Source organism: Croceivirga sp. ABH4_376, assembly GCF_056160685.1.
In genome coordinates this window covers 518,098-575,252 of the sequence record NZ_JBSWXQ010000002.1, presented here as the reverse complement: position 1 = coordinate 575,252, position 57,155 = coordinate 518,098, and the positions used below count along the sequence as shown (strand labels likewise).

The window sequence follows — 57,155 nt, the reverse complement described above, 5'->3', positions numbered from 1 at the left end:
CATGGCAACTTATATTTGCATTTTAAACACAACTTATGGCCCAAAAACCAAGCATACCTAAAGGAACTCGCGATTTTTCTCCAGTAGAAGTTGCTAAACGTAACCACATTATCAAAACCATAAAAAAGCATTTTGAAACCTTTGGGTTTATGCCTATTGAAACGCCAAGTTTTGAGAATTCGGATACCCTTTTGGGCAAGTATGGAGAAGAGGGTGACCGTCTTATTTTTAAGATTCTAAATTCGGGCGACTTTATTTCTAAAGTAGATGATGTAACGTACAGCTCTAAAAATAGCAGTACCATAGCACCTAAAATTACGGAGAAAGCCCTACGGTACGACCTTACGGTACCTTTTGCGCGGTATGTGGTAATGCACCAGAACGAGATAGATTTTCCGTTTAAACGTTACCAAGTACAGCCTGTTTGGCGTGCAGATAGACCGCAAAAAGGGCGTTTTAGGGAGTTTTACCAGTGCGATGCTGATGTGGTGGGTGCCAACAGCCTGTTGCAAGAGGTGGAGTTTGTACAGTTGTACGATGCTGTTTTTACAGATTTAGGGCTTACGGGTACCACCATTAAACTAAACAATAGAAAAGTGTTGTCTGGTATAGCAGAAGTTATTGGTGCGCAACACCTATTGGTAGATTTTACCGTGGCCTTAGATAAGTTAGATAAGATTGGAGAAGAAAAAGTAAAAGAAGAAATGTTGGCCAAAGGCATTTCAGCAGCTGCTATTGCCAAGGCGCAACCGCTTTTTAATATGCAGGGTTCTGTTGCCGAGCAATTAGACCAACTAAAAGATTTGTTGGTTACTTCTGAAGTGGGTATGAAGGGTATAGCAGAGCTAGATGAAATTCTAGAAACCGTAACGGAGTTAGGCTTAAAGTCTGCTAAGCTAGAACTAGATGTTACTTTGGCGCGTGGATTAAACTATTATACAGGAGCAATTTTTGAAGTTGCCGCTCCAGAGGGCGTAAAAATGGGTTCTATAGGTGGCGGTGGCCGCTATGATGATCTTACCGGTATTTTTGGACTTAAAGATGTGAGTGGTGTAGGTATTTCTTTTGGTTTAGACCGAATTTATCTAGTGTTAGAAGAGCTGGATTTGTTTCCAAAAGCTATGGAGCAGTCTTTAGATGTGCTATGTCTAAATTTTGGGCAAAAAGAAGGTCGTGCCGCGTTACGTCTGGTTACGGCATTACGTGGTCATGGTTTGCGTGCAGATTTGTATCCGTCTGCAACCAAAATGCAAAAGCAATTTAAATACGCGGATAAGCGCAATGTACCGTATGTTATTCTTTTGGGTGAAAGTGAAATTGCCCAAGGAGAATTTACCGTAAAAGACATGGCAAAAGGTGAGCAAACCAATTATAGCCTTACCGATTTGGAAGCTTTTGTTGCCAAAGCGAAGCAGCAGTAATTTGTTGTCAGGTCGAGCGCAGTCGAGACCTCTTGGCAAGTACAAAGTGCCGTCTGTATCGTCATGCTGAACTTGTTTCAGCATCTCACCCTTGAGTTAAAGGTTAGTAGTTAAAAGTTAAAAGGGAAAAGCACTGATTATTAAGTGCTAAGTATTAAGTGTCGTCTGTATCGTCATGCTGAACTTGTTTTAGCATCTTGTTTCTAAGAATTGATGGTGTCATTTCGATAGGAAAAGCGAAGCTTTGACTGAGAAATCTTTTATTTAAGTATGAAGTACAAAGATTAGCCGTTATTGTACTCCACCTTATAATCTTTTGTTTTAAGAATTGTCAGGTCGAGCGCAGTCGAGACCTTTTGACAAGTAGTAAGTACAGAGTACTATCAAATAGCTACTCTATGTCATTTCGATAGGAATATCATGGCTCTGACTGAGAAGTCTTTTTCTTTTGTCTTGATACAAAATGAAACAAAAAATCAAGTCTGTATGAGGTACTTGCAACGCAACACTCGCTCTCAAGGCTGCATGCTCTTTTTCGAACAAGTTCGAAACGCACTTTCGCTATTTCGCTCATTAGTACTGCATACCGACGGTTTTGGCTACCCGAAATATTCATTTTTTAATGCATTTATGTATGACTGAGAAATCTATTTAAAAAACAAATACAGGTGCTTCCTTTAGTAAGGGGAGCTGTCCGCAGGACTGAGGGGTCTGTTTTGAAGTTAGAAGTTAATAGTACTAAGTATTAACTACTGTCTGTTGTTCACTACATTGGTAAAATCTTTTTTTACTTTGTTGCTATCCACGAAAAATGATTAACGAATAACAATCAACGAACAACGAACAACGAACAACGAACAACGAACAACGAAAAACGAACAACTACCGTTTAAGTCGAGCCTGTATTTCCTTGCAAATTAGTTTATAATAATCTGTCCCGTGCGGCACGTAGGCATTGGTTTTTGCCAGTCCCCACGTTTCTTCTGCAAACTGTAGGAACGGTTTTAGTTGTAACGCTTCAACCTCAGATTCTTGTTTGCTTAATTGTGATAAAGGCACGGTAAGTTCACACAAATACACCTGGTGAAATTCGTTATCCTGTATTCCATTAGGGTGGGTATGCATCGCTTTAACAACTGCAACTTTCTCTAACTTTTCGGGCGTAATCCTTAATCCAATTTCTTCAAATACTTCTCGCGTAGCGGCAACCTCATAGGCTTCGCCTGCTGCAATATGCCCTGCAACGGAAACATCCCAAAGTAGGGGGTGGGTCGCCTTATTTTTACCACGCTGTTGTAGTAAAACTTCACCTCTTTTGGTATAAAACCATACATGCACCGTAGGATGAAAAAGTCCCCGTTTATGTGCTTGGGACTTAAGCAAAACGGTTCCCGTTGGGGAACCGTCTTCATGCAATATATCTATCAATTCGTCCATAAAAGACTATTCAAAATAGCTAAAGGTTTCCCCGTCTTTAATGTTCAGTAGGGTTTCGTAAATTAATTTAATTACATTTTCTACATCGTCTCTATGTACCATTTCTACCGTAGTGTGCATGTAGCGTAACGGTAAAGAAATTAGTGCAGATGCAACACCACCATTGCTATAGGCAAAGGCATCAGTATCTGTTCCAGTGTATCTAGAAGATGCCTGTCTTTGGAAGGGGATGTTCTTTTCTTCTGCAGTATCTAAAATTAAATCGCGCAATTTTTGTTGTACAGCAGGCGCATAAGAAACAACAGGGCCTTTACCAATATGGGTTTCGCCTTGGGTTTTCTTGTCAATCATTGGGGTAGTGGTATCATGGGTTACATCTGTAACTATAGCCACATTAGGTTTAATACGTTGGGTAATCATTTCTGCACCACGCAAGCCAATCTCTTCTTGCACGGAATTGGTAATGTACAATCCAAAAGGTAGTTTTTTACCATTTTCGTGTAACAAACGTGCTACCTCTGCAATCATAAATCCGCCTGCACGGTTATCAATAGCCCTACACACAAATTTATCGTTGTTCAATACTTGAAATTCGTCTGGGTAGGTAATTACGCAACCCACGTGTACGCCCATTTTTTCTACCTCTTCCTTGTCTTTTGCACCTATATCAATAAAAATGTTATCAATCTTTGGAGCCTCTTCTTTCTCATTTTTACGGGTATGGATGGCCGGCCAGCCAAAAACGCCTTTTACAATTCCATTTTTGGTATGGATGTTTACCCATTTAGACGGTGCAATTTGGTGGTCACTACCGCCATTTCTTATCACATAGATAAGCCCATTATCCGTAATGTAATTTACGTACCAAGATATTTCATCAGAATGGCCCTCTATCACTACTTTATATTTGGCCTCTGGATTAATAACCGCAACAGCAGTACCGTAGGTATCCGTTATAAACTCATCTACGTACGGTTTTAGGTAATCCATCCATATTTTTTGCCCTTCCCACTCGTAACCGGTAGGGGAAGCATTGTTCAAATATTTCTCAAAAAATGCTAACGACTTTTCGGTAAGTATGCTTTTCTCTGCCATAGTTTTATATTTCATTGCAAACTTAGCAATTTAAAGAGGATTTAATAATATGAGCTGTTTCTAATCGTTACCTTTGGTAAGGTTTTTGTTCTAAAAGTTAGCATGAAAAAGATAGTTACAATTTTGGCACTGTTTTATGCGGTTGTAGTGATTGGGCAGCAGAAAGAAATGGATTCTACGGCCTATTTGGTACGTATGGAAGGCGATACTACTTGGACCCAAACCATTGCCTTGGACGATGTGTATATTTTTGGAAAGCTTTCTTTTAAAGATAAAAAGGAACGGTTACGTTATTATATACTTAGACGAAAAACGTTGAAAGTATACCCGTATGCAAAAATGGCTGCAGAACGTTTGGTAGAGCTTAACGATAGTCTTACAAAAATTGACAAAAAACGCCATCAGAAAAAGTATACACGTAAAGTGCAGAAGTATATTGAAGGCGAGTTTTCTGATGAACTTAAAAAGCTTACCCGTACAGAAGGTCAGATTTTAATAAAGTTAATTCATAGACAAACCGGAACAACTGCTTTTGACTTGGTAAAAGAGCTGCGTAATGGTTGGCGTGCCTTTTGGTACAATACTACGGCAAGCGCTTTTAAAATAAGTCTAAAAGAAGAGTTTAAACCACAGAGTGTGCACGAAGATTACTTAATAGAAGACATCTTACAACGTGCTTTTGCTGCCAACCAATTAAAACGGCAAAAATCGGTTTTGGATTATGACTATGCGGAGCTGAGCAACAAATGGAAAACAGCTAAAACGGAATCTGCAAGCAATTAAGATTTGGTCTTTTTACCAAAAACGGCGTCCATAACCAGTTGCACAGACCTAAACCCCATGTAAATGGCGGCTATGGCCAAAACAATTCCTATAATAAGTACAGGGTAATACAATACGTTTTCTGTGTTTTTAAAAGCCTGATAAAGGACAAAAGGAGCTAAAAACATCAAAAAAACCGTTTTTAAAAAAGATTTAATGCCTTTAACCAACAAGTCCTTATCCGTTTTTCTCATAACGCAAAGATAGTTAAGCCCAAGTTAGAATTTAAAATTATAGGTAACGGACGGGATTAGACCAAATATTGCGGTTCTAGTTGCTTCGTTTCTACCGTTATCTTCATTTCTACTAAAGTTGATAGAGGCCGCATTACGTCTGTTGTAAACGTTATAGATGCTAAACACCCATTCGCCCTGCAGTTTTCTATTTTTATTTTTTCTAGGCGTTAAAGTGGCCGATAGGTCTAAGCGATGATAAGCCGGTAATCGGGTTTTGTTTCTTTCGCCGTAAATAGGTACAACCAAGCCTTGCTGTTGAAATTGCCCTACGGGATAGTTGGTAGGTTGCCCAGTTTGGAAGATAAAATTGGAGCCAAAAGACCATTTATCGTTCAGTTCGTAATTGGCGTTTATAGATAAGTCGTGGGTTTTATCATACGCACTGGCATACCAATTTCCATTATTGATTCCGGTTTCTATTGGCGTTCTGCCAGGAGTACGTTGTTCTGAACGTGATAGGGTATAGGACAACCAACCGGTTAGGTCACCTTCATTTTTTCTAAAAAGGAATTCTAACCCGTAAGCTCTTGCTTGCCCGTTTAAGATTACTTGTTCTATGGCATTATTGGCTATTAAATCCGCTCCATCTATATAGTCTATTCGGTTTTGGATGTCTTTATAAAAGCCTTCTACTTCTAAAGTATAATCGCCTCCGTTTATCGTTTTAAAATAGCCTAGGGCATATTGGTCTAACAATTGCGGTTGTACAAAAGGTCCGCTTGGGGTCCAAACATCTAAAGGAGTAGGGGAGCTGGTATTGGATAATAAATGTAGGTATTGGGCTAATCTGGTATAACTTGTTTTTATACTTGAATTATCGTTTAGGGTATAGGCAATTGCAAGCCTTGGTTCTAAATTGGTGAACTTTGCCAAACTACCTCCTTTACCGGGCCTAAGTGTATCTAATGGGGTTGCTTCTTTATAAACTTGTTGGCGTTCGTCAAAAACTACTGCTTGGTTGTTTTGGTAGGTAAAAAATTTGTCTTGTCCCAACCGATTAAAATGACTAACCCGCAACCCGTAATTTACCGATAGTTTATTGGATATTTCATGTTCTACATCTATATAAGCAGCCGCCTCGTTTGCATATTTTTTGGTAAGCTGGTCTTCAATTATGCCCGAGTTAGACCGGTTGGGTGTTATTTCACCAGGATTAAAAACGTAGTAAATATTATTTAAGCCATAATTAATTTGAAGCTTGTTGTTTAAGTAGTGTTTTAAATCGTACTTCACATTAAAATTCTGAATGCCAGAATCCCATTCAAAGCCTACAAAATCAAGCTCCAAGCCGTAATAATAATCCGAATAAATAAGCGATAGATTGGAAAAAAGCCTATCATTAAACAAATGGTTCCAACGTAAATTACCAACCGCATTTCCATAAACGTTTACAAAACTCTCGTTTAGGCTAAATAAATCACGACCAAAATAACCGGATAAATACAAACTGTTGTTCTCATTTATTCTGTGATTAATTTTGGTGTTTACATCATAGAAATAGGCTTTACTATCAATATCAAACAGCGGTAAAAACAAATGGGCGTAAGAAGACCTGCCTCCAATTAAAAAAGCGGTACGGTCTTTTTGAATAGGCCCTTCTATTAACAAACGGCTGGCCACGGCACCTACACCACCATTTACTTTAAATTCTTTGCTATTGCCTTCTTTCTGGTAGATATCCAAAACGGAGGAAACACGACCACCGTACCTAGCTGGGATACCGCCTTTATACAATTTTAAATCTTTTATGGCGTCCGGATTAAATACAGAGAAAAAACCAAACAGGTGGGAAGAATTAAAAACAGTAGCTTCGTCTAGCAAAATAAGGTTTTGGTCTACGGCACCACCTCTTACGTTGAATCCAGAAGAACCCTCGCCGGCATTGGTAACCCCAGGTAAGAGCACTAAAGATTTAATCACATCTGCCTCTCCTAAAACAACGGGTACTTTTTTAATGGTAGCCGCAGAAAGGCTATTTACGCTCATTTGCGGTTTGCGTACATCTAACCGTTCTACATCTTCAGAAACCACAACTTCTGCCAATTGTTCTGCCTCTTCGGTTAATGCAAAATCCATTTTGGTGTTTTGTTCTAAGTTTACGGTTACGTATTCCTCCTTAAAACCCATGTAGGAAACTACTATTTGGTAACTGCCTTGTGGTAATGTTAAAGAATAAAACCCATATTCATTGGTTACGGTACCGGTGCTAAGGCTGGTTACCGCAACGGTAACACCAATTAACGTCTCGTTACTACTTGCTTCTTTAACTACACCGCTCAGCGTATATTTTTCTTGGGCAAAACCAGTATTTGAATAGAAGAGAAATACAAATAGCAACAGTAATTGTGCGTATCTAAAGCGATTGGGGAGGGAATGTTTTTGCATTATTCTATACGGATTAAGGCAATATCGGTTTCGCTTAGGGCAAAATAACCTAGGGCGTAGTTTTCTGGATTGGTGGTGTTATAGAGGTTGCCTCTAACATTTGCCGGGGCTACACCAAAACCACCGCCGCCACCATTTTCGCCAGATTGGGTTAAAATTTGCTCGGTGTAGGCAGCAAAATCTTTATCAATACCCAATAGGGTAATGGTTAACAAATCTCCGGGCTCTACCTCCTCATAATAATACGAAAAGGTTAGGCCGTTATCGGTATAATATTCATCGTCTGAAACCAAAAAATTATTAAATCCAAAGGCAAAAAGGTAGTAGTTGCGTTCTCCAACAACATCCTTGAATGAAATAATAACTTCCGTTTCTTCTTCTTCGTCTAATAGAAAACCATCGCCTTGGGTTACACTTTCTATGGTACCGCTACGCATAAGCTGGGTTGTGGCCGTGTACGTTTCGTTATTATAAGTTACAATTAGGGAATAGGCTCTGTTGAACTCCAAATCAGGGATGCCATCACGGAATATTCCGGGCTCGTTTTCCTGTAGGGGATAGGTTTCTCCTGTGGTTTCGTCCCGTAATAGAACGGTTGCATTTTCCGCAGCGGGTACTTCTTGGTCAAAAAATGGAGCAGTTAAAGTAAGTTTAACCTCACCAACGGTAACAGGCTCACCATTATTAAAGTTATAACCTATTATGGCATCTACCACCAATCTAGGTTCTGTTGTTTCTAAATCTACATCTATGGGGTCTTCGCAGGCAATAAAAAGCCCCCCCAAGATTAAAATTCTAGCAATTTTTTTAACTAACATGGGTAACTAATAGATTCCAAAAGTAGGTAATGGAACCCATAGTTACCCATGCTTAACTTTTTTTTAAAGGTTTTGTCCTTATGCTATTTTAGCTAGAATGGCATTAAAGGTTGTAGAAGGTCTCATTGCCTTAGAAGCCAATTCGGAATCTGGAAGATAATATCCACCAATTTCTACCGCTTGCCCTTGTGCGTCTATTAATTCTTGTGCAATAACCGCTTCTTTTTCTGTCATTTCCTGGGCTATTGGTCCAAAGGTTGCTTTTAAGGCATTGTCTTTGTCTTGCGCTGCCAATTCTTGTGCCCAATACAGTGCCAAATAAAAATGACTACCTCTAGTATCCCTTTCATTTACTTTTCTCGAAGGCGATTTGTCGTTTAACAAGAAACGTTCTGTAGCCTTGTCCAAAGTTTCTGCTAAAACTAATGCGGTTGAATTATTATTCTTTTCGCCATAATGCTCTAAAGAAACACCTAACGCTAGAAATTCACCAAGGGAATCCCAACGTAAATGCCCTTCTTCTACAAATTGTTCCACGTGTTTAGGGGCAGAACCACCGGCACCGGTTTCAAATAAGCCACCACCATTCATTAACGGTACAATGGAAAGCATTTTTGCGCTAGTACCTACCTCTAATATTGGAAATAAATCTGTAAGATAATCTCTTAAAACGTTACCAGAAACAGAGATGGTATCTTTACCTTCTTTCATTCTTTTTAAGGTAAATTCCGTTGCTTTAAGTGGAGAAAGTATATGTATCTCTAGGCCTTCCGTATTGTGTGCTTTAAGATATTCGTTTACTTTTTTAATTAATTCTGCGTCGTGTGCTCTATCTTCATCTAGCCAGAAAACAGCAGGCCATCCTGTTGCTTTGGCCCTTGAGATTGCTAACTTTACCCAGTCTTTAATAGGCTCATCTTTTACTTGACACATTCTCCAGATATCCCCGGCTTCTACTTCATGTTGCATTAAAACAGCACCCGTAGCTTCGTCTATAACTTTAACAGTGCCCGCTTGGTCTAACTCAAAGGTTTTGTCGTGAGAACCATATTCTTCCGCTTTTTGGGCCATAAGACCTACATTGGGAACAGTTCCCATGGTTGTTGGGTCAAAAGCACCATTTTCTTTACAGAAATCTATTGTTGCTTGGTAGATTGCGGCGTAGCTACTATCTGGGATTATGGCTTTGGTGTCTTGTAGAATACCATCCTTGTCCCACATTTTTCCAGAATTACGGATCATAGCGGGCATAGATGCATCTATGATAATATCACTAGGAACATGTAGATTGGTAATACCTTTATCTGAATTTACCATTGCCAAATCTGGCCCGTTAGCTATAGTATTGGCAATAGCTTCCTCAATTTCATTTCTTTTACTTTCTGATACATTATCCAGTTTATCAAAAAGACTTTCCAAACCATCATTTGGAGATATGCCAGCTTCTTTTAACTCTGCCTCATAAGTATTAAATACGTCTCCGAAATAAGCTTTTACAGCGTGACCAAAAATAATTGGGTCACTCACTTTCATCATGGTAGCTTTTAAGTGTAAGGAAAGTAAAAGTCCTTTTTCCTTTGCTTCTGCCACCTCTTTTTGTAAAAATGCGGTTAGAGCCGCTTTGCTCATCACCGTGGCATCAATAATTTCTTTATCCAACAAAGACAAACCTTCTTTTAAGATAGTAGTGCCGTTATTGTTTTCTAAAACAATTTTAACGGCCTTTGCCTGGTCTAGAGTCAAGGATTTTTCATTGGACCTAAAATCACCTGAGGTCATGGTAGCCACATGGGTTTGGGAATCTTTGCTCCATGCACCCATTTTATGCGGATTATTCTTAGCATAATTTTTCACGGCTTTTGGAGCTCTACGGTCAGAGTTACCCTCACGTAATACGGGATTTACCGCACTACCTTTAATTTTGTCATACTTGGCCTTAATTTCTTTTTCTTCTTGGTTCTTAGGCTCAGAAGGGTAATTGGGAAGGTTGTATCCTTTTTCTTGTAATTCTTCTATGGCCTCTGTAAGCTGCGGTATAGAGGCACTAATATTTGGCAATTTAATAATGTTGGCCTCTGGGGTTTTAGCAATTGCACCAAGGCTGGCAAGATCATCTGAGATTTGTTGATCCTCCTTTAGGTATTCTGGGAATGTGGCTATAATTCTACCAGCTAAAGAAATGTCTTTGGTTTCGATATCTATAGCAGCGGTTTTGGTAAAGGCTTGTACTATTGGAAGAAAAGATTGCGTAGCAAGCGCTGGGGCTTCGTCTGTTTTAGTGTAGAGTATTTTTGCCATTTAAAAAGTTTTGTTTTTAAGCGTGGCAAATATACAATTTTAACGGTGTCTAAATTATGCTAGAATACTAATTTGGAATACAAAAAGGGCATTAAATGTTAAAAGCCATGTTAATACAACAGCATTAACATGGCTTTTTTAGTAATTCTAGTAATCTCTTCTAGAATTCTAATCTTTGCCTTAGCATAAGTGCATAGGCAAGTTGACGTTTAGATTATTAAAAATTGCTTTTAATAATTTTTCGGTTGTTGCATTTTCCAACTTTGTCAAAACAAGTTTTACCCAACTGTTCGCACACAAAGTAAATATTGTGATACATACTTTTTTGGAAGGTGGCCAAAAGCCAGGCATCCGCATAGGAAATACATCAATTTAATAAAGAACGTCTGCTTTTTAAATTGTAAGGTTATACCCTTTCAACACAACTAATTTACTTAAAAATCTAAAACGGCCTAATTTTTTAACATATTAATAATGAACAGTTTATAAACTATAGTTATTCACAATTGTTCATAAAAAAAGCACCCATGATGGGTGCTTTTTGCATATGGTTTAGACTTGACTTAAGAACGAATTTCTTTAAGTCTTGCTTTCTTACCTCTAAGTTGTCTAAAGTAGAAGATTCTAGCTCTACGTACTTTACCTCTTTTGTTAACTTCAATTTTTTGTAAAGCAGGCATATTGATTGGAAAGATACGCTCAACACCTACAGTACCACTCATTTTACGAATGGTGAAAGTTTCGGTTGCACCACTACCTCTTCTTTGGATAACTACCCCTCTAAAGAACTGGGTTCTGGTTTTTTCACCTTCCTTAATTTCATAATATACAGTGATGGTGTCACCTGCAGAAAATTTAGGAAATTCTTTTTTTGCTACGAATTCGTCTTCTACAAACTTAATTAAAGATTCCATTTTAATCTTTTTAATTGATTTAATAAGAACAACTTACACGATTATCGTCAGAGGTTGTAATTATGCGAGTGCAAAATTAGTTTTAATTTTTTATTGGACAAGCGTTTCTCTTGATTTTTTATTGGTTTTTGGCTTTAGGAAGCCTCACAACAAATAATATAAGACCTACTGCCAACAAAAGGCTTGGGAATACCGCCAATAAATTAAAAATCATTTGTGCGGAAACAAGAGATTCTACAGATTTTTTAGCATAAATAAGGGGCACAAAAATACGACCCGTAAATACAAACAATTCTAAAAGGGCGCCAATTAGTATTAGGTAGCTAGGTGCTCCTTTTCTTTTGTAAACCAATAAAACACCAAAAATCACGAATAGAATACTTACTATTAAGCCTAAAATACCGGTTAGAATTGAGAATATACTGAGGTGTTCCATCTGTACTTATTTGTCTAATAAATCTGGTCTACGCTCTCTGGTTCTTTTTAAAGCCTGTTCTTCCCGCCATTTTTCTATTTTTGGAAAGTTGCCCGTAGTCAAAATTTCAGGTACCTTATGTCCGTTATAGTCAGCTGGTCTAGTGTACACTGGCGGAGCAAGGAGGTTATCTTGAAACGTATCTGTAAGTGCGGAGGTTTCATCATTAAGTACGCCGGGTAGCAATCTTATAATTGCATCGGAAACAACGGCTGCGGCCAACTCTCCTCCAGACAATACATAATCTCCTATGGATATTTCTTTGGTAATAAATAAGTCTCTAACTCTTTGGTCTACACCTTTATAATGCCCGCATAGGATAATAATATTACCTTTTAAAGATAGTTCATTGGCAATACGCTGGTTAAATGTCTCGCCATCAGGTGTCATATAAATTACCTCATCATACTGGCGTTCTGCTTTTAAACCATTAATGCATTTTTCTATAGGTTCTATCATTAGAACCATACCGGCCCCACCACCAAATTGGTAATCATCTACTTGCTTGTATTTGTTACTGGTGTAGTCTCTAAGTTGATGCAGGTGTACCTCTACTAAGCCTTTGTCTATGGCGCGTTTTAGAATTGAGGCCTCAAAAGGACTTTGCAACAATTCTGGTAAAACCGTGATGATATCTATACGCACCTATATTTGTTTAAATTCGGTTTACTATTACTTACGATTCTTGTTGATTTCGTCTTGTAATTTCCTACTTATTTTTTGCTCTCTTTCCAAAGCTCTTCTTCTGTGCTGCTCATATTCCGTTTCCAGTTCTGCCAAAGCATCTTTTGCCTGTACGGTTAAAGCATTACTATTTTTAAATTTATAGATGAAAAATGCAAGAAAGATAACCAAGGCAAAAATGATAGACCAAACAATTAGTTTGTAGGTGCCTTTAGGCATTAAAGCGCCTAAAAATTGAATGCTATCTTTTTCTTCTGTAATGTTTTCTAGATTGCTACTAGTTTCGCCTAATCTTGAATTTAAACTGTTTATTTCAGTTTCATTTTTTTCTATGGTAGCTCTTAAACCGGTAATTGTGCTATTAGCGGTTTTAATAGAATCTAACACATTACTTTGTAGTGCTTCCAATTCCAATACCCGAACAACTTCATACCGCTTACCTTGAGCCCTATAATTTCCAGATTTTCTAATAAGTGTTTCAAATTGGCCTTTAATGGAATTGTCTTCTACCGCATTCTCCTCAGTGTTTTCCTGTGCATATCCAAAAGATAAGGATAAAGCTAATGTAAATAGGATAATAGAGAGGTTTTTCATAGTGTTTCGCTTTAGTGTTCTTATAGATTTTAATGGGGACTGGCGAAATTAAGCCAATAAAACCAATCCCCAAAAAAACTTTTAATAATAGGTGTATCGTCTTACCTTGGCAACGTATTTTGCCAAACGGATAACCTGATGACTATACCCGTATTCATTGTCATACCAGATATATAAGATAATGTTCTTTCCGCTATCATCTACTATGGTAGCTTTACTATCATAGATAGATGGGGCAGAGGTACCCACAATGTCAGAGGATACCAACTCATTACTTAATGAGTATTTAATTTGCTCCACTAAATCGCCTTCTAACGCATATTTCTTTAATATGGTATTTACGGCTTCTTTAGTGGTCTGGTTTTTTACTTCAAGATTTAAAATAGCCAAAGAGCCGTTAGGCACGGGTACTCTTATAGCATTAGAAGTTAGTTTGCCTTCTAAATTGGGCAAGGCTTTTGAAACCGCTTTGCCAGCTCCTGTTTCTGTAATAACCATGTTAAGTGCGGCAGCTCTACCTCTTCTGTATTTACTATGCATGTTATCTACCAAATTCTGGTCGTTGGTATAGGCATGAATAGTTTCTAAATGTCCGTTTTCTATCTCTAAAGAATCATCTATGACTTTTAAAATAGGACTTATTGCATTGGTAGTACAAGAGGCAGCTGAAAATATAGTTTCTTTATCTGGATTATGGTCTAGGTGGTTTACCCCATGTACAATATTAGGTATTTCTTTACCAGGTGCGGTAAGCAAAACTTTTGAGCATCCTTTAGATTTTAGATGTCTGCTTAGTTCTTTACGGTCTCTGAATGCTCCCGTATTGTCTATTACCAAGGCATCTTTAATGCCATATTCCGTGTAGTTTATATCTTCTGGCTTATTAGCAGCGATAAAGAAAATAGTTGTGCCATTTACCACTAGGGCTTTCTGGTCCATATCAATAGAGACTGTGCCACTAAATTCACCATGAACAGAATCCGTTCTTAAAAGCGCCGCTCTTTTCTCTAAAACTTCTTGTGAAATGGCTCCACGTGTTACTATAGCCCTAAGCCTAAGTTGATTGCCTTTTCCGGTTTTTGCCATTAATTCCCTAGCTAACAACCTTCCTATTCTACCAAAACCATAAAGCACAACATCTTTTGGTTTAATGGCTTTTGTTTCATGGGCATCATTTAGTTTATCTAAAACAAATGCTTTTACATTTAAATGCTCACTTATTTGAGAATGATATTCATAGGTAAGTTTGCCAATGTCTATTTTGGCCGGTGGTAAGGGTATGTCATTAATTGCTCTTAGCAGTTCTACGGAGTCAAAAATAGATATGGGTTTTTGAACAAATTCCCCCGCATATTCATGCAAGTTAATAATATCACTTACATTACGGTCTATCACTTGATTTTTGAATAGTACAATTTCAATAGATTTATCGTACCATAAATCACTTATAAGTTTAATGAATTCCGTTGTGGCCTTTCTTCTATCGGCCTGAAAAGCAAGTTCCTTTTCGTAGGATTTAATGTTGCTCATAACAGCTTAGATTGTCAGTTTAATTTTCGGCAAAAGTAGTATTTCAAACGTTTTCGTAAAAATATATTGACAATAAAAAAAGCACCTCTATGAGGTGCTTTAATTGTATTATTTTTTTGAGGGTTTATTGAAAAATCAATCGTTCTCTTTCACCATTTTCTCCCAATAAAGTAATACTGGTTCTCCCGTAACGAGTTATTTTTTGGAATAGCTCTTTTGCATCTTCCACATCGCGTATCTCATCATCATCAATTAGAATCATAACCTTATCTTCTAATTCATAACCTCTATAACGTTCTGGAACGTTGGTAATCTTAACACCTTTCTTGGTTTTGTATTTTTTCTGGTCTTCCTTAGAAAGATTTTTTACTTGTAGCCCCATAACCGGTAGTATCTCGGTTTGTCTTTTCTTGAGTTCAACCTCAAAGGTCTTGGTTTCACCACCACGGTCTACCAACACCTCAACCACATCGCCCGGTCTTTTAGAAGATAGATAACCAGTTAATTCTGAGAATTTACTCACCTTAATATTCCCTACTTGTTTTATGATATCGCCTTCTTTAAGACCAGCCTCTTCGGCTCCAGATTCATCTTCTACACCGGCAACGTAAACACCATTAACCTGGTCAATATTCATTTCTTTAGCTTGTGGGCTATCTAAACTTAATGCAGATATTCCTAAAATTCCTTTTTGCACCTTACCAAACTCTAGTAAGTCATCTACCACTTTTTTAGCAATATTGCTAGGAACCGCAAAAGAATACCCTACGTAGGATCCGGTTTGTGATGTAATAGCTGTATTAATACCAATTAAATCGCCATTTGTATTTACCAATGCACCACCAGAATTACCGGGATTAACGGCTGCATCTGTTTGTATAAAAGATTGGTTTCTATTGGTACTTATTGACCTAGCTTTTGCACTAACAATACCTGCGGTTACCGTAGAGGTAAGGTTAAATGGATTACCTACCGCTAAAACCCATTCTCCAATTTTGGCATTGTCAGAATCGCCAAACGCTAAATAGGGTAGGGGATTCTCTACTTCAATTTTTAAAAGTGCAATATCAGAACTTGGGTCCGTTCCTACTATTTCCGCTTCGTAGCTTTTGTTGTTGTTCAAGGTTATTTCTAATGAATTTGCTTTATCTATAACATGGTTGTTTGTTACAATGTAGCCATCAGGAGAAATAATTACCCCAGAACCGGTACCAATCTGTGGGGTTTGGCTGCCTTTAAAGCCATAAAAAAACTCTGCAAGGGGATTAGCCGGGCTTACCGTCATGTTTTTAACGTGTACTACCGCGTTAATGGTTTTTTCTGCCGCAACTGTAAAGTCAACCTCATTAATACCGGCGCCTTTAGCGGAAGCGGGCATGCTGGTAGTTAAAAATGGAGTGGCCTCATTCTGAGCCACAAACGTAAATTGTTCTTTTTCAAAAAACAATTTATAGGCGCCTAGTGTGACACCACCGGCCAATAAGGCCGCTAAAAATAATTGTGCTGTTCTTCTCATATCTAAATAACTCTTTTTAAAACATTAAGCGTTTTAAAAGTAGCCATAAATCGTGCCAATTTTAACAAATTAACGGCTTTTTAACTGCTAAACATTCCTTAAAGATTGTAGTATATTTGCGGCATGAAGATAGGACTCACACTAGAATTTTATAAATATCAAGGTACTGGAAACGACTTTGTGATGGTAGATAATCGCAAAGATACTTTTCCTAAAGACAATACAGATTTGGTAAAATTTTTATGTGATAGACGATTTGGTATTGGAGCGGACGGATTGATACTTTTAGAAAATGACAACTTGTCAGATTTTAAAATGGTTTACTACAATTCTGATGGAAATACCAGTACAATGTGTGGCAACGGCGGAAGATGCTTGGTTGCTTTTGCTAGGGATTTAAAACTGATTGCGGATAAAACAACCTTTAATGCAATTGATGGGTTGCACCATGCATCCATTAATGGGGATGTGGTTGCCTTACAAATGATTGATGTTGATGAGATTCAACAGAAAGAGAAATACAATTTTTTAAATACAGGTTCGCCACACCATGTTCAAATAGTTGCTGATGTTGCTAATCTAGATGTTAAAAAAGAAGGGGCTAAACTAAGATATGGTCTGTATGGCGAAACCGGTAGTAATATTAATTTTGTAACACCTTTAGAAGACAATACTTTTGAGGTTAGAACTTACGAGCGTGGAGTAGAAGATGAAACTTTATCTTGCGGTACCGGTGTAACTGCAGTTGCTTTAGCTATGCATAAACTTAGAAAGACTAGCTCCAACACGGTAAAAATAAAAGCTAGAGGAGGCGATTTAAGTATTTCTTTTGCGCATAATGAAAGTGGTTATAAGGAGGTGTTCTTAAAAGGACCTGCACAAAAAGTATTTAAAGGGGAAATTGCATGCTAAATCTGGCAGGGGAACAGGTGTTTTTAAGGGCGTTAGAATCTTCTGATATTGATTTTTTATATCAAGTAGAAAACGATATGGCAATTTGGGAGTTAAGCGGAACCCTAGCTCCTTATTCCAAAGAATTGTTGCGACAATACATTGAAAATGCCCATTTAGATGTTTATGAGGCCAAACAGTTAAGGTTGTGTATCTGTGAAAATGGTACAGGTAACGCACTAGGTTTTGTAGACTTGTTTGATTTTGAGCCTAGCCATAAAAGGGTTGGTGTTGGAATTATAATTTACAATAAACATTTTCAAAATAAGGGAATTGGTAGTGAAGCCTTAAGTTTGATTGAGGATTATTGCTTTCAAATCTTAGATTTACATCAGATTTATGCCAACGTTTTAGAGGAAAATCAAAAGAGTAATCATGTATTTACAAAGTTGGGCTACCAAAAAGTAGGTGTTAAAAAAGACTGGATACGCTTTAATAAAGAATTTAAGAACGAAATATTATATCAAAAAATAAGACCTTGAAAAATCTTAAGAAAGTTATTTTAGCTGCCGCCCTTTTGGGTTTGGTTGTTGTTGCCATCTTTGCTTATTCCATTTATACAGCAATATTTACCCCAAATACAGCCTTTGAGAACAAAGAGGCATTTGTTTTTATGCCAAGTAATGCTACCACCCAAGATGTAACCGAAAGGTTAGCACCTTTGTTGGAAGATCTGGATGCGTTCTTGTCCGTTGCAAATAGAAAAGGTTACCTAGCTAATATTAAGGGGGGAAGGTATAGAATTACCAAGGGTATGAATAATAATGAAATTGTAAACACCCTTAGAAGCCAAAACCTACCTGTAAAAGTTACGTTTAACAATCAGGAGAGTATAGGAACATTGGCTGGTAGAATTGCAGCACAAATAGAGCCAGATAGTTTAACGTTAGCAACTGTTTTAAGCGATTCAGCTTTTCTCAAAGAGCATGGCTTTGATACTCATAATGAGCTCTCTTTATACCTGCCAAACACCTATGAATTTTTTTGGAATACTACCGCTGAAGGTGTAAGGGAACGCATGTTAAAGGAATACAGGGCTTTTTGGACCAATGAAAGAAGCGCAAAAGCAAAACAACAAGGATTAACACCAAACCAAGCAATTGCTTTGGCGGCAATTGTGCAAAAAGAGACTGTTAAGGTAGATGAAAGACCTAGAGTAGCTGGGGTATATTTAAACAGATTAAAAAAGGGAATGCTATTACAAGCAGATCCTACTGTGATTTACGCCATAAAACGGGAAACAGGTAATTATGATACCATCATTAAACGTGTTTTGTATAGAGATTTGGAAATGGATTCGCCCTACAATACCTACAAATATGCCGGTTTACCCCCGGGGCCTATTACTATGCCAGATATCTCTTCCATAGAAGCTGTTTTAAATCCAGAAGAGCATCAATATTTGTATTTTGTGGCAGATGTTACTAACTTTGGGTATCACAAATTTGCAAAGACATTGGCGCAGCACAATCAAAATAAAGTGCAGTACGTGCAATGGTTGAACCAACAACGGATTAGTAGATAATATCCTCCTAATGCTCTCCGTTTAACGCTTTTTAATACCTATTTATCAAAAAGTTAGGATATTTTTTAACATTTAACGCAAGATCCCCCGTATATTTGCCGGCCAATTAGGATTTTATACAATCCTTAAAAAAGAACGCTTATGAAAAGATGGATCGGATTTTTAGGTCATCTTGCCATAATTACAATTTTGACAAGTTTTGCTACCTATAGGGTAAAAAACACAAAGGTAAATGTGCCGGATTTATTAAAGGTTCATAATCAAGGGTTGTTGTTTGATTTTCCAGAGGAACAAACCCGTATTTCATTAGAAAACGAGAAAACCTTAAACGTTTTTCTGGGTAAAAGCTATCAAGGGTTTAAAGATGCTCTTGCCTTTAAAGAGTCTCAAGGAGATTATGCTAGTGTTAACACTTTAGGCTATTTAGGAAAATATCAATTTGGTAGATCAACCTTACGTTTAATGGGGGTAAAAGACGGTAATGCGTTTTTAAACGACCCAGCATTACAAGAAAAGGTTTTTAATCTAAACGTGGCCAGAAATAAATGGATACTGCGCAGGGATATTAAAAGATTTGTTGGCAAACGTATTAATGGAATCACTATAACGGAGTCAGGAATAGTTGCAGCTGCCCATTTAGCAGGTGCCGGTAACGTAAAAAAATATTTACGGTCTTACGGGCAAGCGGATTTTTCAGATGCCTATGGTAGTACAGTGGCCTATTACATGAAAAAATTTGCTGGCTTTGATGTATCTGTTATAAAAGCAAAGCAAAAACCTAGAATTTAAACGCTTTTTATTTAGCGTGTATAATAAAGACCGCTGGTCTTTTTTGAAGGTCCCACGTGGTCTTTTTCCATTCTGTTACCGTTTTTGTTTTTATTACCTCGGTATCCAAGGTTATATCTACGGCAACACACAGTTCTGTGCTGGGATGCAAGCGTTTTAGGAATTCTTCAAACAACTTTTCGTTCCTATAAGGCGTCTCAATAAAAGCTTGGGATTGTTGTGACTCTCTTGACAGACGCTCAAACCTCTTTATTGCTTTGGTCCGTTCCGTACTATCTATGGGTAGGTACCCATTGAAAGCAAAGCTTTGGCCGTTCATACCGCTAGCCATCATTGCCAATAATATAGAAGAAGGCCCAACAAGGGGTACTACCCTAATATCTTTTTCATGTGCTAACTTAACTATATCTGCTCCGGGGTCGGCTATTCCCGGGCACCCTGCTTCTGATAATAAACCAACTGAAATACCATCTAGACATGGCTTTAGAAAGTTGGGTAGCTCGGATGGGTCTGTGTATTTATTTAAAATATCAAAATGTAGACTGGGTTGTGATTTGCCAGGACTTATTCTTTTGATAAAACGTCTTGCCGTTTTTTCGTTCTCGGCAATGTAGAAGTCTATATTTTCAATAGTCTGTTTAATGGAAATGGGTAAAACCTCCAGTGGAGCGGTATCTCCCAGCATGGTAGGAATAAGAAATAATTGGCCCTTGGGGGATTGGGTTGTTTCCATTTTAAATTAGATTAACTAAGTTCTTGGGCAATTATATCACAAGCTTTATTGATTAATTGATAAACTTGTTCAAAGCCATCTTCTCCACCATAATAAGGGTCTGGAACTTCGTTTGTTTTACCATCAATTTCACTAAGCAACAACTTTACTTTTTCTTTATCTTCTATGGATGTTGCAAGGCTAAGGACATTTGCATAATTGCTTTTATCCATAACGTAGATACGATCAAAATCTTTAAAATCTTCCGTTTGGAATTTTCGACATTGTTGTTTTGAAATATCTAAGCCATGTGTTCTTGCTACCGCCACTGAGCGTGGGTCTGGAGCATTACCAATATGATACCCAGCCGTTCCTGCGGAATCTACAAGTACATTTTCCGTATTCACTTTGTTTTGCAGTATCCCCTCAGCTAAAGGAGAACGGCATATATTACCTAGACACACCATTAATATTTTGGTCATTGCCTAATTGGTTTTAGGTAAATTTTTTAGTAAGGTCGTCTATGTATTTTTTAAACTGCTTATCGGTTTCTGCCAAATTATCTACAGTTTTGCACGCGTGTAATACCGTTGCATGGTCTCTTTTGCCAATTTGGGAACCTATACTTGCCAAAGACGCTTTTGTAAATTTCTTTGCAAAAAACATAGCCAATTGTCTAGCTTGTACAATGTGCCTTTTTCTAGTTTTGGATTGTAAAGTGGCTACATCCATTTCAAAATAATCTGAAACTACTTTTTGAATGTAATCTATAGAAACTTCTCTTTTAGTGTTCTTAACAAACTTTTCTACAACTTGCTGTGCCAAGTCTAAAGTTACTTCTCTTTTATTAAAAGAAGATTGGGCAATTAGAGAAATAATGGCGCCTTCTAACTCACGTATATTGGTCTTGATGTTTTTGGCCACATGATCTATAATTTCATCTGGCATTTCTACACCATCCCTATATAATTTGTTTTTTAAGATAGAGACACGTGTTTCGTAATCTGGACTTTGCAATTCTGCAGAAAGCCCCCATTTAAATCTAGAAAGCAAACGTTGCTCTATATCTTGCATGTCTACAGGTGCCTTATCCGAAGTTAGGATTACCTGCTTGCCATTTTGATGTAAATGGTTGAATATATGAAAGAATACATCTTGTGTTCCAGATTTTCCACTTAGGAATTGAACATCATCTATGATTAAAACATCTATTAATTGATAAAAATGTATAAAATCATTTCTGGTATTCTTTTTAACGGATTCTATATACTGCTGGGTAAATTTTTCTGCGGAGATATAAAGAACTGTTTTTTCTGGATATTTGTCTTTAATTTCTACCCCAATGGCATGCGCCAAGTGGGTCTTACCCAAACCAACACCACCAAAAATCATTAGTGGATTAAAAGATGTACCTCCTGGTTTATTGGCAACCGCCATACCGGCCGATCTTGCCAAGCGGTTAGAGTCACCTTCTAAGAAGTTGTCAAAATTGTAATTTGGGTTAAGTTGCGATTCAATTTTAATGTTCCTAATACCCGGGATAACAAACGGATTTTTTAGCTCTGGATTTTTAGACGTAATAGGTACATCTAATTCTTGTGGAGCCATTGCAGAGCGGTTAGAGCTAGGAATCTTTTCTGTAAAAGATTCATTATTGCCATATTTGTTTTCCATCTTAATGATGTAGACTAATTTGGCGTTAGCACCCAACTCTTTTCTTAAAGCAACTTTTAACAACTTTACATAGTGTTCTTCTAGCCACTCATAGAAAAATTTACTCGGTACTTGTATGCTCAAAGCATTGTCTGCAAGTCTTACCGGTTTAATGGGAAGGAACCACGTTTTGAATGCCTGCGGTTGGATATTATCCTCGATAAATGCCAAACAATTGTTCCAAATGGAAGATGCAGTATTACTCATTCTTAGTGTGTCCTTTGTATTTTGGTTAGTGTAATGTTTTATAAACTAAAACTGAAATCGGGGGCGTGTCCCTGTTAATTTGAACAGGGGCAAATATGTGAACAAAAAAGCTAAAAAAAAAACCAAACTCTTATTGAAATAATGATTTTTTTTTTGCATGTTTTCATCAAATCAGCATAGCCTTTAAATATACCAAAAAATAGATAGTGAAATGAAATTTAACACATATTCTTTTAGAGTTAGATATGGGGAAACAGACCAAATGGGTGTGGTTTATCACGGTAACTATGCCGCCTACTTAGAAGTGGGGAGAGTAGAGTGGCTAAGGGATTTAGGGATTTCTTACAAGCAAATGGAGGAAAATGGGGTAATGTTGCCAGTAATTGACTTACAACTTAGGTATAAGAAATCTGCTAAGTATGACGACCTCATCACAATAAAAACAATGTTGAAAAAAAAGCCGGGAGTACGAATAGAATTTGATTACGAAATTTACAACGAGAAAAATGAACTTTTAGTCGAAGCTTCTACAACCTTGGTTTTTATGGATATGGAAAAAATGAGACCTATTAAATGTCCAAATTACATTTTAGAAAAATTAGCAATCGGGGATTAATACTTCTATTCCTTTAAGGGGAGTGAATTTTTTTGAAACGTGTGCCAATTCACTTTTTTTAATAGCTAACGTTATCGTGCAATTAATTTCCATTAGCTGTTTAACTATTTCTAATTGGTGTTTTTTGATTAAACGCATTACCACGTTCATTTTATCATAATCAAAATTTAAAATTAAAGGAGCAGTGAGTATTTTGGTGGTAACCTTTGCTTCTTCTAAAGTTAATTTGGCACATTCTTTATAGGTAGATATTAAACCACCAACACCCAATTTTGTACCACCAAAAATACGTACAACTGCCACTAAAACATTGGTAATATCAAACGCTTGTATTTGCCCATAAATGGGCATGCCGGCAGAATTATTTGGTTCGCCATCATCATTGGCACGGTAACTAATACTTTCCACTCCCAATTGCCATGCATAGCAAACGTGGTTGGCGGTTGGGTATTCTTTTTTGAGAAGTTCAATAATGGGTTTTACTTCTTCTTCATTAGCTATTGGATAGGCGTATCCTATAAATTTACTTTTTTTCTCCTTTAGTAAAATAGCTTCTACAGGGGCTAAAATGGTTCTATAGGTATCCTTATAATCTGTCATTAAAACAAAGCTACCAAAAGAATACTAATTACTGCCAATCCTATGCCTAACCAGTTTTTTGGTTGTAGTTTTTCTTTGAACAATATAATACCTATGAAAGTAGTAAACATTACTATTGCCACATTGTTAATGGTAAATATGGAGGCACTGTTAAATTGAGGGTTGTTTAGTGCCTGCAATAGAAAGTAAATGGAGAAATAATTGGGAATACCCAAACAAATACCCCCTATTAAGTTCTTCAAATTTCGTTTTAAGGGTGTTTTTTTACTGTTAATCAATAAAAATAAAACACCGGCAATACCTGCTGCACCAAAAACTGTTGCGGAAAAAATAGGATACATACTTTCATCTAGAAACTCATCTTGAATGTACTTTATAGTGGTATCTATAACTCCAGATCCAACAAAAACCAAAAAGGGTAGTAAAAGCGTTTTTGGTGCTATAACAAGGCCTTTCTTTTTGATGGATGCAAAATAAACCGCAGCTAAGGCCAATACAATACCCAAGCCTTGCCAAATAGAGAGTGATTCTTTATAAACCAATAAGGCAAATACCACAGGTATGGCCAATGACATTTTGGTAGCTACAGAAGTTACGGCAACCCCGTTTAATTGAGAAGATTTGGCCATAATGTTAAAGATGGTTATAAACAATATGCCAAGGGCGAAGGTGCCATAGAACCATCCAGACCCAACAAGCTCACTTACATTTAGTTTACCCTCATAGAAGAGAATACCACAGATACAGGCAACAAAGTAATTTACCACAATAGCATAGAGCGATTGAATTTTGTAAGTGCCAAACAATTTAAAAATGACAAAAATGAGACTAGAGCATAAAACACTCAGCGCAAGATTTAGCATTACAAGTAATTTTTAAGGTCTATAATGTCTTCCTGGCCAACATGCAAATTCCAGGTTTTTATTCCAAACTTTTTGGCCGCGTCCGTATTTTCCTTTGTGTCGTCTATAAAAAAGGTTTCTTCTGCTTTCAGATTGTTTTCTTCTAATACTTGTTCAAAGATAGGAGCATCTGGTTTACGCTTACCCATTTCATAAGAAAGGTAAAAAACTTCAAAACATTCTTTAAATACTCTATAAGAACTACCCATTTGCTTTTTAACCTGTTCAATATGCAATTCATTGGTATTGCTTAAAAGAAATAACCTGTACTGGTCTTGTTGCTTTAATTCTTTGAGAAATTTTAAACGGTATTTCGGAAAATCTTTAAGAATAGCGTTCCATGCTTCTATAAGATTAGCGGCTGTTGCATTAGGAAAAATGGTTTGGATTTGTCTTAAAAAAGCTTTTGTACTAATGGTTCCTTTTTCATATTCCTTAAAAATCTGGTCTAAAGCCGGGGTAATTTGTTTAAAACCAAATTTAGCCATGGCTTTTGGAGTTGCCATTTTATCTAGGTTGATAAATATATCTCCAAAATCGAAGATGATATTTTTAATCATTGGTAAGTATATTTAGTGTGTCAGATTCAATTTTTTGAGAAAAACCTAGTCTTCCGGTAATTTTAGGGGCAGTTACACCCTTTTTAAAGGTAGTTTCTCCTGTAAAAATTCTTGCTTCATCCCATAGACCACTCAAGATGAACGCATTAATTGTTTTGGCGCCACCTTCTACAATAATACTATTGATATTGTTTTTGTACAAAGTGGTTAAAATGCTCTGCGCCAAGTCTTTTTGAAAATCAATTTTTTCATAATGTAAATGCTCCATAGCGCTAGATTCGGTTTTACTTGTCAATACAATTACTTTTGCGTTCGCATTAAAAACAGCAAGCGTTTTGGGCAGACTTAAATCTTTATCTAAAATTACTCTAATAGGATTTTTACCTTTCCAATCCCTAACTGTTAAAGAGGGGTTGTCTGCAAGTACGGTGTTGGCGCCAACAAGAATAGCTTGTTCTTCGCTACGCCATTTATGCACTAATTGTCTAGAGTAGGTATTGGTAATCCAGTAAGGCTCAGGATTCGTATTTCGTAGCTGGTCTGGAGGGGCTATAAAGCCATCTATTGTTTCTGCCCATTTTAAAATTACATACGGGCGTTTTTTTTCAATAAAAGTTAGAAAGCGTTTATGATGCGCGGCACATTCTTCCACCAAAACATTGCTAATTACATTTACCCCGGCATCTTTAAGTTTTTGTATGCCTTTGCCTGCAACTTTTTCGTTTGGATCTGTAATACCTATTACCACATTGGGTATTCCACTTTTAATTATTAAATCTGCACACGGAGGTGTTTTTCCGTAGTGTGAGCAGGGTTCTAGGGTAACATATAAAGTAGCTTTGGTCAAAAGTTCTTTTTGCTTTACACTATTTATGGCATTCACTTCGGCATGTGGACCCCCAAACGGGCTTGTGTAACCTTCGCCAATTATTTTATCGGCACAAACTATTACAGACCCTACCATGGGGTTAGGCGCAGTGGTTCCCAATCCAATTTTACCTAGTTCTATACAGCGAAACAAGTATTTTTCGTCTATATTCATGGCTTAAAAGTAGTATTTAATTTCATAGAAATGAATTCGCCAATTATTCGGAAAATACAAGCTAAAGACAACGAGCAAGTTGAGCGTGTAATAAGAAAGGTATTAATTGATCTTGGAGTGCCAAAAGTGGGTACGGCTTATGAGGATGAGGCCTTAAAAGATATGTATGCAGCGTATGCAGCAGAACGTAGCGACTATTTTGTAGTAGCGGCCAATGGAAAGGTGATTGGATGTGCGGGCATAGCTCCTTTAGACAATTATAAGGGCAACGTATGCGAGCTGCAAAAAATGTATTTTTTAGAAGAAGCAAGGGGTTTAGGTTTAGGTGCAAAAATGATTGCGGCATGTATAGCGCAAGCTAAAGAATATGGTTTTGAGGCTATGTATTTGGAAACCATGCCATATATGAAAGCAGCTCAAAAATTATACAAAAAAAACGGGTTTGAATATATTGATGCTCCAATGGGGTGTACAGGCCATTCTGCTTGTCCGGTATATATGTTGAGAAAATTATAGCATGCAACTTTCAGAAATTAAAAACCTATATCATCAAGAATTAGGTGAGCTTTATCCAAAAGAAGAAATTGATAGTTTTTTTTATCGGTTAATTGGGCATTACTTAAATCTGCAAAAATTTACCTTGGTTATGCAACCAAATTATGTGGTAAGTAAAGCAGAAGAAGCTCCATTGTTTGCGGCATTACAACGTTTAAAGGAAGAAGAGCCGGTACAACATATAACAGGAGCGGCTTATTTTAGGGATTTGGAGTTAAAAATCACCAAAGATACGCTTATTCCAAGGCCAGAAACGGAAGAATTGGTTTCTTGGATTATAGCGGATTCTGATGTGGCCCAACCACAGCGTATATTGGATATTGGTACGGGCAGTGGATGCATTGCCATTTCATTGGCCCAAGAGTTGCCAAATGCCAAGGTAACCGCAGTTGATATAAGCAAAGAAGCTTTGTTCATTGCCAAAGAGAATGCCATTAACTATAAAGTAGACGTCACCTTTAAACAGTTTGATGTTTTATCTGGCAACTTTACCAATGAACTACAAGGTCCGTGGGACGTAATAGTGTCTAACCCACCATATGTAAGAGAACTGGAAAAGAAAGAAATCCAAAAAAATGTAAAAGAATATGAGCCGGCTACGGCACTTTTTGTTTCAGACAATGACCCGCTTATATTTTACAGGGAAATAGCTCTCAAGGCAAAAACTTATTTAAAACCTAAGGGAAGACTCTATTTTGAGATTAACCAATACCTAGCAGAGGAAACTAAAGCCTTGGTGGCTGCAAACTCTTTTGAACAGGTAGAATTAAAACGAGATATTTTCGGTAATTTCCGAATGTTAAAAGGTATAAAAGCATAAAAACATTTTGTAGCCCATATGAGTATACAGCAAGAGATTGAAGCACTAAGGGAAGAATTAAGGTTGCATAATTACAACTATTATGTATTGGATAGCCCCACCATATCTGATTATGATTTTGATATGAAGTTAAAAACGCTTCAAGACTTAGAAAATAAGTATCCAGAGTTCTATGATGCCACATCGCCTACGTTACGCGTTGGCGGTAGCATTACAAAGAATTTTAATACTGTGGAGCATCAATACCGTATGTATTCTTTAGATAATTCATATTCCAAAGAAGATTTAGAGGATTGGGAAAAAAGAGTATTACGCATTCTGGGCGATGAAAAAGTAGCGTTTACCTGTGAGCTTAAATATGATGGGGCAAGTATAAACCTAACCTATGAGGAAGGTAGATTAGTTAGGGCGGTTACCCGTGGAGATGGCGTACAAGGAGATGATGTTACAACTAACATAAAAACCATTAAATCCGTACCGTTGCAATTAAAGGGTGATTATCCGGCAAAATTTGATATTCGAGGGGAAATTGTGTTGCCGTTAGACGGGTTTGCCAAAATGAACCAAGAGCGTTTGGAAAATGGAGAAGAACCGTATATGAACCCAAGAAATACAGCCTCTGGCAGTTTGAAACTGCAAGATAGTAGCCTGGTTGCTAAAAGACCATTGGAGTGTTTGTTGTATAGTATTGTTGGGCCAGATTTAAACTTTGACAGCCAATTTAAAATGTTGGAGAAAGCAAGGGAATGGGGGTTTAAGGTGCCAGATGTGGCACAGTTGTGTAAGAGCACAGAAGAGGTTATGTCTTTTGTGAATTATTGGGATGTACACCGTCATGATTTACCTTATGAGACTGATGGGGTTGTGGTTAAAATTAATAGTCTTAGACAGCAAGAAGAGTTAGGGTATACAGCTAAGGCTCCTAGATGGGCAATGGCTTATAAATTTAAGGCAGAGCAGGCGGCTACCACGCTCAAAAAAATTAGTTATCAAGTTGGGCGTACGGGAGCTATAACACCAGTTGCCAACCTAGAGCCCGTTTTGTTGGCAGGTACAACGGTAAAGCGTGCCTCATTGCACAATGCCGACCAAATTGCAAAGTTGGATATTAGGGAAGGAGATACTGTTTTTGTAGAAAAGGGAGGTGAAATTATTCCTAAAATTACAGCAGTAGATTTTACCAAAAGAAATTTGGATTCAGAACCAACCAAATACCTTCAACAATGTCCTGAATGTGGAACGGACTTAATTAGAAAAGAAGGAGAAGCACAACATTTTTGTCCTAACTACATGGGGTGTCCACCGCAAATTACTGGTAGAATACAGCATTTTATTTCTAGAAAAGCTATGGATATAGAAGGTTTGGGTGGCGAAACCGTAGAACTACTTTTTAAAGAAGGGTTAATACAAAACTATGCGGACTTATATACCCTAACCATAGCGCAATTATTGCCGTTGGAAAGAATGGCAGAAAAATCTGCGGAAAATTTGGTTAAAGGGGTAGCGGCTTCTAAAGAAATTCCGTTTGAACGTGTGTTATTTGCTTTGGGTATTAGATATGTTGGGGAAACGGTAGCAAAAAAATTGGCAAAGGCCTACAAAAATATAGATGCGTTAATGCAAGCTTCTTTTGATAACCTGATTGCCATAGACGAAATTGGAGAACGTATTGCGGAAAGTGTTATTGGTTTCTTTTCAGATGCGGATAATAGGCATTTGGTAAACAGGTTAAAAGAATATGGTTTACAGTTTAGTCTTTCTCAAGAACAATTAGAAAACCAGTCCGATGCTTTAAGTGGGAAGACTTTTGTAGTATCTGGTGTTTTTGAAACCATTGGAAGAAACGAATTAAAAAAGTTAATAGAAGATAACGGTGGTAAAGTATCTTCTTCTATATCTTCTAAAACTAGTTATTTGGTTGCTGGCGATAAAATGGGCCCAAGTAAACGAACTAAAGCAGAAGGATTAGGAATACCTATAATTACAGAACAAGATTTTTTAAGTATGCTCTAATTTATGGAACAGCTTTTTGACCCAGAAGCCTATAGGTGGGTAAGAAATATAATGATTGGTTTCGCCATTTTTTATTTGGTTTTTGAAATTGCCTTAAATCTTAATGAGTTGGAAGATGATACATCCAACATCCTTCTATTTGAGGCGTCCAGAAATCAGTTCTTTTTCATTCCTTTTGTTTTGGGTGCCATATTGGGGCATTTGTTTATAGGCACAACAGATAAACGGTTTTATATAGGAGATGGGTGGCCCGTATATCTATTGTTTGGAATGGCTGCCGTATCTGTGCTAATAGGTTATAAAATACCTTTTAAGAAACCTTTGTGGTTTATGAGTTTACTTCTAGTTTTAGGGGTGGCTTACGGTCATTTTCTTTGGTCTTTAAATTTTGATTGATGGGGTTAAGAAGTTACTTGTTAAAACATCTAAAAACATTGAATACCATACGTTTGGTGCTTGCTGTTTTACTTGGCGCCATGGTAGTGATAGATATAATTTTAGTGATTTTAGGAGATGAATACCCTACCTTTAGTGAAGTGGTAGAACATAACCGCAGTGAACTAATATGGCTAAATTTTCTACTCTCAGGTCTAATCGCCAAAATTTTTTTTAACAGAAAGGTTACAACTAAAAAGAAAGAAATATCTGGTTTTTTTGGATTCTTGGCCATTATAATCCTTCTTTTTGCAATTGGTCAAATAGAGGGGTTTAAGGTAGAACCTTGGCATCAAGTTTTGGTTATGATTTGTGGGGCTTATCTTGGGCACCGCGTTTGGCCTCAATATATTTTTGAAGAAGAGGATATACAAGAATTAAAGTCCAATGAAATGAGTAACCTTTAAAAAAATAATACAAATGGCTATACCCAAAAACCTCCAAGAATTTAATAACACCTTAACTAGGGAAGAACCTTTTAAAAGTTGGCCCGTATCCTTGAAAGGGCTATGGTTTGCGGCTAAAGGAGATTGGCACAGGGCACATGATTTAATAGATGGCAATAAAGAGGAACTGAGTAGTTGGATACATGCACATCTACACAGGGAGGAAGGGGACGAATGGAATGCGGCTTATTGGTATAGGTTAGCCCAAAAACCGGTTCCTAAAATTGGTTTGGAAGAAGAGCGCAATCAATTGATTAAAATAGCTATAGAGCAAAGCTAATTGTAGTTTTTGCCTAATAAAGAAATAGTCGTCCTCTAAACCTTAATCGCATTTTTGTTGGAGCTAATACAGGGTGAAAAATGTTAAGGCTAAGTCTATAACTACTTTACAATTTTTCAATATTAATTAGGCAGGTTACCGGAAAATGATCGGAAGCTTTAGGATATTTTTTATAAATTTTTTCACCGTTTTCCATGGTTTCAATTATTTTTCCTTGACCAATCCACCCATTTTTGGTTCTACTATAAAGAATATGGTCTATCCATGCTTTTTGGTATTTGTTGTTAAAAATGGGGTCTGCAAAACTTGCTGTATAAAGTTCTTCAAAATCCAACTTTGCCTTCTTTTTCTTGTCTAAAACATCGTACATTACATTTCCTAAAGTTAATTTCGGCTTCCAAATAGAACCCATTAACCGTTCTACGCCACTTGCGCTAATCTTCATTTCGCTGGTATCAAAACCAGGACCATCGTTTACGTCTCCACATACAATTAAAGGAATGTTTTTTGTATCGTAATGGGTTAGGTAATCATCTAAAAATGCAATGCGCAATTGATGACATTGTGCAACTATTTTTTTTCGATTACCATCTGCCTTAGACCACCACTTAGACCATTCCATAGCATTAAAAATGCCTTTACTCTTTAAGTGAACCCCAACTATATTGAAAGTTTTATTGTTTATTGTCTTAATGGAAGCGTATAGCGGTTTTCTTTCAAATTTGTGTACTTCTAATACGGCATCGTTATCGGTGTCCATTTTAAATTCATTGGTCGCAATATTTAAACTAGCTGCAAATTCGGCCGTCTTTAAATCGTGCCAAATTAATGGGTCGTCTGCCAAAAGATTGGAGTCTGTGCGTACTGCAATTCCTATGGATTGCGCCCCAGATGGCTGTACGGCACACTGCCAATTGCCATTAATACTTTTATCAAAAAAATATTGAAGTTCATCAGTTTGGTTTGGCCCTTCTACAAGTACCCAGATGTCAGCATTTACTTCGTTTATTACTCCCGATAAATCTTGTATTCGTTCCGCTATTTTCTGTTTGGTCATATAGCCTTTTTTATCGCCATCATGGTAACGTATGGGGTTATTGGCAAACAGTTCGTTCATCCATTCGGCATTCCATAATGCAAACTTTAGGGTAGACATGGAAAAGTTTTTAATTTGAGCTATTAAATATAAAGGTTTTAAGCTATATAAATTATTGCTTAACAATAGATTGCGTGTTTATTAACCCACACTTGTTATAAATATAACAAATTGTGTTATTATTTAATCGCAAGAACATTTTAACTTCGCTAAGTGCTATGGGCAGAATATTTACATTTGCAGAAATGGCATAGAGAATGGTGTTTAAAGCGATTCAAGATAAGTTCAAGGTTAAATCAGCCAAAAAGTTTTTAGAAGATGCACTTTTAAAGCAAAAGTCTACCCATGATAAAAAGGGTGTAGCTACAGTTGCATGTATTGTAGACATGGATAACTACAGCCAAGCTGAAGCATTTAAGTCTTTAAAAGAAATTCTTGGTTTAAGACCAAACGCCGTACAGGTAATTGGTTACAAACGGGGAAAAGATCAAAGTGGAATGTTTAGCATTCCCTATTGCACGGATAAAAATTTAGGTTGGAACGGGTCTATTGAGAATGGTGATTTTTCTGAGTTTATAGGTAGGCCTTATGATGTTTTGATCAATTATTTCACAGATGATAGATTGCTGTTAAAGTTAATGTCTGTTCAAGTAGATGCCAGAATACGAATTGGTGTCAAGGATGGTAACAGAGATCTAAGCGATTTAATAATTGAAACTAGTTTGAACGACTTTGAAACCTTCAAAAAAGAATTGAAAAAGTATTTGAAAATTTTAGAAGAATTATAGCCATGAAGCAATTTGTAGGAACGGGGGTTGCATTAATTACACCCTTTAATGAAGATTTAACTGTAGATGTAACAGCTCTGGAACAATTAGTTGAATTGAACATTACCAATGGCATAAACTATTTGGTGGTTCTTGGCACCACCGCAGAATCTGCTACACTTACAAAAGCAGAGAAAAAGTTAATTATGCAAACGGTATCTAGGGTAAATGCAGGTAGATTGCCCTTGGTTGTTGGTGTGGGCGGTAACAATACTATGGCACTTGTTCAGGAGTTAAAAGAATTAGATGTAATGGATTATAGTGCTATCCTTTCGGTTTCACCAGCTTATAATAAGCCAACACAAGAAGGGATATATCAGCATTTTAAGGCCTTGGCACAAGTGGCTCCGCTACCTATAATTTTGTATAATGTGCCATCTAGAACGGGGAGTAATATGCTGCCAGAAACTACTTTACTTTTAGCTTCAGATTTTGATAATATAATAGGGATAAAGGAGGCAAATGATTCTTTGGAGCAGGTTACTACTTTGCTACGGAACAAGCCAGAAGGCTTTTTAGTTATTTCTGGTGATGATTTTACAGCCTTAAGAACCACCTTAGATGGTGGTGCAGGTGTAATTTCTGTGCTTGGGCAGGGCTTGCCATCTCAATTTTCTACACTCATAAACCTTGGGTTAGAAGGTAATAAAGAAGCCGCAATGCAAATACAGGAAAAGCTATTGCCGGCTATGCAACTTATATTTGAAGAGGGCAACCCGGCAGGTATAAAAGTTGTTTGCTCAGAACAAGGAATTGGTAACCCAAGAGTTAGACTTCCTTTAGTTGCTGCTACTACGCAATTACAGAAAAAACTAACTAATTTTTTAGAAGCCTTAGAAAAGGTTACTGCTTAATACGTTAAAATTTGACTAAAAATAGATTTTCTTCTAGGTAACCTCTTTTTTTTAAGTTCAATTTGTGTTTTAAATATTCATTGAATATCACTAATTTTGCAAAATGTTTTTAAATAAGAGGTCAACTTTCTTTATAGCGCTTTTTGGCGCTTTTCTATTGCTTTCGTCTTGTAACGAATACCAAAAGGTACTTAAGAATACGGATGTTAAAGCCAAATATGATTTGGCGGAGCGTTATTATAATGAAGGTGACTTTAAAAGGGCAAATCGTTTATTAGAACAGATTGCCCCCAAATATGTAGGTAAGCCGCAAGGTGAAAGGGTTATGTTCTTTTTTGCCGATTCGTACTTCCAAACCAAGCAATATTATTTGGCAGGCTATCAATTTGAGCGTTTTGTTAAATCATATCCAAATAGCGATAAGATACAGCAAGCTACCTTTTTAGAAGGTAAGAGTTATTACATGATGTCGCCAAAATATTCATTGGATCAAACGGATACGGATAAAGCCTTAGCAAAATTGCAGAATTTTATAAATACGTTTCCAGAATCTGAGTATTTTGAAGAGGCCAATAACATGGCACAGGAACTGACTACAAAAAAGCAAAAGAAGCAGTTAGAAATTGCAAAACAGTTTGATAAGTTAGGGGAGTTCAATTACCCAATACTTATTTCTTCGATAACCGCATTTAATAATTTCATCTCAGAAAATCCAGGTTCCATCTATAGGGAGGAAGCCTATTTTTATAGGTTAAAATCTGCTGTTACCCTTGCAAGGAATAGTACGGTGAATAAGCTAGAAGAGCGTTATAGGGAAGCCTTAGAATATTATAATGCTTTAATAAAAGCGTATCCAGAGACGGAATTTAAGAAGGAAGCAGAAAAATTATACCAACACATAAAAGACGGACTTAATCTTGAAGAAGAGGAAGTTTCCAAATAATATTTAGTTTTGTAACATGAAGGATTTAAAAAACACAAATGCTCCAGTTTCTACGATTACCCATAATCGTAACGAGGTAGATGCCAGTACGGATAATATCTATGAGGCAATTTCTATAGCTTCTAAAAGAGCTATTCAAATTAATTCTGAAATCAAAAAAGAATTATTAGAAAAGTTAGAAGAATTTGCTACCTATAGTGATAGTCTAGAGGAAGTATTTGAAAACAAAGAACAGATAGAAGTTTCTAAGTTTTACGAAAAACTTCCTAAACCACATGCCTTAGCAATTCAGGAGTGGTTAGAAGATAAGATTTACCATAGAAACACAGAGAAAGACGCATAGATGTTAGCTGGTAAGAAAATCCTTTTGGGCATTACCGGAGGGATAGCTGCCTACAAGACAACATTTTTAACGCGTTTATTAATAAAAGCTGGCGCTGAGGTCAAGATTATTATGACCCACAGCGCCAGTTCTTTTGTTACCCCTTTAACCTTATCTACCTTATCAAAAAATCCGGTTATGGCGGATTTTATTAATGAAGAAGATGGGTCGCTTTCTTGGAACAACCATGTTGAGTTAGCGCTTTGGGCAGATTTAATATTAATTGCCCCAGCTACGGCCAATACCTTGGCAAAAATGGCTCAAGGCACCTGTGATAATCTGTTATTGGCTACCTATCTTTCTGCTAAATGCCCCGTATATTTTGCACCAGCCATGGATTTGGATATGTACAAACACCCAACGGCTAAAGCTTCTTTTAAAAAGTTAAGTGCTTTTGGTAATGTAATGATACCTGCAGAATCTGGCGAGCTAGCAAGTGGACTTAGTGGAGAGGGGAGAATGGCGGAACCTGAGAATATCATCAATTTTTTAAACAATCACTTGGCAAGTGGTTTACCCCTGTATCAAAAACAAGTTTTAATTACAGCTGGGCCCACTCATGAGCCGCTGGACCCTGTACGTTTTTTAGGTAATAGATCCACAGGTACAATGGGTTTTGAATTGGCAAAAAGTGCCGCTAAGTTGGGAGCAACAGTAACCTTAATTTCTGGCCCTACAGCTCTTAAGGTTAACCAATCTAACATCAATTTAATACGAGTTTCAACAGCAGAAGAAATGTACCAGACGGTACACCAGTATTTTAAGCAAGCTGCTATTGTAATAAGTGCGGCAGCAGTAGCAGATTATAGACCAAAACAAGTTGCGGAGCAAAAAATTAAGAAGAAAGAGGGGCAGCCCATGATTCTTGAGTTGGAGCGTACCCAGGATATCTTAAAATCTATGGGCGATCAAAAGCAACACCAATATTTAGTAGGTTTTGCCTTAGAAACTCAAAACGAGTTGGAAAACGCAAAATCTAAATTGAAAAGGAAAAATCTAGACGCTATTGTACTTAACTCCTTAAATGATGCGGGTGCTGGATTTGGTTCGGGCACAAATAAAATTACTTTCTTAGACAAGAATTTAAACCAAAAAACGTTTGCTATTAAAACCAAAGCAGAAGTTGCTAAGGATATTTGGAAAGAAATTCTAGAAAGAATAGATGCGTAAAATCATAGGTTTATTAGTTGTATTGTTTTTTTGCCTTACTGGTACCAAGGCTCAAGAGCTTAATTGTGAAATTACCATCAATTCGGATCAGGTTGGCCAAACCAATCAACAAATATTTAAGACCCTAGAACGTTCGCTAAACGATTTTGTCAATAAAAATAAGTGGACCAATAGAGTATACGGTGAGAACGAAAGGGTAAATGCTAGAATGTTTATAACTGTAACCAGTTATGAATCTGATCGTTTTGAAGCCAATATACAGTTGCAATCTTCTAGGCCAGTTTTTAATACTAGTTACGAAACTCCCGTATTTAATTACAAAGACAATGCGTTTAATTTTCAATACCAAGAATTTGAACCCTTAGCTTTTAACCCTAATAATTTTGATTCTAATCTGGTGGGCGTAATTTCTTATTACGTCTATATAATTTTAGGTTTGGATGCGGACACCTATTCTTTACAAGGTGGAGATGATTTTTATAGACGTGCCCAAAACATTGTAACCCAGGCCCAAGGAACCAATTATGCGGGCTGGGCGCAAGATAGTGGCCAAAGAACACGTTTTGAGCTGGTAGATAACTTGCTATCTAACGCTTTTAGGGAGTATAGAATTGCCATGTACAACTATCATAGAAAAGGCATGGATATCCTAGCGGACAATAATAGTACGGGCAAACAAATTGTTGCCGGTAGTTTACGCTTGTTCGAAACTTTGATTAAGCGTAGGCCCAATGCCTTTTTAATACAAACATTTTTTGATGCAAAATCAGAGGAAATAAAGAATATTTTTTCTGATGGTCCAAAGGTGGACATTGTTAAGTTAAAAGAAAACCTGAATAAGGTAGCTCCGTTTTACTCCAGTACTTGGAACGATATTAATTATTAAATCCGTAACGGATTGATTTTTATCTTTGCGATTCTAAAATCCGTTTAGAATTGTTAGTAAACCTATCTGTAAAAAATTATGCACTAATAGACGACCTAAATGTGCAATTTCATAATGGCTTCACAACCATAACCGGAGAAACAGGTGCGGGTAAGTCTATCTTACTTGGTGCACTTTCCTTGGTATTGGGTAAAAGGGCAGATTTATCGGCCTTAAAACAAAGTGATAGCAAATGCACCATAGAAGCTACATTTGCCATTGAAAATTATAATCTAAATGGTTTTTTTGTTGATAACGATTTGGATTATGAGGCAGAAAGTATCCTTAGAAGAGAAATATTGCCTAGTGGTAAATCTCGGGCATTTATTAATGATACACCCGTAACCCTTGGCGTTTTAGCGGCTTTAGGGGAACGTTTGGTAGACATACACTCTCAGCACCAAACCATGCAATTAACAGAGAATGCCTTTCAATTTAAGGTAATAGATGCACTTGCGGATACTTCTACTTTATTGGTTGATTATAAAAAGGAATTAAAACATTTTAAAAAGTTAGAATCCGAACTACACACACTTTTGGCAAACCGTGCAGCCGCCACAAAAGAATTAGATTATAATACTTTTTTATTAGAGGAATTAGAAAGCGCTAATCTTAAAGAAGGGCTGCAGGAAGCATTAGAAGAAACTTTTGAACAGTTAAACAACGTTGAGACTGTTAGGGAACTTTTGTCCCAATCGCATCAATTGCTAAACGAAGAGCAGGTAGGGTTGCTTACGGCATCTTCAAGTTTGCAAAATGCGCTACAGAAGTTAGCGGGTTACGGAAAAAGCTATTCAGAATTAAACAGTAGGGTTCAGTCCATCTCCATAGAGTTGGAAGATATTGCTTCAGAAATTGAAAAACTATCAGATAGTGTAGATGCGGACCCAGAACAATTAGAGGTGGTTAACGGTCAACTTCAATTATTACAAGACTTATACAAAAAACACCAAGTACAATCTGTTCCGGAGCTAATTGCCATTAGAGAGGAACTATCAGAAAAAGTGGCCATTTCTCTAGATATGGATGGCACTATTGCCCAAAAACAAAAAGAAGTTAACCAAGTTGAAAATCAATTAAACAACCTGGCTAAAAATATACATAATAAACGCGTAAAAAGTATTCCAAAATTAGCTAAGGTGTTAACCCAACAGGTGGCATCTTTAGGCATGCCTTCTGCAACTTTTAAAATTGAGGTTAATCCTTTAGAAGACTTTAAAGCTAACGGCAAAGACGCTCTGGTATTTCAATTTAGTGCCAATAAAGGGTCTAATTATGGCGAGTTGAAAAAAGTAGCTTCCGGAGGAGAATTGTCTAGAATAATGCTGGCCATAAAATCTATTTTGGCTAGTTATGAAAAGCTACCAACTTTAATGTTCGATGAGATTGATACTGGGGTCTCTGGTGAAATTTCAAATCGAATGGGAGAAATAATGGAAGAAATGGGTGCGCATATGCAGGTGTTCTCAATTACGCATTTGCCGCAAGTTGCAGCCAAAGGAAAACAACAATACAAAGTTTTTAAACAAGAGGAGGGGCAGACTACGGTAACTCAAATGAAACGCTTAGAAAATGAGGAGCGTTTAAACGAGCTCGCAGAGATGTTAGGGGGAAAAAATTTCACCACTTCTGCGCTAGAACATGCAAAAGAATTATTGGTAAATTCTTAGCTTACAAGAAGCAAAAGAAAGCAATACCAAATTACTATATTTACACTTTAAACCAACAAAAACAACATGGGTCATAATTTATTAAAAGGCAAAAGAGGAATTATTTTTGGTGCATTAGACGAAAATTCTATTGCGTGGAAAACAGCAGAAAGAGTTCATGAAGAAGGCGGTTCCTTTGTTTTGACCAATGCTCCTATAGCCATGAGAATGGGGCAAATTAAGAGCTTGGCAGAAAAAACAGGTTCAGAGATTATTCCAGCAGATGCTACTAGTGAGGAGGACTTAAAAAATTTAGTAGAACAATCGGTAAAAATTCTAGGTGGTAAGTTAGATTTTGTATTACACTCCATAGGAATGTCTGTAAATGTTAGAAAAGGTAGACATTATACAGATGAGAAATACGATTGGACCGCCAAAGGATGGGATGTTTCTGCACTTTCTTTTCATAAAGTATTGCAATCTTTATATAAGAGCGATGCTATGAGTGAGTGGGGTAGTATTGTTGCCCTAACTTATATGGCCGCCCAAAGAACTTTTCCAGATTATAATGATATGGCAGATAACAAGGCCTATTTAGAATCTGTTGCTAGAAGTTTTGGCTATTTCTTTGGTAAAGAAAAAAAGGTAAGAGTAAATACAATTTCACAATCGCCAACGCCAACTACAGCTGGGCAGGGGGTTAAAGGTTTTGATGGTTTTATTAGCTATGCAGAGAAAATGTCGCCTTTAGGCAATGCAACAGCAGATGATTGTGCGGACTATACGGTTAGTTTGTTTTCAGATTTGACCAAGAAAGTTACCATGCAAAATTTATTTCACGATGGTGGGTTTTCTAATACTGGCGTGAGCCAAGAAGTTATAGAAGAATTTAGTAAATAAATATCTTATTACAATATTTAAAGCCATCCGTTTTTGGATGGCTTTATTTTTATAGGCTATGGAGCACCCCAAATATTCTTTTATAATACCTGTTTTTAATAGGCCAGAAGAGGTAGAAGAGTTACTAGCTAGTTTAGCTAGGCAAACTTACAACAAGCCTTTTGAGGTTGTTTTGGTAGAAGATGGTTCTACATTAGATTCCGAAAAAGTAGTTGCCAATTTCAAAGACAAATTGTTTATCAGTTATTATAAAAAAGATAATTCTGGACCAGGAGACTCTAGAAATTTTGGTATGCGTAGGGCAAAGGCCGATTATTTTATTGTATTGGACTCAGATTGCATAATGCCAACTAGTTATTTAGAAGAAGTAGAAAAAGAACTAGAGTCAGACTTTGTGCACTGTTTTGGTGGTCCGGATGCGGCCCACGAATCTTTTTCTAAAGTGCAAAAGGCTATAAATTTTGCTATGACCTCTTTTTTAACTACCGGGGGTATTAGAGGTAACAAAAAGTCTGTGGGTAAATTTCAACCAAGGAGTTTTAATATGGGTATTTCTAGAGAGGCCTTTAAGGCTACACAAGGTTTTGGAAATATTCATCCAGGAGAAGACCCGGATTTAACATTCAGGATATGGAAAGCAGGTTTTAAAACCCGTTTATTCCCTAATGCGTTTGTTTATCATAAACGTAGAATTGATTGGGGTAAATTTAAAACACAGGTAAATAAATTTGGTATGGTAAGGCCAATTTTAAACAGTTGGCATCCTGGCACTGCTAAAATAACGTATTGGTTTCCTACCCTGTTCATGGCTTTTGTGGTAGTATCACTCTTAATGGCTTTGCTAGGTCAATTTGCGGGTACCTATCTAGTGATTACCTATTTATTTGTTCTTTTTATTGCGTCTTTAATTAGCAATAGAAATGTGGAAATTGCAGGCTTGTCCGTCTACGCGGTACTAATTCAATTTTTTGGATATGGTTGGGGTTTTTTAAAGTCTACATTCTTAATTAACTTTAGCAAAAAGGAACCAGAAATACTATTCCCAAAACTATTTTTTAGCAAACGTGAAACTAAATAAAGACGCTCTTACCGGAATTAATAAAAGAAAATTAAAGATGTTTCTTTTTTTCCTTTTTTGTTCTTTTCTTTCATGGAGCATCAGCAAATTATCGGATACCTATGAGTCTAATGTTAAGTTTAACGTAGTCTATACCAATTTACCGGATACCTTACTTTTAAATCCTGAAGTGAGTCCTCAATTACCGGCAAAGGTAAAGGCCAGTGGGTTTACGTATTTGGGCTACGCCATAAGCGCAAAACCTATTGCATTGAATTTGCAATCTTTGAAAGTAAATCAAGGAGATTATTATTTAAATGAAACTGAGGTTAGAAGGCAATTGAACAATGCATTATCTGGTGGTATAGCTTTGATAGATATTTTGGAAAATGAACATTTGGTAGCCGCTTATCAAGTAGATTCAAAAAAAATTCCAGTAGAATTGGATTTGGATTTAAGCTTAGCTCCAAATTATTTTATTCAAGATGGTCTAAAAATCACTCCTGATAGTTTGGTAATAAAAGGCCCAAAACAACAACTAAAAAAAATAGACAAGGCAAAGACAGAAGCGTTAAGATTGCAAAGTGTAAATCAGAGTTTTGAGCGACAGGTTGCTATTTTGCCTTTTGACGAATCTTTTGACAATATTGAAATTACCAAACAAGAAATTACCGTTAGTGGATTGGTAGAGAAGTTTTCTGAAAAAGAATTTATGGTGAGTATAAAACCGCTTCACGTACCGGAAGGGTATGCGTTAAAAATGTTTCCCAACCAAGTTAAATTGGTTTGCAAGGCCAATGTAAAATTATTGAAGCAATTAGACGCCAATGATTTTGATGTATTTGTAGATTATGACACTAAAACAGATACTGATGGACAAACACTTTACTTAGAAATGGGTAAAGACCCAGAAGGGGTTTATTCTGTAAGACTTTTGGATAACAAAGTGGAGTTTATATTGGAAAAGCAATGATTGTTGGTTTAACAGGTGGTATAGGCAGTGGTAAAAGTACTGTTGCTCAAATGTTTAGGGATTTGGGTATTCCTGTTTATGATTCGGACAAAGAAGCAAAATTATTAATGAATGGTGCACCTGAAATTAGGCAGGCCATAATGCTTAATTTTGGAGAAGCAGCGTACACGGCTAGTGGTTTAAATAGAACTTATATATCCAATTTGGTTTTCAAGGATAAAAAATTACTTCAAAAATTAAATCAAATTGTGCACCCTGCTGTTGCAAAACATTTTAATAATTGGGGCCAAAAGCAAAAAACTGCTTACATTATTCAAGAAAGCGCATTGATTTTTGAAAACCAAAGTGAGGACAGGTATGACCATATTATTTTGGTAACAGCCCCTTTGGAAGAAAGAATCAAAAGGGTCATGAAAAGGGATAAAGTAGATAGGGAAAAAGTAGAGGCCAGAATTAAAAATCAATTACCGGACGCTGAAAAGGAAAAAAAAGCAAATTTTACAATTTTAAATACGAATTTGGGAAAAACAGCCGAAACCGTTGCCAAAATCCATGAAATACTGTTAAACAAGAGTATAAAGCAATAGTACTTTAACATTTTTGTTAAGGTTAGGTTAAACGCATAAGCCCCGAAATGTTAAATTTCTAATTTTGACCAAATGAACAAGAGAAGGTTTATTCTACTGGTCATTTTGATGAGTCTCTCGCTAATTGGAATTATTTCAGTTCAAGTTTTTTGGATTAAGAAATCGGTTTCAGATAAGCAAGAGCAGTTTTCAAATACTGTGGAGGATGTTTTGGATAAAGTTGCAGAGCGGGTAGAATCTCGAGAACGTAGAGATTACAACGACCGTTTAGCGCAGTTGGTAGATAGTGTAGGAAAACCACAGACCTCTCACTATAGAAGCATCTTTTTTGTGGACAGGGATATCAATTCAGACGAAATGAAATTCTATTCCCACGGTATATTAGAAGAAGGCTATGATATCTCATCAATGTTCTTTGACAATAATTTGACCGATTCTACTACGGTGAAAAATTTTACCAGCAAGCGTACAACTACAATCGTAAAAGAAGAATTTGGTTTAGATGGTAAACGTTATGCCTTAACACCTTTACAAAAGGTAGAAAAATTAGGCGGTTTATCTTCTGTAGACAAAGCGGTTTTTGAAGATGTTTTTAGGGAAATGGCTAGTTCAGTGCCAATTCATGAAAGGGTTTCTAATCAAGAATTGGAATTGTCTCTTGAGCGCGAATTAGAAAATAGGGGTGTGGATATCGATTTTGAATACGGTATTTATAGCAAAGGTTTTCCAACCAAAGTACGTTCCAAAAAGTTCAAGTTTGATCGTGGAACAATCTACGAGACGCCTATTTTTAGAGATAGTGAAGGACAAACCAATTTTTCATTATTGGTAACTTTTCCAGAGAAAAAACAATTTTTAATAAACAGTATCATGAGTATGGCCATACTTTCTTTATTGTTTACCTTAATCATTGTTGTTGCGTACAGTAGTGCTATTTACCAATTAATTCAGCAAAAGCAAATCTCAGAAATAAAGTCAGATTTCATTAATAATATGACGCATGAGTTTAAAACTCCAATTGCTACTATTAATCTGGCGGTAGAGGCCATTAGAAACCCTAAATCTATTACGGACCAAGAAAAGGTTTTACGTTATTTGGGAATGATACGTGATGAAAACAAACGTATGCATGCACAAGTAGAAAATGTACTTAGGATTTCTAAGCTCGAGAAAAACCAATTAGATATTAGTAAAGATAGGGTAGATGTGCACGATATTATAGAAGATGCCATTACACACATAGAATTAATTGTAGAAGATAAGGGCGGTTACGTGAATACGCATTTAGATGCCAAACGTACAGAGGTGTTGGCAAATGATATGCACTTTACAAACGTGATTGTTAATATGTTGGACAATGCGGTAAAATACTCCCCAGAGACACCAAAAATAGATGTGTATACAGAAACGGTCAAAAATCATATTGTTATTAAGGTTAAAGACCAAGGAGCGGGGATGAGTAAAACCGTTCAGAAGAAAATATTTGAAAAATTCTACCGGGAACATACCGGGAACATACATAATGTAAAAGGTCATGGTTTAGGTCTGGCCTATGTAAAAAATATAATAGATGATCACCAAGGTGAGGTTTATGTTGAAAGTGAAAAAGGTAAAGGAAGTACTTTCTACATTAAACTACCTTTAATTTAAAAGTTATGGAAACAGAAAATAAGAAAATACTTTTAGTAGAAGACGACCCAAATTTCGGGATTGTTTTAAAAGACTATTTGCAAATGAACGATTTTGACGTTGTTCTTGCTAAAAATGGTATGGAAGGTTTTGAAAAGTTCAAAAAAGACAATTTTGACATTTGTATTTTGGACGTAATGATGCCGTATAAAGATGGGTTTACCTTGGCTAAGGAAATTAGGGAAAAGAATGAAAATGTTCCTATTGTTTTCTTAACAGCTAAAACCATGAAAGAAGATGTTTTAAAGGGGTATAAGGCAGGTGCAGATGATTATTTGAACAAACCTTTTGATTCTGAAGTATTGTTGATGAAATTAAAAGCTATTCTACAACGTAAAGCTTCTAATTCTGTTGCAGATAGCAAACAATTTGAGTTTGAGATAGGTAATTTCCATTTGAATTCTAAACTTCGTTTCTTAAAATACAAAGAAGAAGAGCCAATTAAACTATCGCCTAAGGAAAATGAGTTATTAAGACTACTTGCTTTGCATGAAAACGATTTAATGCCAAGAGAATTAGCCTTAACTAAGATCTGGAGAGATGATAATTATTTCACTTCTAGAAGTATGGATGTTTACATTGCAAAGCTGCGTAAATATCTAAAGAAAGATGATGTAGTAGAAATCTTAAATATTCATGGCGAAGGTTTCCGTTTGGTTGTAAAAACCGAAGATGAAGCAAATTAAAAAGCTCAAAGCTTAAAATAAAAAAGGCCGCAAAAATAGTTTTGCGGCTTTTTTTATAGAAATATGAAAAGTATACTTACCGAAATCATTCCCGTGATGGCCAGGATGGTTGTCATCATGGTCCAAGATTTAAAGGACTCTTTTTCGGTAATGCCCAAATATTGGCCAACTAACCAAAACCCACTATCGTTAACATGAGAAAAAATACTTGCACCAGATGCAATGGCAATTACCAAACAGGCCATTTGTACGGGTGTATAGGCTACGTTGGTTAATAATGGACTTACCAAACCTGCTGCTGTAATCATAGAAACGGTAGAAGAACCTTGAATTATACGCACAATTGCCGCTGCAATAAAGGCAAAAAGTAAAATAGGAAATCCAAGATTATTTAAAGAACTGGCAAGCATTTCACCTGCGCCTGTATTAATTAATGTTTGCTTAAACACACCACCTGCACCTGTAAGAAGTATTATTGTGCCCGCGGGCATTAAAGATTTTTGGGTTATGGTAAACAATTCTTTTTTAGTATAGCCTAAACGTATGCCTAAAAAATACCAAGCCAAAAGATTGGCAATAATCAATGCTGAGAATGGGTGGCCAATTAGTAAAATAACCTGATTTACGCGTTCATCTAATGTTCCTAAAATACCACTTGTTAAAGTGGTTCTAAGTAATATTAGCACAATGGGTATTCCTATAATTGTTAGAATTAGATAAATATTCGGTAATTTTTCAATTTCCTGTTCTTGCAATTGCTCTGGAGCAGCCACAAATATGCGTTTGGCAATATATTTTCCAAATAAAAGTCCACTACAGATAGCGGTAGGTATGCCCACTAAAAAACCAATCAAAATTACCCAGCCCAATTCGGCCCCAATAATATCTGCAACGGCAATAGGTCCGGGAGTAGGTGGTATAAAGGCATGGGTTATGGCCAAACCGGCCAATAAAGGAATAGCGTAAAGCAATAAAGATTTACCAGATTGCCTTTGTAAGGCATATATCATAGGAACCAAAATAATAAAGGCAACATCAAAGAAAACAGGAATAGCGATTAAGAAACCGGCAATTACCATGGCCAGAGGCGCATTTTTTAACCCAAATTTTCCAATTAAAAAGTTAGCTATGGCCTTTGCTCCGCCAGAGGTTTCTAAAATGGCCCCGAACATGGCACCTAGTCCAACAATGGTGGCCACGGAAGACAAAGTACTTCCCATGCCTTCTTTAACGGTATCTATAATGTCATTTGGGTTTAATCCTGCAAAAATACCTGTTGCAATACTGGCAATTAAAAGCGCTAAGAACGCATTGATTTTTAATTTTAGGATTAGCGCTAATAGAATTGCGATTCCGGCAACAATAGCAAGGATTAATGTGGTTTCCATGTTTTTAGTTTGGCTATTATTTCTTGGCAAATGGCTTGCGGTTCATCGGCAATTGAAACTTCAATTTCTTTAGTAGGCGGTTCTAGTGTATCAAACTGCGATTGCAAAAGTTCTGCGGTCATAAAATGACCTTTACGCGCATCTAATCGTTGTTTGATCAACTCAAAACTTCCAACCAAGTGAACAAACACCGTCTGTTCAGCTATTTCTTTACGTAATGTTTGCCTGTATTTATCTTTAAGAGCGGAACAAGCTATGATAGCTCCTTTTTCCAAATTTTCTGTAGCAAGCGTATTTAGTTTTTCTAACCAACCTTGGCGGTCATCATCATTTAATGCAGTACCACTAGCCATTTTTGTTACATTGGCCTCAGGGTGGTAATCGTCTCCATCAAAATAAGGAAAACCCAATTGCTCTGATAGCAATTTACCAATAGTGCTCTTACCCGTTCCGGAAACACCCATAACATATATTATTTTTGGAATTTCCATTTGTGCTAATTTAGTTTCAACTTGTTTTATCAATGTTGGTGGGTCAATTGCAAAAGGAACCCAATGAATGCTCTTGTTTTTACGATACCAAGTTAATTGTCGCTTTGCAAATCGTCTGGTATTTTTTTTGATTTCTTCTACGGCACTTTCTAAACTTCTTTCACCTGAAAAATGTTGAAATAATTCACGGTAGCCAACAGTCTGTAGCGCATTTAAATTTTGGTGTGGATAAACCTTTTTTGCTTCTTCCAAAAGTCCGGCTTTCATCATTAAATCTACTCTTAGGTTTATACGGTCATAAATCAATTGCCTATCCGCATCTATACCTACTATTAAATGATTAAACGGTCTTTTGTTTTTGGGTTGGTTAAGAAAAGAAGAGTAAGGCTTTCCAGAGAAGATACAAACCTCTAACGCTCTAATTATCCTATGTGGATTTTCTAAATCTACTCTATTATAATACGTTGGGTCTAATTTTTTTAACTGTTGTTGTAAACCTCCAATACCATCTTGTTCTAATTCTCTATTCAGTTTAGCGCGAATTTCTGGTTGTACATCTGGGAACGTATCTAATCCATACAAAACGGCGTCTACGTACAATCCGGAACCACCTACAAGAATAACAATGTCTTTTTGTTGAAACAGTTTTTCAATAAGCTTTAGGGCATCTCTTTCATAATCGCCTACAGAATAGGGTTCATGAATGCTTTTATGCTGTATAAAATGGTGGGGAGCCTGTTTTAATTCTTCCTTAGACGGTACAGCTGTACCAATTTCCATTTCTTTAAAGAATTGTCTAGAATCTGCCGATAGTATTTCCGTATTAAAATGCTTGGCCAAGGTTATGGCCATTTTGGTTTTACCTATTGCAGTGGGCCCAACAACCGCTATAACCGTTTTCTTGCTCATAATAGATGTCCGCAATTGTAGCAATATTTGGCATTGTCTCTATGGCCTTCTGCGGCACAACTAGGACAAGCTTGTGTATTAACGTGTACATAATTGTCGTCTCCAATTTTTGGTTTACCGCTTCTATATTCTTTATTGATTTCTGAGGTAACAATACCGGTTGGCACCGCAATTATGCCATAACCTAATATCATGATAACGGTTGCCATAAATTGCCCCAAATTGGTTTGTGGCGCAATATCTCCATATCCTACGGTAGTAAGCGTAACTATGGTCCAATAAATACTTCTAGGTATACTTGTAAACCCGGCTTCGTCTCCTTCAATAATATACATTATGGTGCCCATAATTACTGAGAGAATCAACACCACATAGATAAACACGGCAATCTTGGTTCTACTAGCCTTAAGCGCTCTACTTAACTGTGAGGCCTCTCCAATAAACTTTACAAGCTTTAGAATTCTAAAAATCCTTAAAAGCCTAAATGCCCTTACGGCTAACAAAACTTGAGAGCCCGCAAAAATGTAAGATAGATAAAGCGGTATGGTAGATAGTAAATCTATTATGCCATAAAAGCTAAAAATATATTTTAATGGTTTTTTTATGCTGATTATTCTGGCAATATATTCTATGGAAAAGAATATGGTTATAATCCATTCTAAAACATATAGTGTTTGATGGTATTTGGCATCAAACTCATCTACGGATTCTAGCATAACCAAGATTACACTAGCAACAATCAAGAATATTAGGGTTAGGTCAAATATTTTGCCATTAGGCGTGTCTGCTTCATAAATAATTTCGTGAAGTTTATGCCTCCAGCCAGAATGCACCTTGTGTTCTTTCAAACTAACTTTGGTTTAAATCTATTATTTTTAACCTATTCTTTTTTCTTAGTAAAGTCTCTGTAATAAAGGTAATATAAGGTGTGCCTTTAATAGGAGTTAATAGGGTCTCTAATATAGCAATATTATTAATTTGATGATTTAAATCGGTATAAGCCATTCCAACCAGTGTTCCTTTTTTAATTAAAAACACAGCTTTTTCGCCAATACTTCTTCCACGGTCTACAATTATTAAATCTCTATTAAAAGTGCTATAATCCAAAAATAATTCTTGAACAATATTGTTTTGTTCTTCTCTGTTCTGCTCTAGGTTTACACCATACTTCTCCTTTAAACGCGTTAAAAAAGTCTTTGCGGCTTTTAACGAACCAAAACTACTTAACCGTGCATTTTTATGGTTTGCTTTTTGCGGGGTTAAAAGTATATCTCCTTCTTCATTTTCAATTAAATAAATACCATGGCTAAACCCTATTGGCTTTTGTTTTCTATTGTATTTGGGTTTATTTCTACGAATTTCTTCAGCTTCTTTAATTAAACTATCCAATTCGCCACCGGTACGCTCAAAAGTTACCTTTTTAGTTTCTTTTTGGAGTTTACGGGCCATATCGCCCACATTGGTAAAGTGTTGGTTTACCCTTTTTTTAATATTCTTACTATTACCTATAAAAAGGATTTCTCCATCTTTATCATGCATGTAATACAACCCACTCTCTGCGGGTAGTGCCTCAACAATATCTAATTGGGTAGGAGAGAGTTCACCTAAAGTTTCTGCTTTAATTATAGATTTTATAATCTTCTTTTCTGTGTCTTTGGCTAGTAATAGTTTAAAGAGTTTTAAAGTTGCCAATGCGTCTCCATTGGCTCTATGTCTATCACTAACGGCTATACCTAGCGAGCGTACCAATTTACCCAAACTATGGGATTCTGCGTCTGGAATAAGTTCTTTGGATAGGTCTACTGTACACAAGGTTTTGCGCTGGTAATCATAACCTAATCGCCTAAATTCCGTTCTTAATATTCTATAATCAAATTGGGCGTTGTGGGCAACAATAACACATTCTTCTGTGATTTCTAGAATGCGTTTGGCAACCTCATAAAACTTAGGTGCGTTTTTGACCATTTTGTTGTTAATTCCGGTGAGTTTGGCAACAAAAGGTTGTATCTCTCTTTCGGGGTTTAATAGACTTATAAAGGTATCTGTTACTTTTTCACCATCAAACTGGTGTATGGCTATTTCCATTATCCCCTCCTCATTGTACTTGCCTCCGGTACTCTCAATATCTAAAATAGCATACATAAAAATGGTTTAGCTGTAATTTCTAGCTCCAAAAATACTACTACCTATACGGACCATAGTACTGCCTTCTTCAATAGCAATTTTGTAATCTCCACTCATGCCCATAGATAAAATCTCTAGGCTTGGCACTAATTCTTTAGCCTTATTAAATTGCTCTCTAAGATTTTGAAATTCTTTTCTTATTTGTTCTTCATCATCAGTAAAAGTAGCCATACCCATAAGCCCTTTAATGGTAATATTATCCAAAGCCTTAAAACTATCATCCTTTAAAATAGCAAACAATTCTTCGCTATTTAAACCAAATTTTGTGCTTTCTTCTGCAATATGCATCTGTAGTAAACAGGCTATGTTCCTATTGTTTTTTTTGGCTTGCTTGTCTATTTCCTTTAACAGCTTAAAACTATCCACACCATGGATCAAGGAAACGTATGGCGCCATATATTTAACCTTGTTGCGTTGTACGTGCCCAATCATGTGCCAAGAAATGTCTTTTGGTAGGGACTCCCACTTATCCGTCATTTCTTGAATTTTGTTTTCTCCAAAAATTCGTTGCCCTGCCTCATACGCTTCCCTCAAATCTTCCTCAGGCTTAGTTTTGGAAACGGCCACTAAGGTAACGTGGTTGGGCAAGCTGTTTTTTATCTGCGTTAAGTTTTCTTTTATGGGCATAACTTATAATTCATAAATGGTAAGACCACTTCTGAGTTTTGGTTCAATATAAGTGCTTTTTGGTGGCATTACAAGTCCGGCATCTGCTATCTGCTTAATTTCTTCCATGGTAATAGGAACCAAGCTAAATCCTACTTTAAAATCACCTTTATCAATGCAATCCTTCATTTTTATGATATTGTGCTTGCCATAGCCGTAAGAAATGCGTTTATCATTTCTCAAATCTTTTATCCCCAATATGGGTTCTAAAATAGTTTTGTAAAGTATTTGGGTATCTAAACGGCTTAGGGCATCTGTAAAAGTATAGGCTTGTTTACGTAAGTACAGCAGATAAAACTCACCATCTAAATACATGCTAAAATGATGTTTTTCTTTTGGTTTGTTACCATTATTGGGTTTTTGTTCTATTCTAAAATTGGTATCTAAGCGAATTAAGAACTCTTCTTTGCTTAATCCGTTTAAATCTTTGACCATTCTATTGAACTCGTATATTTTAACCTCTTTTTCAGGTATTAGATAACTCATAAAAAAATCACGATGAGCAGTAGCATGGCCGGCAAGTCTAGAAGCTTTGGCAAGTAAGGACGAAGATGCACATCTATGATGCCCATCTGCTATGTAAAGTGCGTCCATTTTTGAAAAAATGGACGTGATTTTGCTCACGGCATCTGTTTGGTACACCGGCCACAACTTATGATTTACTTTGTCCGTAGTAGTAAAATCATACTCGGGTGTAGCCGCAGTTTGTTCATTTAACAAAACCTCCAATTCCTTATTGGACTCATAGGTAATCAGTACCGGCTCTGCATTAAACCCAACGGTTTCTAGATAATGGGCAAATAAGCTTTCCCTGCTCTCTAGGGTTTCTTCGTGCTTTTTTATTTTACCGCAATCATAATCTGTAACGCTGGTAGCCGCAAAAATCCCCAAGGTTTTAAATTGGTCCTTCTTAATCTGATATAAGTAATAAGCTGGCTTTTGGTCTTTAATGAATGTTTTTTCTTCTAAAAACTCCCAATACCTATTTTTCACCAAACTAAAACGCTCTTCTCCAGCAAGGATTTTATGGTATTTAAAGCCCGGATTAATTATATGAAGAAACGAAAAAGGATTGTGCGCCAAGGTGCATTGCAACTCGTCTTCAGAATATTCTTCGTAAGAACGAGACGCAACCAAAGACACTTTGTCTTTGGCAGGCCTTACCGCTTTGAACGGCTTAATGGTTGCCATAGGCTTTTACACAAATTGTTTTGAGACCTTTTCTGCCTTCTTACTCTCGCCATAATCATAAAAGCCTTCTCCTGTTTTTACACCAAGTTTACCGGCGGTTACCATATTAACTAATAGCGGACATGGAGCATATTTTGGGTTCTTAAACCCATCATACATTACATTTAAGATAGAAAGGCAAACGTCTAGCCCTATAAAATCTGCTAATTGTAAGGGACCCATTGGGTGTGCCATTCCCAATTTCATAACCGTATCTATTTCTTGTACACCTGCAACGCCATTGTACAAAGTTTCTATAGCTTCGTTTAGCATGGGCATTAAAATTCTATTGGCCACAAAACCTGGATAGTCATTGACTTCCGTAGGTGTTTTACCAAGGGCCTTGGACAACTCCATTATTTGCTCTGTTACCTCATCGCTGGTATTGTAACCTCTAATTATTTCTACCAATTTCATAATAGGCACGGGATTCATAAAATGCATGCCTATTACCTTTTCTGGCCTTTTGGTTACTGCGGCAATTTGTGTAATAGAGATGGAAGAAGTGTTGGTGGCCAAAATAGTATTGGCAGCACAAATAGTATCTAATTCTCTAAAAATATTTAGCTTAATTTCTAGATTCTCCGTAGCTGCTTCTACAACTAAGTCAACTTCTTTTACACCATTATCTAGTTGGGTATAGGTTGTAATATTATCTAAAGTGTTCTCTTTTACGGTTTCAGTAATTTTTTCTTTTGCCAGTAAACGATCTAGGTTTTTACTTATGGTAGCTATTCCTTTATCTAAGGAAGCTTGTGATATATCTATTAAGTTAACACAATATCCATTTTGGGCAAAAACGTGTGCAATACCATTGCCCATGGTACCTGCACCTATAACTGCAATTTTATTCATTATGTTTAGTCTTTAGTCGTTGAATGCATTGATTATGGCTAGGGCAACCCTAAGCGCTTCTGTACCCGCTTCTAGCGTTACAACGGGCTCTGTATTGTTTGTAATGGCATCTGCAAAAGTTTCTAACTCGTCCAAGATGGCATTGTTTGGATTTATCTCTGGGTTTTCAAAGTAAATTTGTTTTTTCTCACCTTCCGCGTTTTGTAAAATCATATCAAAACTTCCGGGCGTCTCAGGTGCATCCTTCATTTTTACTACTTCAACCGCTTTTTCTAAAAAGTCTACTGAGATGTAAGCATCTTTTTGAAAAAACCTTGATTTACGCATGTTTTTAAGAGAAATTCTACTGGCCGTTAAGTTGGCTACACAACCATTTTCAAAGGCAATCCTAGCATTGGCAATATCCGGAGAACTACTAATTACAGATACACCGCTGGCATTAATTTGCTTAACCTTACTTGGTACTACGCTTAAAATAACATCTATATCATGAATCATTAGATCCAATACTACAGGAACGTCTGTTCCTCTTGGATTAAATTCTGCCAAACGATGCGTTTCTATAAACATAGGGTTTTCTACCTTTTCCTTTATGGCAAGGAATGCAGGATTAAAACGCTCTACATGCCCAACTTGCCCCTTTACCTTATGTTTTTTGGCTAGTTCAATAAGTTTTTCTGCTTCTTCTAACGTATTGGTAATGGGTTTTTCTATGAATATATGTTTACCTTGTTCTATTGCTTTCTTAGCCGTTTCAAAGTGAGAAAGGGTGGGGGTGACAATGTCAATAACATCTACTTGGTCTAATAGGGAATTAATGTTTTCAAAATAGCTGTAGCCAAATTCTTTTGCTACTTTTTGAGCATTAATTTCATCTGGATCGTAAAACCCTACTAGCTCATATTTTTTGGATTGATTTAAAAGTCTTAAATGGATTTTACCCAAATGACCGGCTCCAAGAACGCCAACTTTTAACATGTAGAATAGTTTTTTCAAAAATACGCATATCCATTAAATTGAGGGTTGCTATTTTTAAAGGTTTCAGTAATTTTGAGAACCAAACCAAAACATGCGAGATACCTTAAAACATAAAGGAATGCGCAATAAGTTAGCAAACTTATTGGAAGCTAAAGGAATACAAGACCAAAAAGTATTAGGGGCCATAAGGGAGGTACCAAGACATTTGTTTTTGGATAGTAGCTTTGAAGCACATGCCTACCAAGACAAGGCTTTCCCTATAGGGGCAGATCAAACAATATCACAACCTTATACGGTAGCTTTTCAAACAGAATTGTTAAATGTTTCTCCTAACGATAAAATATTGGAGATAGGTACAGGTAGTGGTTACCAAACTTCTGTTCTATTAAAATTAAAAGCTAGGGTCTATACCATAGAGCGCCAATTAGAGCTGTTTAAGACTACGAAACGTTTTTTTGACCGAATGGGTTTTAGGCCTAAAAAGCAAATTTTTGGTGATGGTTACAAAGGATTGCCAGAAGAGGCGCCGTTTAAAGGTATAATTGTAACCGCAGGAGCCCCAGAGGTGCCCAGAGCATTACTTTCACAGCTAGCAATTGGTGGTAGGTTGGTAATTCCTGTTGGTATTGAAGACCAAATTATGACCTTGTTTGTTCGGAAATCTGAAAAAGAATTTGAAAAAACAACTTACGGTAATTTCAGGTTTGTTCCACTTTTAGAAGATAAGAATTAACCTTAATTATTAAAGCTTTTTTTGATCCGGGCTAGATTCCGTTTGTTATCCCGGTCTTTTATGGTTTCTCTTTTGTCGTACTGTTTTTTACCACGGGCCAAAGCAACGTTTATTTTTGCCAATCCGCGCTCGTTGATAAAAAGGTTAAGTGGTATAATGGTAAGACCGCTAGCAGTAACTTCTTTATTTAGCTTTTTAAGTTCTCTTTTGTTTAAAAGAAGTTTACGCTCTGCCTTGGGGGCATGATTGTAATGGCCACCATGGCTATACTCATCTACCTGCATGTTAATTATAAACAGTTCGCCTTTAGGGTTGAACTCACAAAAACTTTGAGAAATAGAAGCTTTTCCTAATCGAATGGATTTAATTTCCGTACCGGACAAAACAATGCCGGCCGTGTATTTGTCCAAAATCTCATAATCAAATTTAGCCCTTTTGTTCTTTATGTTTATGTTGTTGTTCATAGGCTACAAAAATAGAAGTTCTGTTTTAATTTGTAATGAAATAATGATATTTACGATTAAGTAGAAAATAGTGATTTATGCGGTTTATCTTAATTATACTTGTCCTTATTATTTGCAGTTGCGGTTCTAAAACCGAACTTACGGCGCAACAGGTTGTAGATAATGCCATTAAGGTTTCTGGAGGAGAACTATTTGAGGCGAAAAAAGTAAGTTTTCAATTTCGAGATTACCTATATACTTCTTCTAAATCTAAACAAGGATTTAAATTAACACGTTCCAAAATTCAAGGAAACGATACCTTATTAGATATAAAAAATGGAAAGGATTTTACCCGGAGTATAAATAATTCCTTGGTTCCGTTGGCCGATAGTACTGCACAAAATTTTGCTAATTCAATTAATTCTGTTCACTACTTTGCTAAATTACCTTACGGTTTAAATGATGAGGCGGTAAACAAAGAATTGTTAGCAGATGAAACATTATTTGAAAAAGAATACTATAAGGTAAAAGTAACCTTTAATCAACAAAATGGCGGAGAAGATTTTGAAGATGTATACTTGTATTGGATTGGAAAGAATGATTTCAAAATTGACTTTTTGGCCTATTCCTTTACTGTTAACGGTGGAGGTTATCGCTTTAGAAAAGCATATAATGAGCGGTACGTGGCAGGGATTCGTTTTGTAGACTATGAGAATTATGCGCCAAAAAATGGCCTTGTGTCTTTTGATAAAATTGCCAAGCAGTTTGAAACGGGTAAATTAAAAATGCTATCTAAAATAGAACTTGAAAACGTAAAGGTAGAGTAATTTTAATCTACCTTTTGAATATTAGCGGATACAACATTACCTATGCTATCTGCAAGTTTTATGATGTAAACACTACTATTATCATAATCATCCATTGGCGGGTATTTTTCTTCGCCAATTAGCTTATTGGCAAGGGCAGGAGTAGTGTTGCTATGACCTACCATAAGAACGCTTGCACCGTAGTTGTCTAATAACAACTGTTTAATATCAATTTCTTTAGGGTCAAAAATTTTAATTTCTATATTGTGTTTTACAGACGTTGGGGCAGCTGTCATTTTTGTACGCGTATAATCCGTAGAATAAACAGCGTCTAAATCTAAGGTGTCAAACATATTGGCCCACAGCATTGCACGGCCAAGACCATCTTGATTTAACTCTGGGTCTTTGTCCTCTGGATTACTTCTATCCTTTTCCGCATGCCTAATTAAATAAAAAGTGGTAATCACCGGATCTTTTGGAGGCTCCGGCTTTTTATCTTCCTTACAACTTAAAACAGTAAGAAGGCAAAGCAATATCGCCGTTGCATGAAAAAGGTAGTATTTTGAAGTTTTACCCTCTATATTTTTCATGTATTTGTTGTTTAGTCTGTATTTTGGTGTCTATTTAACGCTTATATGAGAATAATATTCTTTGAAATTAGTTAAATTCTCTATTTACCAAATGCGATAGGTATGCCATGGTATTAGCTAAATACTTTCGGTCTTGTGTCATGGTAAAAAGCGCTATGGCACCTTGAATCATGGTGTATAGTTGTTTGGCAAACTGTAACGGTGGCACGGATAACTTTAATTCTCCTTTATTGGCACCATTTTCTAAAACCAAGGCAATTTTGCCTTCTATTTCCCTAATAGTTTCTTTATTTGCGGCAGCAAGTAGATGATTGTTGTGCTGTGCGTCTACACCTGTATTTAAAATAGGACATCCGCCCAATTCTATTGTAAAAACATCATATTGTTTATGAAATGCTACCAGAGCTTGTATCTTATCAATAGCTTTTTCTTCACTATTAAGAACGCTATCTATTTTTGCCAAAACAATTTGCCGGTTATAATCAAAAGCCGCTAAAGCTAATGCTTCTTTGTTCTCAAAATTGCCATAAATGGCACCTTTTGTAAGTCCGGTTGCCTCGGTAAGATGGCTCATACTGGTACCTACATAACCATGTTTATTAAAAATTGGGGCAACGGTTTCAATTATGTATTTAGTAGTCCTTTCTGCTTTACTGGCCATAGCGGAAAATTTTGTAGCTAAGATAGCTATAAAATACTAAAAGGTATAAAAAAAGCCCTTCAATTTTGAAGGGCTTTTTAGTTAAAAATCATGTATTTAGTTCACTAATTCGTTTTGATTTCTAAACACTAGGGCATCGTTAAAAGAATCTAATAGTATAATGCTTTCACTTTTTATAGAGCCGCTTAAAAGTTCTTTAGAAAGTTTATTCAAAACTTCCTTTTGTACCAATCGTTTAATTGGCCTAGCTCCGTACTGCGGATCGTATCCTTTAGCACTTAAGTAAGTAATTGCTTCTGCTGTTGCATCTAAAGTAATGTTTTGTTTTGCCAACATCTTTTTAAGGCTTTCTATTTGCAAGCCAACAATGGCCTTAATGTTTTCCCTGCTCAAAGGTGTAAACATTACAATATCATCTATCCTGTTTAGAAATTCTGGTCTAATGGATTTTTTAAGTAGCCCTAGGACTTCTACACGAGCAGCTTCGGTTGCACTATAAATATCATTAGCGGTTTCAAACTTTTCTTGGATAATATGGCTGCCCATATTACTTGTCATGATAATAATGGCATTTTTAAAGTCTGCAACACGTCCTTTATTATCTGTTAATCTGCCTTCGTCCAATACTTGTAATAAAATATTAAAGGTGTCTGGATGGGCCTTCTCTATCTCATCTAACAGTACAACAGAATAAGGCCTTCTTCTAACAGCTTCTGTTAATTGCCCACCTTCATCATAACCTACATAACCTGGAGGCGCGCCCACCAATCTACTTACCGAGTGTCTTTCTTGATACTCGCTCATATCAATTCTGGTCATTGCGTTTTCATCGTCAAACAGATACGCTGCCAGTGTTTTGGCTAATTCTGTTTTACCAACGCCAGTAGTACCTAAGAACAGAAAAGAACCTATTGGTTTTTTGGTGTCCTGCAATCCTGCACGGCTTCTTCTAATGGCATCGGAAACAGCTTCAATAGCTTCTTCCTGGCCAACTACACGTTTGTGTAAAACATTCTCTAGTTGCAGCAGTTTTTCCCTTTCGCTTTGCAGCATTTTGGTTACCGGTATACCGGTCCATTTGGCTACCACTTC

Annotated in this window: 60 protein-coding genes and 1 pseudogene (1 of these 61 running past the window's edge); 28 read left to right on the top strand and 33 right to left on the bottom strand. The window is 36.6% G+C overall.

The window, feature by feature from the left end; translation table 11 throughout:
• Positions 1-35: 35 nt before the first annotated feature.
• A complete protein-coding gene (gene hisS / locus ACXAGS_RS06865; protein WP_474905685.1) occupies positions 36-1,421 on the top strand; it encodes a histidine--tRNA ligase in 1,386 nt (461 codons plus the stop codon).
• A gap of 882 nt (positions 1,422-2,303) precedes the next feature.
• Here hisS and ACXAGS_RS06860 read toward each other — a convergent pair.
• Together ACXAGS_RS06860 and ACXAGS_RS06855 are read right to left on the bottom strand one after the other, a co-directional pair.
• Positions 2,304-2,858: an NUDIX hydrolase gene (locus ACXAGS_RS06860; protein ID WP_474905683.1), complete on the bottom strand. Its 555-nt coding sequence runs from the start codon at positions 2,856-2,858 to the stop codon at positions 2,304-2,306.
• A 6-nt stretch (positions 2,859-2,864) separates the two neighbouring features.
• The gene (locus tag ACXAGS_RS06855) at positions 2,865-3,953 is read right to left on the bottom strand and encodes a M42 family metallopeptidase (RefSeq protein ID WP_474906126.1); all 1,089 of its coding nucleotides are present in this window, start codon (positions 3,951-3,953) and stop codon (positions 2,865-2,867) included.
• Between the two features lie 102 nt (positions 3,954-4,055).
• Between ACXAGS_RS06855 and ACXAGS_RS06850 the strand changes: the two genes are divergently transcribed.
• Positions 4,056-4,736, top strand: a complete 681-nt coding sequence (locus ACXAGS_RS06850; RefSeq protein ID WP_474905682.1) for a DUF4294 domain-containing protein — start codon at positions 4,056-4,058, stop codon at positions 4,734-4,736.
• Here the strand turns inward: ACXAGS_RS06850 and ACXAGS_RS06845 are convergent.
• From ACXAGS_RS06845 to ACXAGS_RS06800, 10 genes are all read right to left on the bottom strand, one after another.
• A complete protein-coding gene (locus ACXAGS_RS06845) occupies positions 4,733-4,969 on the bottom strand; it encodes a DUF6095 family protein (protein ID WP_474905680.1) in 237 nt (78 codons plus the stop codon). The two genes, ACXAGS_RS06850 and ACXAGS_RS06845, sit on opposite strands and share 4 nt — an antisense overlap.
• Before the next feature lie 24 nt (positions 4,970-4,993).
• A complete protein-coding gene (locus ACXAGS_RS06840; RefSeq protein ID WP_474905678.1) occupies positions 4,994-7,396 on the bottom strand; it encodes a TonB-dependent receptor in 2,403 nt (800 codons plus the stop codon).
• Positions 7,396-8,214 carry a DUF4249 family protein gene (locus ACXAGS_RS06835; protein ID WP_474905677.1) on the bottom strand — a complete coding sequence of 273 codons (819 nt, stop codon included), beginning with the start codon at positions 8,212-8,214 and terminating at the stop codon, positions 7,396-7,398. Before ACXAGS_RS06835 ends, ACXAGS_RS06840 begins: the two co-directional genes overlap by 1 nt.
• Positions 8,215-8,292: 78 nt before the next feature.
• A complete protein-coding gene (locus ACXAGS_RS06830; RefSeq protein WP_474905675.1) occupies positions 8,293-10,512 on the bottom strand; it encodes an NADP-dependent isocitrate dehydrogenase in 2,220 nt (739 codons plus the stop codon).
• 563 nt (positions 10,513-11,075) lie between these two features.
• Positions 11,076-11,426, bottom strand: coding sequence for a 50S ribosomal protein L19 (gene rplS / locus ACXAGS_RS06825; protein WP_010517981.1), 351 nt, complete (start codon positions 11,424-11,426; stop codon positions 11,076-11,078).
• Between the two features lie 118 nt (positions 11,427-11,544).
• A complete protein-coding gene (locus tag ACXAGS_RS06820; RefSeq protein WP_474905673.1) occupies positions 11,545-11,862 on the bottom strand; it encodes a hypothetical protein in 318 nt (105 codons plus the stop codon).
• 6 nt (positions 11,863-11,868) lie between these two features.
• Entirely contained in the window at positions 11,869-12,546 is a 678-nt protein-coding gene (trmD, locus tag ACXAGS_RS06815; protein ID WP_474905671.1) for a tRNA (guanosine(37)-N1)-methyltransferase TrmD, read from the bottom strand.
• Between the two features lie 27 nt (positions 12,547-12,573).
• On the bottom strand, positions 12,574-13,179 hold the full coding sequence (locus ACXAGS_RS06810; protein WP_474905669.1) for a tRNA (guanine-N1)-methyltransferase: 606 nt from the start codon (positions 13,177-13,179) through the stop codon (positions 12,574-12,576).
• Between the two features lie 81 nt (positions 13,180-13,260).
• Complete coding sequence (locus ACXAGS_RS06805) at positions 13,261-14,709, bottom strand: glyceraldehyde-3-phosphate dehydrogenase (protein ID WP_474905667.1); 1,449 nt, start codon at positions 14,707-14,709, stop codon at positions 13,261-13,263.
• A 124-nt stretch (positions 14,710-14,833) separates the two neighbouring features.
• The gene (locus tag ACXAGS_RS06800; protein ID WP_474905665.1) at positions 14,834-16,225 is read right to left on the bottom strand and encodes a S1C family serine protease; all 1,392 of its coding nucleotides are present in this window, start codon (positions 16,223-16,225) and stop codon (positions 14,834-14,836) included.
• Positions 16,226-16,348: 123 nt separating this feature from the next.
• Here ACXAGS_RS06800 and dapF point away from each other — a divergent pair, with 123 nt between their 5' ends.
• From dapF to ACXAGS_RS06780, 4 genes are all read left to right on the top strand, one after another.
• Positions 16,349-17,137 (top strand): diaminopimelate epimerase, encoded by a 789-nt coding sequence (gene dapF, locus ACXAGS_RS06795; RefSeq protein WP_474905664.1) that lies wholly within the window; start codon positions 16,349-16,351, stop codon positions 17,135-17,137.
• Positions 17,131-17,658 carry a GNAT family N-acetyltransferase gene (locus ACXAGS_RS06790; RefSeq protein ID WP_474905662.1) on the top strand — a complete coding sequence of 176 codons (528 nt, stop codon included), beginning with the start codon at positions 17,131-17,133 and terminating at the stop codon, positions 17,656-17,658. Before dapF ends, ACXAGS_RS06790 begins: the two co-directional genes overlap by 7 nt.
• A complete protein-coding gene (gene mltG, locus ACXAGS_RS06785; protein ID WP_474905661.1) occupies positions 17,655-18,701 on the top strand; it encodes an endolytic transglycosylase MltG in 1,047 nt (348 codons plus the stop codon). Before ACXAGS_RS06790 ends, mltG begins: the two co-directional genes overlap by 4 nt.
• Positions 18,702-18,842: 141 nt before the next feature.
• Positions 18,843-19,490, top strand: a complete 648-nt coding sequence (locus ACXAGS_RS06780; protein WP_474905660.1) for a lysozyme family protein — start codon at positions 18,843-18,845, stop codon at positions 19,488-19,490.
• Between the two features lie 7 nt (positions 19,491-19,497).
• On the opposite strand, the gene ACXAGS_RS06775 is transcribed toward ACXAGS_RS06780, so the two are convergent.
• Genes ACXAGS_RS06775 through dnaA form a run of 3 tightly spaced genes read right to left on the bottom strand, consistent with a single transcriptional unit; the run spans position 19,498 to position 22,122 of the window.
• Entirely contained in the window at positions 19,498-20,223 is a 726-nt protein-coding gene (locus ACXAGS_RS06775) for an SAM-dependent methyltransferase (RefSeq protein ID WP_474905658.1), read from the bottom strand.
• 11 nt (positions 20,224-20,234) lie between these two features.
• On the bottom strand, positions 20,235-20,684 hold the full coding sequence (locus tag ACXAGS_RS06770; RefSeq protein ID WP_474905657.1) for a low molecular weight protein-tyrosine-phosphatase: 450 nt from the start codon (positions 20,682-20,684) through the stop codon (positions 20,235-20,237).
• Positions 20,685-20,697: 13 nt separating this feature from the next.
• The gene (gene dnaA / locus ACXAGS_RS06765) at positions 20,698-22,122 is read right to left on the bottom strand and encodes a chromosomal replication initiator protein DnaA (RefSeq protein WP_010517997.1); all 1,425 of its coding nucleotides are present in this window, start codon (positions 22,120-22,122) and stop codon (positions 20,698-20,700) included.
• Positions 22,123-22,333: 211 nt separating this feature from the next.
• On the opposite strand from dnaA, the gene ACXAGS_RS06760 reads away from it, so the two are divergent.
• Positions 22,334-22,738, top strand: a complete 405-nt coding sequence (locus ACXAGS_RS06760) for an acyl-CoA thioesterase (protein WP_474905655.1) — start codon at positions 22,334-22,336, stop codon at positions 22,736-22,738.
• Here the strand turns inward: ACXAGS_RS06760 and ACXAGS_RS06755 are convergent.
• The 4 genes from ACXAGS_RS06755 to ribD are packed head-to-tail and all read right to left on the bottom strand — an operon-like array spanning position 22,721 to position 25,842.
• Complete coding sequence (locus ACXAGS_RS06755) at positions 22,721-23,338, bottom strand: IMPACT family protein (RefSeq protein ID WP_474905653.1); 618 nt, start codon at positions 23,336-23,338, stop codon at positions 22,721-22,723. The genes ACXAGS_RS06760 and ACXAGS_RS06755 overlap by 18 nt on opposite strands.
• Positions 23,338-24,201 (bottom strand): EamA family transporter, encoded by an 864-nt coding sequence (locus ACXAGS_RS06750; protein ID WP_474905651.1) that lies wholly within the window; start codon positions 24,199-24,201, stop codon positions 23,338-23,340. Before ACXAGS_RS06750 ends, ACXAGS_RS06755 begins: the two co-directional genes overlap by 1 nt.
• A complete protein-coding gene (locus tag ACXAGS_RS06745) occupies positions 24,201-24,800 on the bottom strand; it encodes an HAD family hydrolase (RefSeq protein ID WP_474905650.1) in 600 nt (199 codons plus the stop codon). The genes ACXAGS_RS06750 and ACXAGS_RS06745 overlap by 1 nt, the downstream gene beginning before the upstream one ends.
• Positions 24,793-25,842 (bottom strand): bifunctional diaminohydroxyphosphoribosylaminopyrimidine deaminase/5-amino-6-(5-phosphoribosylamino)uracil reductase RibD, encoded by a 1,050-nt coding sequence (ribD, locus tag ACXAGS_RS06740; RefSeq protein WP_474905648.1) that lies wholly within the window; start codon positions 25,840-25,842, stop codon positions 24,793-24,795. Before ribD ends, ACXAGS_RS06745 begins: the two co-directional genes overlap by 8 nt.
• A 30-nt stretch (positions 25,843-25,872) precedes the next feature.
• On the opposite strand from ribD, the gene ACXAGS_RS06735 reads away from it, so the two are divergent.
• Genes ACXAGS_RS06735 through ACXAGS_RS06710 form a run of 6 tightly spaced genes read left to right on the top strand, consistent with a single transcriptional unit; the run spans position 25,873 to position 30,391 of the window.
• A complete protein-coding gene (locus ACXAGS_RS06735) occupies positions 25,873-26,358 on the top strand; it encodes a GNAT family N-acetyltransferase (RefSeq protein ID WP_474905646.1) in 486 nt (161 codons plus the stop codon).
• 1 nt (position 26,359) lies between these two features.
• Positions 26,360-27,217 (top strand): peptide chain release factor N(5)-glutamine methyltransferase, encoded by an 858-nt coding sequence (gene prmC, locus ACXAGS_RS06730; RefSeq protein ID WP_474905645.1) that lies wholly within the window; start codon positions 26,360-26,362, stop codon positions 27,215-27,217.
• 18 nt (positions 27,218-27,235) lie between these two features.
• Positions 27,236-29,230 carry an NAD-dependent DNA ligase LigA gene (ligA, locus tag ACXAGS_RS06725; RefSeq protein ID WP_474905644.1) on the top strand — a complete coding sequence of 665 codons (1,995 nt, stop codon included), beginning with the start codon at positions 27,236-27,238 and terminating at the stop codon, positions 29,228-29,230.
• A 3-nt stretch (positions 29,231-29,233) separates the two neighbouring features.
• Positions 29,234-29,626: a hypothetical protein gene (locus ACXAGS_RS06720; protein ID WP_474905642.1), complete on the top strand. Its 393-nt coding sequence runs from the start codon at positions 29,234-29,236 to the stop codon at positions 29,624-29,626.
• Positions 29,626-30,072 carry a hypothetical protein gene (locus ACXAGS_RS06715; RefSeq protein ID WP_474905641.1) on the top strand — a complete coding sequence of 149 codons (447 nt, stop codon included), beginning with the start codon at positions 29,626-29,628 and terminating at the stop codon, positions 30,070-30,072. The genes ACXAGS_RS06720 and ACXAGS_RS06715 overlap by 1 nt, the downstream gene beginning before the upstream one ends.
• Positions 30,073-30,085: 13 nt before the next feature.
• Positions 30,086-30,391, top strand: coding sequence for a hypothetical protein (locus ACXAGS_RS06710; RefSeq protein WP_474905639.1), 306 nt, complete (start codon positions 30,086-30,088; stop codon positions 30,389-30,391).
• A 106-nt stretch (positions 30,392-30,497) separates the two neighbouring features.
• On the opposite strand, the gene ACXAGS_RS06705 is transcribed toward ACXAGS_RS06710, so the two are convergent.
• The gene (locus tag ACXAGS_RS06705) at positions 30,498-31,547 is read right to left on the bottom strand and encodes an endonuclease/exonuclease/phosphatase family protein (protein ID WP_474905637.1); all 1,050 of its coding nucleotides are present in this window, start codon (positions 31,545-31,547) and stop codon (positions 30,498-30,500) included.
• 197 nt (positions 31,548-31,744) lie between these two features.
• Here ACXAGS_RS06705 and ACXAGS_RS06700 point away from each other — a divergent pair, with 197 nt between their 5' ends.
• The 13 genes from ACXAGS_RS06700 to ACXAGS_RS06640 all read left to right on the top strand — a co-directional run bounded on the left by ACXAGS_RS06700 (position 31,745) and on the right by ACXAGS_RS06640 (position 44,129).
• Positions 31,745-32,275: a DUF6913 domain-containing protein gene (locus ACXAGS_RS06700; RefSeq protein ID WP_474905636.1), complete on the top strand. Its 531-nt coding sequence runs from the start codon at positions 31,745-31,747 to the stop codon at positions 32,273-32,275.
• Positions 32,276-32,277: 2 nt separating this feature from the next.
• On the top strand, positions 32,278-33,168 hold the full coding sequence (gene dapA / locus ACXAGS_RS06695) for a 4-hydroxy-tetrahydrodipicolinate synthase (protein ID WP_474905634.1): 891 nt from the start codon (positions 32,278-32,280) through the stop codon (positions 33,166-33,168).
• A 103-nt stretch (positions 33,169-33,271) separates the two neighbouring features.
• Complete coding sequence (locus ACXAGS_RS06690) at positions 33,272-34,111, top strand: outer membrane protein assembly factor BamD (protein WP_474905632.1); 840 nt, start codon at positions 33,272-33,274, stop codon at positions 34,109-34,111.
• A 16-nt stretch (positions 34,112-34,127) separates the two neighbouring features.
• The gene (locus tag ACXAGS_RS06685; RefSeq protein ID WP_010518020.1) at positions 34,128-34,454 is read left to right on the top strand and encodes a DNA-directed RNA polymerase subunit omega; all 327 of its coding nucleotides are present in this window, start codon (positions 34,128-34,130) and stop codon (positions 34,452-34,454) included.
• A complete protein-coding gene (coaBC, locus tag ACXAGS_RS06680) occupies positions 34,455-35,663 on the top strand; it encodes a bifunctional phosphopantothenoylcysteine decarboxylase/phosphopantothenate--cysteine ligase CoaBC (RefSeq protein WP_474905630.1) in 1,209 nt (402 codons plus the stop codon).
• A complete protein-coding gene (gene porD, locus ACXAGS_RS06675; RefSeq protein ID WP_474905628.1) occupies positions 35,656-36,549 on the top strand; it encodes a type IX secretion system protein PorD in 894 nt (297 codons plus the stop codon). The genes coaBC and porD overlap by 8 nt, the downstream gene beginning before the upstream one ends.
• A gap of 50 nt (positions 36,550-36,599) precedes the next feature.
• Complete coding sequence (gene recN, locus ACXAGS_RS06670) at positions 36,600-38,258, top strand: DNA repair protein RecN (RefSeq protein WP_474905626.1); 1,659 nt, start codon at positions 36,600-36,602, stop codon at positions 38,256-38,258.
• 66 nt (positions 38,259-38,324) lie between these two features.
• Positions 38,325-39,137 (top strand): enoyl-ACP reductase FabI, encoded by an 813-nt coding sequence (locus ACXAGS_RS06665; RefSeq protein WP_474905624.1) that lies wholly within the window; start codon positions 38,325-38,327, stop codon positions 39,135-39,137.
• A gap of 58 nt (positions 39,138-39,195) precedes the next feature.
• Entirely contained in the window at positions 39,196-40,215 is a 1,020-nt protein-coding gene (locus ACXAGS_RS06660; protein WP_474905623.1) for a glycosyltransferase family 2 protein, read from the top strand.
• Between the two features lie 37 nt (positions 40,216-40,252).
• Entirely contained in the window at positions 40,253-41,167 is a 915-nt protein-coding gene (locus tag ACXAGS_RS06655) for a CdaR family protein (protein ID WP_474905621.1), read from the top strand.
• On the top strand, positions 41,164-41,754 hold the full coding sequence (gene coaE / locus ACXAGS_RS06650) for a dephospho-CoA kinase (RefSeq protein WP_474905619.1): 591 nt from the start codon (positions 41,164-41,166) through the stop codon (positions 41,752-41,754). The genes ACXAGS_RS06655 and coaE overlap by 4 nt, the downstream gene beginning before the upstream one ends.
• A gap of 72 nt (positions 41,755-41,826) precedes the next feature.
• Positions 41,827-43,404: a sensor histidine kinase gene (locus ACXAGS_RS06645; protein ID WP_474905618.1), complete on the top strand. Its 1,578-nt coding sequence runs from the start codon at positions 41,827-41,829 to the stop codon at positions 43,402-43,404.
• 5 nt (positions 43,405-43,409) lie between these two features.
• Positions 43,410-44,129, top strand: a complete 720-nt coding sequence (locus ACXAGS_RS06640) for a response regulator transcription factor (protein WP_474905617.1) — start codon at positions 43,410-43,412, stop codon at positions 44,127-44,129.
• A 53-nt stretch (positions 44,130-44,182) separates the two neighbouring features.
• Here the strand turns inward: ACXAGS_RS06640 and ACXAGS_RS06635 are convergent, their stop codons facing one another.
• The 9 genes and pseudogenes from ACXAGS_RS06635 to ACXAGS_RS06595 all read right to left on the bottom strand — a co-directional run bounded on the left by ACXAGS_RS06635 (position 44,183) and on the right by ACXAGS_RS06595 (position 52,830).
• The gene (locus ACXAGS_RS06635) at positions 44,183-45,517 is read right to left on the bottom strand and encodes a GntP family permease (RefSeq protein ID WP_474905616.1); all 1,335 of its coding nucleotides are present in this window, start codon (positions 45,515-45,517) and stop codon (positions 44,183-44,185) included.
• A complete protein-coding gene (locus tag ACXAGS_RS06630) occupies positions 45,502-46,008 on the bottom strand; it encodes a gluconokinase (RefSeq protein ID WP_474906125.1) in 507 nt (168 codons plus the stop codon). The genes ACXAGS_RS06635 and ACXAGS_RS06630 overlap by 16 nt, the downstream gene beginning before the upstream one ends.
• A gap of 6 nt (positions 46,009-46,014) precedes the next feature.
• Positions 46,015-46,917: pseudogene (gene miaA / locus ACXAGS_RS06625) on the bottom strand (tRNA (adenosine(37)-N6)-dimethylallyltransferase MiaA); the annotation flags it as partial.
• Positions 46,914-47,765, bottom strand: coding sequence for an ion transporter (locus ACXAGS_RS06620; protein ID WP_474905614.1), 852 nt, complete (start codon positions 47,763-47,765; stop codon positions 46,914-46,916). The gene ACXAGS_RS06620 and the pseudogene miaA, both read right to left, overlap by 4 nt.
• Before the next feature lies 1 nt (position 47,766).
• Positions 47,767-49,059 (bottom strand): exonuclease domain-containing protein, encoded by a 1,293-nt coding sequence (locus ACXAGS_RS06615; protein WP_474905612.1) that lies wholly within the window; start codon positions 49,057-49,059, stop codon positions 47,767-47,769.
• Between the two features lie 9 nt (positions 49,060-49,068).
• Positions 49,069-49,728 (bottom strand): YggS family pyridoxal phosphate-dependent enzyme, encoded by a 660-nt coding sequence (locus ACXAGS_RS06610; RefSeq protein ID WP_474905611.1) that lies wholly within the window; start codon positions 49,726-49,728, stop codon positions 49,069-49,071.
• A gap of 3 nt (positions 49,729-49,731) precedes the next feature.
• A complete protein-coding gene (locus tag ACXAGS_RS06605; protein ID WP_474905610.1) occupies positions 49,732-50,958 on the bottom strand; it encodes a DUF1015 domain-containing protein in 1,227 nt (408 codons plus the stop codon).
• Between the two features lie 6 nt (positions 50,959-50,964).
• Positions 50,965-51,852, bottom strand: a complete 888-nt coding sequence (locus ACXAGS_RS06600) for a 3-hydroxyacyl-CoA dehydrogenase family protein (protein ID WP_474905608.1) — start codon at positions 51,850-51,852, stop codon at positions 50,965-50,967.
• Positions 51,853-51,864: 12 nt separating this feature from the next.
• Complete coding sequence (locus tag ACXAGS_RS06595; RefSeq protein WP_474906124.1) at positions 51,865-52,830, bottom strand: Gfo/Idh/MocA family protein; 966 nt, start codon at positions 52,828-52,830, stop codon at positions 51,865-51,867.
• Between the two features lie 91 nt (positions 52,831-52,921).
• Here ACXAGS_RS06595 and ACXAGS_RS06590 point away from each other — a divergent pair, with 91 nt between their 5' ends.
• Positions 52,922-53,563, top strand: coding sequence for a protein-L-isoaspartate(D-aspartate) O-methyltransferase (locus ACXAGS_RS06590; protein WP_474905606.1), 642 nt, complete (start codon positions 52,922-52,924; stop codon positions 53,561-53,563).
• Between the two features lie 2 nt (positions 53,564-53,565).
• Here the strand turns inward: ACXAGS_RS06590 and smpB are convergent, their stop codons facing one another.
• Positions 53,566-54,027 carry an SsrA-binding protein SmpB gene (gene smpB / locus ACXAGS_RS06585; RefSeq protein ID WP_474905604.1) on the bottom strand — a complete coding sequence of 154 codons (462 nt, stop codon included), beginning with the start codon at positions 54,025-54,027 and terminating at the stop codon, positions 53,566-53,568.
• A 77-nt stretch (positions 54,028-54,104) separates the two neighbouring features.
• Between smpB and ACXAGS_RS06580 the strand changes: the two genes are divergently transcribed.
• Entirely contained in the window at positions 54,105-54,833 is a 729-nt protein-coding gene (locus ACXAGS_RS06580; protein WP_474905602.1) for a DUF6503 family protein, read from the top strand.
• 2 nt (positions 54,834-54,835) lie between these two features.
• Here the strand turns inward: ACXAGS_RS06580 and ACXAGS_RS06575 are convergent, their stop codons facing one another.
• From ACXAGS_RS06575 to clpB, 3 genes are all read right to left on the bottom strand, one after another.
• Positions 54,836-55,402 (bottom strand): SixA phosphatase family protein, encoded by a 567-nt coding sequence (locus tag ACXAGS_RS06575; RefSeq protein ID WP_474905600.1) that lies wholly within the window; start codon positions 55,400-55,402, stop codon positions 54,836-54,838.
• Between the two features lie 67 nt (positions 55,403-55,469).
• Positions 55,470-56,063, bottom strand: a complete 594-nt coding sequence (locus ACXAGS_RS06570; protein WP_474905598.1) for a TetR/AcrR family transcriptional regulator — start codon at positions 56,061-56,063, stop codon at positions 55,470-55,472.
• A 96-nt stretch (positions 56,064-56,159) separates the two neighbouring features.
• Positions 56,160-57,155: the final stretch of an ATP-dependent chaperone ClpB gene (gene clpB / locus ACXAGS_RS06565; protein WP_474905596.1), read on the bottom strand. 1,605 nt of this gene lie beyond the right edge of the window; 996 of the gene's 2,601 nt are visible here — the last part of the coding sequence; the start codon falls outside the window, past its right edge; the stop codon is at positions 56,160-56,162.

Coding starts and splice junctions, on each gene's coding strand:
- dapF (WP_474905664.1), top strand. CDS start 16,349: ATGAAGATAGGACTCACACTAGAATTTTATAAATATCAAGGTACTGGA.
- ligA (WP_474905644.1), top strand. CDS start 27,236: ATGAGTATACAGCAAGAGATTGAAGCACTAAGGGAAGAATTAAGGTTG.
- ACXAGS_RS06660 (WP_474905623.1), top strand. CDS start 39,196: ATGGAGCACCCCAAATATTCTTTTATAATACCTGTTTTTAATAGGCCA.
- ACXAGS_RS06780 (WP_474905660.1), top strand. CDS start 18,843: ATGAAAAGATGGATCGGATTTTTAGGTCATCTTGCCATAATTACAATT.
- ACXAGS_RS06590 (WP_474905606.1), top strand. CDS start 52,922: ATGCGAGATACCTTAAAACATAAAGGAATGCGCAATAAGTTAGCAAAC.
- hisS (WP_474905685.1), top strand. CDS start 36: ATGGCCCAAAAACCAAGCATACCTAAAGGAACTCGCGATTTTTCTCCA.
- ACXAGS_RS06640 (WP_474905617.1), top strand. CDS start 43,410: ATGGAAACAGAAAATAAGAAAATACTTTTAGTAGAAGACGACCCAAAT.
- ACXAGS_RS06705 (WP_474905637.1), bottom strand. CDS start 31,547: ATGTCTACCCTAAAGTTTGCATTATGGAATGCCGAATGGATGAACGAA.
- ACXAGS_RS06595 (WP_474906124.1), bottom strand. CDS start 52,830: ATGTTAAAAGTTGGCGTTCTTGGAGCCGGTCATTTGGGTAAAATCCAT.
- ACXAGS_RS06800 (WP_474905665.1), bottom strand. CDS start 16,225: ATGAGAAGAACAGCACAATTATTTTTAGCGGCCTTATTGGCCGGTGGT.
- ACXAGS_RS06845 (WP_474905680.1), bottom strand. CDS start 4,969: ATGAGAAAAACGGATAAGGACTTGTTGGTTAAAGGCATTAAATCTTTT.
- ACXAGS_RS06645 (WP_474905618.1), top strand. CDS start 41,827: ATGAACAAGAGAAGGTTTATTCTACTGGTCATTTTGATGAGTCTCTCG.
- ACXAGS_RS06775 (WP_474905658.1), bottom strand. CDS start 20,223: ATGGAAACAACCCAATCCCCCAAGGGCCAATTATTTCTTATTCCTACC.
- ACXAGS_RS06630 (WP_474906125.1), bottom strand. CDS start 46,008: ATGGAAATTCCAAAAATAATATATGTTATGGGTGTTTCCGGAACGGGT.
- ACXAGS_RS06690 (WP_474905632.1), top strand. CDS start 33,272: ATGTTTTTAAATAAGAGGTCAACTTTCTTTATAGCGCTTTTTGGCGCT.
- ACXAGS_RS06760 (WP_474905655.1), top strand. CDS start 22,334: ATGAAATTTAACACATATTCTTTTAGAGTTAGATATGGGGAAACAGAC.
- ACXAGS_RS06700 (WP_474905636.1), top strand. CDS start 31,745: ATGGTGTTTAAAGCGATTCAAGATAAGTTCAAGGTTAAATCAGCCAAA.
- ACXAGS_RS06840 (WP_474905678.1), bottom strand. CDS start 7,396: ATGCAAAAACATTCCCTCCCCAATCGCTTTAGATACGCACAATTACTG.
- ACXAGS_RS06805 (WP_474905667.1), bottom strand. CDS start 14,709: ATGAGCAACATTAAATCCTACGAAAAGGAACTTGCTTTTCAGGCCGAT.
- ACXAGS_RS06635 (WP_474905616.1), bottom strand. CDS start 45,517: ATGGAAACCACATTAATCCTTGCTATTGTTGCCGGAATCGCAATTCTA.
- coaE (WP_474905619.1), top strand. CDS start 41,164: ATGATTGTTGGTTTAACAGGTGGTATAGGCAGTGGTAAAAGTACTGTT.
- ACXAGS_RS06580 (WP_474905602.1), top strand. CDS start 54,105: ATGCGGTTTATCTTAATTATACTTGTCCTTATTATTTGCAGTTGCGGT.
- ACXAGS_RS06720 (WP_474905642.1), top strand. CDS start 29,234: ATGGAACAGCTTTTTGACCCAGAAGCCTATAGGTGGGTAAGAAATATA.
- prmC (WP_474905645.1), top strand. CDS start 26,360: ATGCAACTTTCAGAAATTAAAAACCTATATCATCAAGAATTAGGTGAG.
- ACXAGS_RS06850 (WP_474905682.1), top strand. CDS start 4,056: ATGAAAAAGATAGTTACAATTTTGGCACTGTTTTATGCGGTTGTAGTG.
- ACXAGS_RS06810 (WP_474905669.1), bottom strand. CDS start 13,179: ATGAAAAACCTCTCTATTATCCTATTTACATTAGCTTTATCCTTATCT.
- coaBC (WP_474905630.1), top strand. CDS start 34,455: ATGTTAGCTGGTAAGAAAATCCTTTTGGGCATTACCGGAGGGATAGCT.
- ACXAGS_RS06860 (WP_474905683.1), bottom strand. CDS start 2,858: ATGGACGAATTGATAGATATATTGCATGAAGACGGTTCCCCAACGGGA.
- dnaA (WP_010517997.1), bottom strand. CDS start 22,122: ATGAGTAATACTGCATCTTCCATTTGGAACAATTGTTTGGCATTTATC.
- rplS (WP_010517981.1), bottom strand. CDS start 11,426: ATGGAATCTTTAATTAAGTTTGTAGAAGACGAATTCGTAGCAAAAAAA.
- smpB (WP_474905604.1), bottom strand. CDS start 54,027: ATGAACAACAACATAAACATAAAGAACAAAAGGGCTAAATTTGATTAT.
- ACXAGS_RS06605 (WP_474905610.1), bottom strand. CDS start 50,958: ATGGCAACCATTAAGCCGTTCAAAGCGGTAAGGCCTGCCAAAGACAAA.
- ACXAGS_RS06835 (WP_474905677.1), bottom strand. CDS start 8,214: ATGTTAGTTAAAAAAATTGCTAGAATTTTAATCTTGGGGGGGCTTTTT.
- ACXAGS_RS06790 (WP_474905662.1), top strand. CDS start 17,131: ATGCTAAATCTGGCAGGGGAACAGGTGTTTTTAAGGGCGTTAGAATCT.
- ACXAGS_RS06615 (WP_474905612.1), bottom strand. CDS start 49,059: ATGTATGCTATTTTAGATATTGAGAGTACCGGAGGCAAGTACAATGAG.
- ACXAGS_RS06715 (WP_474905641.1), top strand. CDS start 29,626: ATGGGGTTAAGAAGTTACTTGTTAAAACATCTAAAAACATTGAATACC.
- ACXAGS_RS06750 (WP_474905651.1), bottom strand. CDS start 24,201: ATGCTAAATCTTGCGCTGAGTGTTTTATGCTCTAGTCTCATTTTTGTC.
- ACXAGS_RS06755 (WP_474905653.1), bottom strand. CDS start 23,338: ATGACAGATTATAAGGATACCTATAGAACCATTTTAGCCCCTGTAGAA.
- dapA (WP_474905634.1), top strand. CDS start 32,278: ATGAAGCAATTTGTAGGAACGGGGGTTGCATTAATTACACCCTTTAAT.
- ribD (WP_474905648.1), bottom strand. CDS start 25,842: ATGAATATAGACGAAAAATACTTGTTTCGCTGTATAGAACTAGGTAAA.
- ACXAGS_RS06600 (WP_474905608.1), bottom strand. CDS start 51,852: ATGAATAAAATTGCAGTTATAGGTGCAGGTACCATGGGCAATGGTATT.
- ACXAGS_RS06855 (WP_474906126.1), bottom strand. CDS start 3,953: ATGGCAGAGAAAAGCATACTTACCGAAAAGTCGTTAGCATTTTTTGAG.
- ACXAGS_RS06710 (WP_474905639.1), top strand. CDS start 30,086: ATGGCTATACCCAAAAACCTCCAAGAATTTAATAACACCTTAACTAGG.
- ACXAGS_RS06685 (WP_010518020.1), top strand. CDS start 34,128: ATGAAGGATTTAAAAAACACAAATGCTCCAGTTTCTACGATTACCCAT.
- ACXAGS_RS06830 (WP_474905675.1), bottom strand. CDS start 10,512: ATGGCAAAAATACTCTACACTAAAACAGACGAAGCCCCAGCGCTTGCT.
- ACXAGS_RS06655 (WP_474905621.1), top strand. CDS start 40,253: ATGTTTCTTTTTTTCCTTTTTTGTTCTTTTCTTTCATGGAGCATCAGC.
- ACXAGS_RS06770 (WP_474905657.1), bottom strand. CDS start 20,684: ATGACCAAAATATTAATGGTGTGTCTAGGTAATATATGCCGTTCTCCT.
- ACXAGS_RS06570 (WP_474905598.1), bottom strand. CDS start 56,063: ATGGCCAGTAAAGCAGAAAGGACTACTAAATACATAATTGAAACCGTT.
- ACXAGS_RS06575 (WP_474905600.1), bottom strand. CDS start 55,402: ATGAAAAATATAGAGGGTAAAACTTCAAAATACTACCTTTTTCATGCA.
- ACXAGS_RS06610 (WP_474905611.1), bottom strand. CDS start 49,728: ATGCCCATAAAAGAAAACTTAACGCAGATAAAAAACAGCTTGCCCAAC.
- ACXAGS_RS06820 (WP_474905673.1), bottom strand. CDS start 11,862: ATGGAACACCTCAGTATATTCTCAATTCTAACCGGTATTTTAGGCTTA.
- ACXAGS_RS06735 (WP_474905646.1), top strand. CDS start 25,873: ATGAATTCGCCAATTATTCGGAAAATACAAGCTAAAGACAACGAGCAA.
- ACXAGS_RS06745 (WP_474905650.1), bottom strand. CDS start 24,800: ATGATTAAAAATATCATCTTCGATTTTGGAGATATATTTATCAACCTA.
- ACXAGS_RS06665 (WP_474905624.1), top strand. CDS start 38,325: ATGGGTCATAATTTATTAAAAGGCAAAAGAGGAATTATTTTTGGTGCA.
- porD (WP_474905628.1), top strand. CDS start 35,656: ATGCGTAAAATCATAGGTTTATTAGTTGTATTGTTTTTTTGCCTTACT.